Source organism: Streptomyces sp. NPDC048338, assembly GCF_043201055.1.
In the GTDB taxonomy this organism is placed as follows: domain Bacteria; phylum Actinomycetota; class Actinomycetes; order Streptomycetales; family Streptomycetaceae; genus Streptomyces.
In genome coordinates this window covers 21294-78964 of sequence record NZ_JBICYQ010000014.1, presented here as the reverse complement: position 1 = coordinate 78964, position 57671 = coordinate 21294, and the positions used below count along the sequence as shown (strand labels likewise).

The following is a 57671-nucleotide window of genomic DNA, read 5'->3' as shown; positions in this document are numbered from 1 at the left end:
GGTGCGCTGGGCGAGGCCCGCCCGCTGGATGCCGTTGGAGAGCTCGGCGATCTGGTGCGGGTCGCGGGTGTTGTGCGTCCAGGCGAAGTAGATGATCCCGCCGACGTGGTACCGGTCGACGAGCTCGGCGGCGGTACGGACGCCGATCTCCGCGAGGTTCGCGTCGATGTCGGCCTGGTCGGGGGCGGTGGCGGAATGCCCGAACACCCGCATGACGAAGAGCTGGCCGACCTTCTCCTCCAGCGACATGCCGGAGATGAGCCGGCGCAGCCGGGCGTCGGGGAGGCCGGCCCCGGAACGGGAGTCGGATCCGGAGTCCGTCCCGGCGTGGGCGAGCGGGGTGGTCACGCCGGTGACGGCCGCCGCGGCAGCGGCGGCGGTGACGGTGAGGAGGGTGCGTCTGGAGGTGGCGCGGTGGTGCACTGATGCTCCTTCCGGCCGTGCAAAGGATGAAGGAAACTTCCAAGGTGCCACGGATAGCCCGAAAGTAACTGCCAGGTCAAGGATCTGCGCAAGAAACGCGTCGCGTGGTGTGTCCACGGGCCTCGTGCGACGGGCCCGGTGCGGGCGGGAGCGCGCGGGTGCGTGCGTACCGGTGCGTGCGTATGCGTCCCTGGGGCCGGTGGGGCCGGTGGGGCCGGTGGGGCGGGTAGGGCCGCCTGGGCGGGCGGACCCGGGCAGGGCGCGACCGGCCGGGCGGGACCGAGGTGAGGCGAAGTCAGATCGCGGCCGCGACCGAGGGCCACAGCTCCTGGAGCGTGCGGACCGTCTCGGTGATGGCCGGGCGGCGGGCCGCGCCCGTACGCCACAGGGCCCGCAGCCGACGGGTCGGGACCGGGTCCAGCCGGACCGGGGTCACCTCCGGCGGCAGGGCCCCGCGGCCCAGTCGCGGCACCAGCGCGACCCCGAGCCCGGCGGCGACGAGCGCGACCTGGGTGTGGTTCTCCTCGGCCTGGTGGACGATGTGCGGCTCGTACCCGGTGGCCCGCAGCGTCCGCATCAGCCAGTCGTGGCACACGGTCCCCGGCGGCTGCGAGATCCACCGCTCGCCCGCCAGCTCCTCCCGCCGCACCGACGCCCGCTCGGACAGCGGATGCGCGCACGGGACCAGCACGTCGCAGAGGTCGTCGCCGATCACCGCCTGCTCCACGCCCGGCGGGGTCGGCATCGGCGCGATGTCCCAGTCGTGGGCGACGGCGAGGTCGATCACACCCCGCGCCACCAGCTCGATCGACACGTGCGGGTCGACCTCGCTGAGCCGGGCGTCGAGCGACGGATGGCGTCGGGCCAGCTCGGCGAGCGCCCGGGGCATCAGACCGCGCGCCGCGCTCGCGAAGCATCCGATCGACAGCCGTCCGGCGGGCAGGCCGCGCCGCTCCTCGAGCCGTACCTCCGCCTCCTCGACGAGGGACAGCAACTGTTCCGCCGTGGCGACCAGCTGGTGCGCCTCGTCGGTCAGCCGGATGCCTCGGCCCTGGCGTTCGAGCAGGGTCGTGCGGGTCTCCCGTTCCAGCTTGGCGATCTGCTGGGAGACCGCCGACGGTGTGTAGCCGAGGGCGGCGGCCGCCCCGCCCACCGTCCCGTGGACGGAGACGGCGTGCAGCGCCCGCAGGCGTCCGAGATCCAGCACGATGCCTCCTCGGCCAGGGTGCGGCGACAGGTGGGATGTAGCGCTGCTTCATCGAACCATAAAGGAATCCGTGCTGGTGCTACACGGTCGGGAGCGGCGATGCTCGACCGCATGCGCCCCGCCCACATCGCCCTCGCCGCGCTCGTCGCCGCCGTCTGGGGTGTCAACTTCGTCGTCGTCGAGATCGGCCTCGGCCACTTCCCCCCGCTGCTCTTCTCGGCCCTCCGGTTCCTCGTCGCCGCGCTGCCCGCCGTCTTCCTGGTCGGCCGCCCCAAGGTGGCCTGGAAGTGGATCGTGGGCGTCGGACTCGTCCTCGGCGTGGCCAAGTTCGGCCTGCTCTTCACCGGCATGGACCTGGGCGCCCCGGCCGGGCTCTCCTCGCTGGTCCTCCAGATCCAGGCGGTGTTCACGGCCCTCTTCGCCTTCGTCGCGCTCGGCGAGCGGCCGGGGCGGGCGAAGCTCCTCGGCATGGCGGTCGCGCTGGCGGGCATCGGCGTGGCCGCGGTCGACGAGGGCGCCTCGGGACCGCTCGCCGGCTTCGCGCTCTGCGTCGCCGCGGCGGCCTGCTGGGGCGTCTCCAACGTGCTCACCCGCAAGGCCGCCCCGCCCGACGCCCTCAACTTCATGGTCTGGGTCAGCACCGTTCCCGTCCTGCCGCTGCTCGTCCTCTCCCTCGTCCTGGAGGGGAAGGAACGGGACCTCGCGGCGCTGCGCGGCCTGGACTGGGCCGGGGCCGGCGTCGTCCTCTACGTCGCCTGGGTCACCACGATCTTCGGCTTCGGTGCGTGGGGATGGCTGCTCCGGCGGCACCCGGCGTCGTCGGTCGCGCCCTTCTCCCTGCTCGTGCCGGTCTTCGGGATGTCCTCGGCAGCCCTCTTCCTGGGCGAGGGCGTCAGCCCGCTGCGCTGGTGCGCCGCGGCGCTGCTCGTCGGGGGAGTGGCGCTGACGTCGCTCTCGCCCGCCGAGTCGGCCCCGGCCCCGTCCGCCACCGTGGCGGCGACGTCGTCCCCCGTCGTGCCGGCGGCCGACTCCGGTGCCGGGCCGCTTCCTTCCGGAGCGGCGGCGGGGGAGGACCCTGCCGAGGCGCCCAGGGGCCTCGACCAAGATCCGGATATCGTCCTGTCCCATGGAACTCGTGCCGATCGACCGTGAGCCCGCGCCCGCGACCGTCCTCCTCAGCGGCATCCCGGGCAGCGGCAAGTCGACCGTGGCCGCGGCCCTCGCCGCGCGCTTCGGGCGGTCCGCGCACATCGAGGTCGACGGACTCCAGGACCTCATCGTCCGGGGCTGCCACTGGCCGACCCCGGACGGCGACCCGGAGGCCGACCGCCAGATCTTCCTGCGCGCCCGCAACGCCTGCCTGCTCGCGGACAGTTTCACCACGGCCGGCTTCCTGCCGGTGATCGACGACGTGGTCGTCCGCCGCAGCCACCTGGACTTCTACCGCGCCACGCTGCGGCACCGTCCCTTCCACGTCGTCTTCCTGGCCCCGGGCCCGGCGACGGCGTGGGAGCGCAACAACGCGCGCGACAAGCGCCTGACGACCGATTGGGCGCCGCTGGACGAGGTGATGCGGGCTGACCTCTCGGGCGACGGCGTCTGGATCGACAGCGCCCGGCAGTCGGTGGAGGAGACCGTCGACGCGGTCCTGGCGGCGACGGGGCTGACGCCCGGGGTCCCGACCGCGCGGCACTGAGCCGGCAGGGGGCCCGTACCCGTACGCAGGGAGGCGCCCGTACCCGTACGCAGGCCGGCACCGCGCCGCGACCGGCCACCGCCGGCCGTCGGCCCTCCGCTCCCGCCGAGTCTCCGCCCCCGTCAGGCCGTCGGCCCCCGGCCCGCCCGTTCCCGCGCGCCCGTCGCCGGCGGCGCCGTCGAGTCACGCACCATCAGCTCGCCCGGCACCGTCGCGATGCCGCCCGCCGGGGGCTCCTCCGTGCCCATCGCCAGGCGGCCCGCCCGGGCCCCCGCCTCGTGGAGCGGCAGCCGTACGGTCGTCAGCGCCGGCACCGCGTCGACCGAGAACGGGAGGTCGTCGAAACCGGCCACCGAGACGTCCCCCGGAATGCTCAGACCGCGGTCCCGCAGGGCCGCGCACGCACCCAGCGCCACCGTGTCGTTCGCCGCCACGATCGCCGTCAGCGACCCGTCCCTGCGCAGGAGTTCGAGCGTCGCGTCGTAGCCGGCGCGGCGGTCGTACGGGCCGTGCACCGTCAGCTCCTCCTGGCCGCCCGCCAGACCCGCCGCGGCCATCGCGTCCCGGTGGCCCTCCAGCCGGTGCCGGGTCGTCGTCCGGTTCGCGGGCCCCGCCACGTAGCCGATCCGCCGGTGTCCGAGGGACAGCAGGTGCTCGGTCAGCCGCCGCGCCCCCGCCCGGTTGTCGAAGGTGAGCGCCGCCAGGCCGGCGTCCCCCGCCACCGGCGGCCGCCCGCACAGCACGATCCGGGTCCCCGCGTCCGCGAGCCGTGCCAGCTTGGCGGCCGTCGCCGCCAGGTGATCGGGGTCCTCCAGGGAACCGCCGGTCAGGATGACCGCCGCGGCCCGCTGGCGCTGGAGCAGGGTCAGATAGGTGAGCTCGCGTTCCGGGGAGCCGCCGGTGTTGCAGACCACGGCGAGCTTCTCGCCGCCCGCCCGCCCCGACGCGCCCTCGCCGATGGCGCTCTGCGCCGCCCCCGCCATGATCCCGAAGAACGGGTCGGCGATGTCGTTGACCAGGATGCCGACCAGGTCCGAGGTGGCGGCGGCGAGTGAACTCGCCGGTCCGTTCAGGACGTAGTCCAGCTCGTCCACGGCTCGCAGCACCCGCTCCCGGGTCGACGCGGCGACCGGGTAGTTGCCGTTCAGGACACGGGAGACGGTGGCCGGGGACACCCGCGCCCGCGCAGCCACATCCGCCAGCGTGACGGTCATCGCGTTCCTCCGAGGTGACGGGGGCCGACCCCTTGTCCGGCGTGTTGTCGGCAGGCTAGCGTCATTGCCAGTAGAAAGCGCTTTCTATCGGCAGTACGGACAGCGCTGATCCGTCGTGGGTGGAGGGAAGACTTCGTGACACGCAGGACAGTCCGGATCGCCATGAACGGCGTCACCGGACGGATGGGACACCGCCAGCACCTCGTCCGCTCGATCCTCGCCCTGCGCGAGCAGGGCGGACTCGACCTCGGCAACGGCGAGACCCTCTGGCCGGAGCCCGTCCTGGTCGGCCGCCGCGAGCACGCCCTGCGCACGCTCGCCGAGCGGCACGGCCTGACCGAGTGGTCCACCGACCTCGACGCCGTGCTCGCGGACGAGACCGTCGACGTCTACTTCGACGCCCAGGTCACCTCCGCCCGCGTCGAGGCGATACGCAAGGCGATCGCGGCCGGCAAGCACATCTACACCGAGAAGCCCACGGCCGCCGACCTGGCGGGCGCGCTGGACCTGGCCCGTCTCGCGCAGGCGGCCGGCGTCCGGCACGGCGTCGTCCAGGACAAGCTCTTCCTGCCCGGCCTGCTCAAGCTGAAGCGCCTCGTCGACGGCGGGTTCTTCGGCGAGATCCTGTCCGTCCGCGGGGAGTTCGGCTACTGGGTCTTCGAGGGCGACTGGCAGGACGCCCAGCGGCCGAGCTGGAACTACCGGGCCGAGGACGGCGGCGGCATCGTCGTCGACATGTTCCCGCACTGGGAGTACGTGCTCCACGAGCTGTTCGGCCGGGTCACCTCCGTCGCCGCGCACGTCGCCACCCACGTTCCGCGGCGCTGGGACGAGCAGGGCAAGCCGTACGAGGCGACCGCCGACGACGCGGCCTACGGGATCTTCGAGCTGGAGGGCGGGGCGGTCGCCCAGATCAACTCCTCCTGGACGGTGCGCGTCCACCGTGACGAGCTGGTCGAGTTCCAGGTCGACGGCACCCACGGCTCCGCCGTCGCCGGCCTGCGCGGCTGCCGGGTCCAGCACCGCTCGGCCACCCCCAAGCCGGTCTGGAACCCGGACATCCCGGCCGGCGAGTCCTTCCGCGACCAGTGGCAGGAGGTCCCGGACAACACCGGGTTCGACAACGGCTTCAAGGCGCAGTGGGAGCTGTTCCTGCGGCACGTGGTGCTCGGCGAGGAGTACCACTGGGACCTGCTGGCCGGTGCGCGCGGGGTGCAGCTCGCCGAGCTGGGCCTGCGGTCGGCCGCCGAGGGCCGCCGCCTCGACGTGCCCGAGGTCGCGCTGTGATCCGCCTGCCCCAGGCCGGTGGAGGGGTCCGGGAGTACAGCCCGCGTCCCGCCGCCGCCCGCCCTGCCGCGGGTGGCGCCCTGGCCTCCCGCACGGTCTTCTCCGCCGCACACGTGGTCGCCGACCCGTACGCCGACACCACCCCCGACGGGCCCGCCGCCGTGGACTGGGACGCCACCCTCGCCTTCCGCCGCCACCTCTGGTCCCACGGCCTCGGCGTCGCCGAGGCGATGGACACCGCCCAGCGCGGCATGGGCCTGGACTGGGCCGGCGCGGCGGAACTGATCCGGCGCTCGGCGGCCGAGGCGAAGGCGGTCGGCGGCCGGATCGCCTGCGGGGTCGGCACGGACCAGCTCGCCGCCGGCGGCCTGCCCGCCGGTCCCGCCGGCCTCGCGGCCGTCCGGTCTGCGTACGAGGAGCAGCTCGCCCTCGTCGAGGAGACCGGCTCGCAGGCCGTCCTCATGGCCTCTCGTGCCCTGGCGGCCACGGCCCGGAGTGCCGAGGACTACCTCGACACCTACACACGGCTGCTCCGGCAGTCTGCCGAGCCGGTGATCCTGCACTGGCTCGGGCCGATGTTCGACCCGGCGCTCGACAGATACTGGGGCTCGGCCGATCTCGACACCGCGACCGAGACCTTCCTGGAGGTCGTCAAGGCCCACCCCGACAAGGTCGACGGCATCAAGGTCTCCCTCCTCGACGCCCGGCGCGAGATCGACCTGCGCCGCCGCCTGCCGGAGGGCGTCCGCTGCTACACGGGCGACGACTTCCACTACCCGGAGCTGATCGCCGGCGACGAGGCGGGCTTCAGTCACGCGCTGCTCGGCATCTTCGACCCGCTCGGCCCGCTCGCGGCCGAGGCGGTCCGGGTCCTCGACACCGGCGACGTGCGGGGGTTCCGGGAACTCCTGAACCCGACGGTGGAGTTGTCGCGGCACCTGTTCCGGGCGCCGACCCGCTTCTACAAGACGGGCGTGGTCCTCCTCGCCTGGCTGGCCGGTCACCAGGACCATTTCGCGATGGTCGGCGGCCTCCAGTCGGCCCGGTCGCTCCCGCACCTGGCGACGGCGTACGAACTGGCCGACGGACTCGGTCTGTTCCCCGATCCCGAGCGGGCGGAGGCCCGGATGGCGTCCCTGCTCACGGTGTACGGAGTACCGCGGTGAACGACCTCTCCCGTTTCGGGATCAACCAGATGACGGTGAAGCAGCTCGCCCTGCCCGAACTGGTCGAGCACTGCGTACGGCTGGGGATCCCGGGCGTCGGACTGTGGCGCGAGCCGGTCCGGTCGTACGGGGTCGAGGCCGCCGCCGCACTGCTGCGGGACGCCGGGCTCGGCGTCACCACCCTGTGCCGGGGCGGATTCTTCACCACGGCCGGTGACCTGGACGACAACCGCGCCGCGATCGACGAGGCGGCGGCGCTCGGCACGGACACCCTGGTGCTGGTCTCCGGCGGTCTCGCACCCGGGGGCCGCGACCTGGCGGACGCCCGGTCCCGCATCACCGAGGCGATCGCGGAGCTCGCCCCGTACGCGGGGGAGCGGGGTGTCCGCCTGGCCATCGAGGCGCTGCACCCGATGTACGCCTCCGACCGCTGCGCGGTGTCCACGCTTGACCAGGCGCTGGAGATCGCGGAGCACTTCCCCGCGACGCAGGTCGGCGTCGTCGTCGACACGTACCACGTGTGGTGGGACGACCGGGCTCCGGCGGCGGTGGAGCGGGCGGGCCGGGCGGGCCGCATCCACTCCTTCCAGCTCGCCGACTGGACCACCCCGCTGCCGGCCGGAGTGCTCAACGGTCGCGGCCAGTTGGGCGACGGCGTGATCGATCTCGGCCGCTGGTGCGCGCTGCTGGACGCGGCCGGTTACCGGGGTCCGATCGAGGTCGAGCTCTTCAACGAGGAGCTCTGGGCACGGGACGGCGTCGAGGTCCTGGAGGAAACGGTCGCGCGCTTCCGCGCGCACGCGGTCCGGGGCTGAGGGGGGCGAAGACAGGGCCGCCCGGTCGCGCACACGGCCGGGCGGCCCGGCCCGTCTACGGCACCTTGGCGTCGGCCAGCCGGAGGCCGGCCTTCTGCGTGCAGTCGCGGAACTCGTACCACGGCGCCGTGCCCGTCCAGCGGAGGAAGCCCGAAGCGCCGGTCCCCGTCGTCATGTTGGCGAAGCGGCAGCCGTCGTAGAGCAGCTTGCCCGCCGTCGTCGCGTTGGCGGCCTCCACCGTGTGGGAGCCGAGCAGCGCGCAGTCCTGGTAGCGGATCATCGGCCCGCGCGAGGGGTTGACGGCGTCGAAGCGGTACACGTGGGGGACGCCGTCCGTGGCCCACGCCTTGTACGCCCGGGCGGTGTCGTCGCAGGAGACGAAGGTGATGGTGCCCTTGTACCAGGAGGAGTCGATCACCTTGTGTCCCGGGCCCCGCACCTCGAAGCGGATGCCCTGCGCGTACAGGCGCATGACCGAGTCGGAGCGCGGCGGGTTGGCGTTCAGCTTGAAGAAGGTGCCCGTGGAGCCGTCGTCGGTCAGGATGTAGGAGCCGCCGATGAAGTTCATCGACCCGCCGTGCTCGTTGCGCACGAAGATCCCCGACTGGAACTCCACCTTGCAGTCGCGGAACCAGAAGTTGAGGAACTGGTCCTGCTGCTGCTCGGCCGGCTCGGTGCCCATGACCAGGAACGCGTCGGCGTAGGAACCGCCCACCTGGCAGTGGTCCCAGCCCATCTCGCTGTTGAGGTTGGACCGGGCCCCCGTCGGGCCGTCGAGGACGATGCCGGCCTTCCAGGTGCCGCGCCACTCGACGTCGGTGTACCAGGTGTCCTGCACGCCGAACGTGGCCGAGGAGTAGGAACGGCAGAACGTCGCCGTCGCGTCCTTGCTCTCGAAGGTCAGACCGCTGATCCGGATGTTCTTGTAGCGGTCCATGTTCTGCCAGAGCACGGTGTCGCGGACCGTCGGCGCGTACACGATGTGGGAGACGCGCTTGCCGAAACCGCTGATCGAGATGCCGTTGACGACGCTCTGGCTCTGCGGGTCGGTGTTCTGCGTCGGCGGCAGCAGGTCGGGCTCGGTGAGCAGGTAGGTGCCCGGCGGGAGCAGCAGCACCTTCCGGGGCGTGACGCCGGTCTCGGGGGCACCGCCGAGCACCTCGGCCACGGCGGCCTTGAACGCGGTGTCGCTCGGCGTGGCGCCCGTGGGGTCGGCGCCCTTGGCGACGACGTCGACCACGTACGACCCCGCCCCGGCCTCCACGGCGGCGGGGACGGCGGCCGCGCTGCGGGTGCCGAGCGCGAGTCCGCCGACCACGGCGCCCGCCCCGGTCAGTCCGGCGAGCAGGGCCCGGCGGCCCGGGCGGCCGCCCGGCTCGGGGCCGCTCCCGGGCTCGGCGGCCCGTGCGGCCGGCAGGGAACCCGTCGCCGGTATGCGGTCTGCGGACTGTGAGGACATCGCCAACCCCCGTTGTGGAGAACGTCTCTTCAGCCGCGATCCATCGAAGATCACGACAAGGCGTGATCTTCCGTCATGTCCTGACCCCGCGCAAGGCGCGGTTCACCGTCGCCCGCGGCAGCCCCGTCCGCCGCGCGACGGCGTCCGCCGCCGGCGGCACGATCGGCAAGGCACCCCCAGGGGCCGGTCCGGCGGGTCGGCACGTCGAGTTCCCCGGCTGCCCGGCGGGCTGTCGTACCCCTTCGCTACCGTCGGTGCATGTCCAATCTGGCGGTGCTCGAAGGGGTCCTGGAGCGGATCACCTATGCCAACGAGGAGAACGGCTACACCGTCGCCCGGGTCGACACCGGCCGCGGCGGCGGCGACCTCCTCACGGTGGTCGGTTCGCTGCTCGGGGCCCAGCCGGGCGAGTCGCTCCGCATGGAGGGGCGTTGGGGCTCCCACCCGCAGTTCGGGAAGCAGTTCCTCGTCGAGAACTACACGACGGTCCTGCCGGCCACCATCCAGGGCATCCGCCGCTACCTCGGCTCGGGACTCATCAAGGGCATCGGGCCCCGGATCGCCGAACGGATCGTCGAGCACTTCGGCACCGACACGCTCGACGTCATCGAGCGGGAGCCGAAGCGGCTGGTCGAGGTGCCGGGGCTCGGGCCCAAGCGCACCCGGCTGATCGGCGCGGCCTGGGAGGAGCAGAAGGCGATCAAGGAGGTGATGGTCTTCCTCCAGGGGGTCGGCGTGTCCACCTCGATCGCCGTGCGGATCTACAAGAAGTACGCCGACGCCTCGATCTCCGTCGTCCGGAACCAGCCCTACCGCCTGGCCGCCGACGTCTGGGGCATCGGCTTCCTCACCGCCGACCGGATCGCCCAGGCCGTCGGCATCCCGCACGACAGCCCCGACCGGGTCAAGGCGGGCCTGCAGTACGCCCTGTCGCAGTCCACCGACCAGGGGCACTGCTTCCTGCCCGAGGAGCAGCTCATCGCCGACGCGGTGAAGCTGCTCCAGGTCGACACCGGGCTGGTCATCGAGTGCCTCGCCGAGCTCGCCGAGGACCCCGAGGGGGTCGTCCGGGAGTCCGTCCCGGGACCCGAGGGGCAACCGGTCACGGCCGTCTACCTGATCCCGTTCCACCGGGCGGAGATCTCGCTCGCAGCCCAGCTCACCCGGTTGCTGCGGACCGAGGAGGACCGGATGCCGGCCTTCCGGGACGTCGCCTGGGACCGGGCGCTCGCCTGGCTCGCGACGCGCACGGGGGCTTCCCTCGCGCCCGAGCAGGAGCAGGCCGTCCGGCTCGCGCTGACCCGGAAGGTCGCCGTGCTGACCGGCGGGCCGGGGTGCGGGAAGTCCTTCACGGTCCGCTCGATCGTGGAACTGGCCCGCGCCAAGAAGGCCAAGGTGGTGCTCGCCGCGCCCACCGGGCGGGCCGCCAAGCGGCTCGCGGAGCTGACCGGCGCCGAGGCGTCCACGGTCCACCGGCTCCTGGAGCTCAAGCCCGGCGGGGACGCGGCCTACGACCGCGACCGGCCGCTGGACGCCGACCTGGTCGTGGTGGACGAGGCGTCCATGCTCGATCTGCTCCTGGCCAACAAGCTGGTCAAGGCGGTGGCGCCAGGCGCCCACCTGCTGCTCGTCGGGGACGTGGACCAGCTGCCCTCGGTCGGCGCGGGCGAGGTCCTGGGCGATCTGCTGGCCCCGGACAGCCCCGTGCCGGCCGTCCGGCTCACCCGGATCTTCCGGCAGGCCCAGGAGTCCGGGGTCGTCACCAACGCCCACCGGATCAACGCCGGCGTGCCGCCGGTCACCACCGGCCTGACGGACTTCTTCCACTTCGTCGAGGACGAGACCGAGGACGCCGCCCGGGTGGCCGTCGAGGTCGCCTCCCGGCGCATCCCCGCGAAGTTCGGTCTCGACCCGCGCCGGGACATCCAGGTCCTCGCCCCGATGCACCGGGGACCGGCGGGCGCGGGATCGCTCAACGGGCTCCTCCAGCAGGCCATCACCCCCGCCCGCCCCGGCCTGCCGGAGAAGCGCTTCGGCGGCCGGGTCTTCCGGGTCGGCGACAAGGTCACCCAGATCCGCAACAACTACGAGAAGGGCGCCAACGGTGTCTTCAACGGCACGGTGGGCGTCGTGACCTCGCTCGACGTCGACGAGCAGCGGCTGACCGTGCGCACCGACGAGGACGAGGAGGTGCCGTACGACTTCGACGAGCTGGACGAGCTGGCCCATGCCTACGCTGTCACCATCCACCGCTCGCAGGGCAGCGAGTATCCGGCGGTCGTGATCCCTGTCACCAACAGTGCCTGGATGATGCTCCAGCGCAATCTGCTCTACACGGCGGTCACGCGGGCCCGGAAGCTGGTGGTCCTGGTCGGCTCCCGCAAGGCCATCGGCCAGGCCGTCCGTACGGTTTCCGCAGGTCGGCGCTGTACCGCGCTGGCCCACCGGCTCGCCGGCGTCGCATCCGCCCGACCGTGACGCCGACGGGGCGGGTTCCCCGGGGCCGTCGGCGTCATGATCACGCGAACGGCCACCCCGGACTTCCGGAAGCGGGGCGAAGGGGGCAAGATGAGCAGGTTGGCGGCACTGAGTGCCGCCAAATGGCCCAATGATCGACCCCGAGTGCACTCTCCTGAGCCAAATGGGGGATGGTAGAGACAGTCAGGGCACCTCGAAGAAGAGGCACTACGTCGGTGAGGGATGACGTGAGCGACAACTCTGTAGTACTGCGGTACGCGGACGGTGAATACACCTACCCGGTGGTCGAGAGCACCGTCGGCGACAAGGGCTTCGACATCGGGAAGCTCCGAGCCCAGACCGGTCTGGTCACCCTGGACAGCGGATACGGCAACACCGCCGCCTATAAATCCGCGATCACCTACCTCGACGGTGAGCAGGGCATTCTGCGGTACCGCGGCTACCCCATCGAGCAGCTGGCCGAGCGCTCCACCTTCCTCGAGGTGGCGTACCTGCTGATCAACGGTGAGCTTCCCAAGGTCGACGAGCTCTCGACCTTCAAGAACGAGATCACCCAGCACACGCTGCTGCACGAGGACGTCAAGCGGTTCTTCGACGGCTTCCCGCGTGACGCCCACCCGATGGCGATGCTGTCCTCGGTGGTCTCGGCGCTGTCCACCTTCTACCAGGACAGCCACAACCCGTTCGACGAGACGCAGCGTCACCTCTCCACGATCCGGCTGCTGGCCAAGCTGCCGACGATCGCGGCGTACGCCTACAAGAAGTCGATCGGCCACCCCTTCGTCTACCCGCGCAACGACCTCGGGTACGTCGAGAACTTCCTGCGCATGACCTTCTCGGTCCCGGCCCAGGAGTACGAGCTGGACCCGGTCGTGGTCTCCGCGCTCGACAAGCTGCTGATCCTGCACGCGGACCACGAGCAGAACTGTTCGACCTCCACCGTGCGTCTGGTCGGCTCCTCGCAGGCGAACATGTTCGCCTCGATCTCCGCCGGCATCTCGGCCCTGTGGGGCCCGCTGCACGGTGGCGCCAACCAGTCGGTGCTGGAGATGCTCGAGGGCATCCAGGCCAACGGCGGCGACGTCGACTCCTTCATCAACAAGGTGAAGAACAAGGAGGACGGCGTCCGCCTGATGGGCTTCGGCCACCGGGTGTACAAGTCCTTCGACCCGCGCGCCAAGATCATCAAGGCCGCGGCGCACGACGTCCTCTCCGCGCTCGGCAAGTCCGACGAGCTGCTGGACATCGCGCTCAAGCTGGAGGAGCACGCGCTCTCCGACGACTACTTCGTCTCGCGCAACCTCTACCCGAACGTGGACTTCTACACGGGTCTCATCTACCGCGCGATGGGCTTCCCGACCGAGATGTTCACCGTGCTCTTCGCGCTCGGCCGTCTCCCCGGCTGGATCGCCCAGTGGCACGAGATGATCAAGGAGCCGGGTTCCCGCATCGGCCGCCCGCGCCAGATCTACACCGGCGAGGTCCTGCGCGACTTCGTCCCCGTCGAGGGCCGCTGAAGGTCCCGTACTCCCGCAGGCGCCGCCGGGTGAGACCCGTCGGCGCTCGGGAGCCGCAGAACGAAAAGCGCCCCGCCGCCGATCCCCCCACGGGTCGGCGCGCGGGGCGCTTTCCATATCCCCGGTGCGGATTCCCCCCACGGGATCCGGGCCGGGCGCCTGCCGGTGTCAGCAGAGGCTTCGTGCTGCGCGGTCTGCCGGGGTACGTACGGGAGGGCCGCTCAAAGCTCCCCGAGCACGTGCCCCGGCCAACGCTTGCCTGAGACGTCCCCCAAGACATCTCATGAACGTCCCCCAAGACGTTCTTGGCATCGCCCACTTAGACTCGCGAACAGCCCGAATGGTTACCCCCAAATATCTGTGATCTAGGTCTCTTTGTGAAGGTCCTGTGCGTCACGTGTAGGTGAATTCACGTGAACCGCCGGAGGCGCAGGCTGTTTGTCACGACAAAGACGGACGAAAAGGCCATCGCCAGGCCCGCGATCAGGGGATTGAGCAGACCGGCAGCCGCCAGCGGAATCGCCGCGACGTTGTAGCCGAACGCCCATACGAGGTTTCCCTTGATCGTCGCCAGCGTCCGGCGGGAGAGCCGGATGGCGTCCGCCGCGACCCTCAGGTCGCCGCGCACCAGCGTCAGGTCGCTCGCCTCGATCGCCGCGTCCGTGCCCGTACCCATGGCCAGGCCCAGGTCGGCCGTGGCGAGCGCCGCCGCGTCGTTGACGCCGTCCCCCACCATCGCGACCGTACGGCCCTCCGCCTGGAGGCGCCGGACCGCGGCGACCTTGTCCTCGGGCAGCACCTCGGCGAGGACCCGGTCCGCGTCGATGCCCACCTCCGCCGCCACCCGCTCGGCCACGGACCGGACGTCGCCGGTCAGCAGGACCGGTGTGAGCCCCAGGGCGCGCAGCCGTGCGACCGCCTCCGCGCTGCCGTCCTTGACCGTGTCCCCGACCGTGAGCGTGCCCCGGGCCCGCCCGTCCCACGCGACGTGCACCGCCCCGGGCGGGAGCGCCCCGGGCACCTCGATCCCCTCCGCCCGCAGCAGGGCGGCCCGTCCGACCACGACCAGGTGGCCGTCGACCGAGCCGCGCACCCCGAGGCCGGGCACGTTCTCGAAGGACTTCGGCACGGGGAGCTCGCCCACGGACGACCCCAGCCGCTCGGCGGCACCGGCGGCGACCGCGCGGGCGACCGGATGCTCCGAGGCGTGCTCCACGGCGCCGGCGAGGCGCAGCAGCTCGGCCTCGTCGACGCCCTCGTGGGCGGTCACCTCGCCCAGCGTCATCCGGCCGGTGGTGACGGTGCCGGTCTTGTCCAGGACGACCGTGTCGACGCGGTGGGTGGACTCCAGGACCTCGGGGCCCTTGATGAGGATGCCGAGCTGGGCGCCGCGGCCGGTGCCGACCATGAGGGCGGTCGGTGTGGCGAGTCCGAGGGCGCAGGGGCAGGCGATGATCAGGACGGCGACGGCCGCGGTGAACGCGGCCGTCACGTCGTCGGTCACGAGCAGCCACGTCACCAGGGTGCCGAGCGCCAGCAGCAGGACGACGGGGACGAAGACGGCCGAGATCCGGTCGGCGAGGCGCTGGGCCTCCGCCTTGCCGTTCTGGGCGTCCTCGACGAGCTCGGCCATCCGGGCCAGCTGGGTGTCGGCCCCGATCCGGGTGGCCTCCACGACCAGACGGCCGGAGGTGTTGACGCATCCGCCGGTGACCGGGTCGCCGGCCGTGACGTCGACCGGGACGGACTCGCCGGTGAGCAGCGACGCGTCCACGGCCGAGGCGCCGTCGGTGACGGTGCCGTCCGTGGCGATCTTCTCGCCGGGCCGTACGACGAAACGGTCGCCGATCCGCAGCGCTGCCACCGGGATCCGGACCTCGCCGCCCGCCCGCAGGACGGCCACGTCCTTCGCGCCCAGCTCCATCAGTGCCCGCAGCGCCGCGCCGGCCCTGCGCTTGGCGCGCGCCTCCAGGTAGCGGCCGAGGAGGATGAAGGTGGTGACCCCGGCCGCCACCTCCAGGTACAGGGCGGAGGACGCGTCGGCGCGATCGGCGGTGAGGTCGAAGCCGTGGCGCATGCCGGGCATGCCGGCGTCGCCGAGGAACAGCGCCCAGAGGGACCAGCCGAAGGCGGCCAGGGTGCCGACCGAGACGAGCGTGTCCATCGTGGCGGCGCCGTGCCGCAGGTTCGTCCAGGCGGCGCGGTGGAAGGGGAGCGCGCCCCAGACGACGACCGGGGCGGCGAGGGTCAGGGAGAGCCACTGCCAGTTGTCGAACTGCAGGGCCGGCACCATCGCCAGCAGGACGACCGGCGCGGACAGCACGGCGGAGACCGTCAGCCGCAGGCGCAGCGCGGCGAGCGCGGGATCGTCGCCGGCCGCATCGGAGGGCCCGTCGGGCCCCTCCCCGGAGCGCTCGGGCTCCGGTTCGGGCTCCGGAGGCGGGGGCGGCTCCTCGGCCGTGTACCCGGTCTTCACGACCGTCGCGATCAGATCGCCGACCCCGGTTCCCTCCGGGTACGTGATCCTCGCCTTCTCGGTCGCGTAGTTGACGGTCGCGGTGACGCCGTCCATGCGGTTGAGCTTCTTCTCGACGCGGGCCGCGCAGGAGGCGCAGGTCATCCCGCCGATGGTCAGCTCCGTGGTGAGCACGGAGGTGGTGCTGGAGGTCATGTGCGCGTCCAAAGGGAGCAGGGCCGTACCGGTGTAACGGTACGACCCTGCCGGGCTATGCCGGGACGCGTCCCCTGCCGGGCGGCCGGGCGCCCTGGGGGCCCGGGTGCCGGTGGGTTCAGACCCGGCCGACCAGCTCGTAGCCGGCCTCGTCCACGGCGGCGCGCACGGCCTCCTCGTCGAGGGGTGCGTCGGAGGTGACGGTGACCCGGCCGGTGGCGGCGACGGCCGTGACGGAGGAGACGCCCGCGAGCTCGGAGAGCTCGCCGGAGACCGCGCCCTCGCAGTGCCCGCAGGTCATGCCCTTGACCTCGTAGACGGTGGTGACGCCGCCCGCCTGGGCGTCCGCCGCACCGTCGTGACACGAGCCGGACGGCGAGCAGCAGCTGCCGGTGACCTGGGGAAGTTCGGTCTTCGTCTCGGCGGTCATGACGTTCTCCTCTTCGAGGGTGGAGCCGGTTCAGGCTCGTACAGTGCCACAGCCTATACCCCTAGGGGGTATAAAATCCACCGGAGCCACGGCCTCTCCGGCGCGGCGGGCGCGCACCCGGGGGCCGGTCGGGGCGGCGGGCGCGCGGGGCGGTGGGCGCGCGGGGCGGTGGGCGCGCACGGAAGGCGCCGGGCCGGTCGCGGGGCCGGTCCGGTGCGGAGATGCGCGGTGGGGGTCGCTCGCGGCGACGGGCCGGAGGTGCCGTCGGCCGGCGGCGGGGCGGGTGGCGTGGCGGCCCGGCGGTGGGTGGTGCGGCCGTCTGGTGTCAGAGACCGAGCGGTGCGGTGGCGGCCGGGGGGCCCGTGACGTTGGCGTCGCCGATCACCGGGTCGAGGTAGCGCAGCAGGACCCGCTTCAGCTCGACGATCGTGGCGTCCCGCTCGGGACCTTCGGGCGCGGCGAGGACCAGGGCGAGGCCGCCCTTGAACACCGCGAAGGTCATGTCGGCGATCACCGCGCGCTCCGCGACGGGGAGGTCGGGGAGGTAGTGGCCGAGCAGGTCGCGGACCCTGGCCAGCAGTGAGGCGTGCAGTTCGTCGTGCTCCTCCGCGATCTTGCCCGGGATGTCGGAACCGTGCATCAGGGCGAGGAAGACCGGGTTCTCGCAGTTGAACTCGATGAGCGGGTCGACGACCGCGTCGATCAGTTCGGGGAGGGGGAGTTCGAAGTTCTCCGGGGTGAACGCCTGGCCGTGGGCCTCGCGCATCTCGTGCATCAGGCGCCCGCCGAGCTCGACGGCGATCGCCTCCTTGTTCGGGAAGTACTGGTAGAGCGTCCCCGGCGAGACGCTTGCCTCCCGGGCGATCGCGTTGGTGCTGCTCGCCGAGTAGCCGTTGGCGCAGAAGACGCTCGCGGCGGCCTGGAGCAGTTGCGCGATGCGCCGCTCACCGCGCGCCTGGCGGCGGCGCGGCTTCGGTTCGGCGGTTTCCTCGGGCATGGCTGTCCCCAGCTTTCTGGACACGTTTGACAAACACGAGAGGTCGCTCGCATTCTTGGGAAACGCGAGCGAGGACTCGTGTTTGCCAGTCTATGGCAATGGGCGACCCATGCGGCCTGCCGGGAAGCGAGCGCATGGGTCACGGTGAAGGGGACACCGCGTCATGGCCGAAGTCAAGAATTCAGGGACCGCCCGCGGCGGGGGGTGGACCCGGTTCGTCACGGCCAGGCCGCGCCTGTCGCTCCTGGTGGCGCTGGTGATCACCGCGCTCGCCGTCGTCGCGGGGAGCGGGGTCGGCGATCGCATGGGGAGCGGCGGCTGGGAGGACCCGGACGCCGAGTCCACGTACGCGACACAGGTGCTGGAGCGGGAGTTCCCCGCCTCCCAGCCCAATGTGCTGCTGCTCCTGGACGCGGGGGCGGCCGGGGTCGACGATCCCGCCGTCGCCGCCGAGGCCCGGCGGACGGCCGAGCGCCTCGACGCCGAGCCCGGCGTCAGCGGCGTCGGCTCGTACTGGGCGACCGGGTCGCCCACCCTGCGCTCGAAGGACGGACGGCAGGCCGTCATCGCCGCCCGGATCGAGGGCGAGGAGAAGGAGGCCGGCGAGATCCTCCAGCGGATCGCGCCCGCCTACCGCGGCACGCACGGTCCGGTCGAGGTGTCCCTCGGCGGCCCGCTCGCCGTGCGGCACGAGATGCAGACGGTGATCCAGGAGGACCTGCTGCGTGCCGAGCTGATCGCCCTGCCGGTGACGCTCGTCCTGCTCGTCATGGTCTTCGGGAGCGCCGTCGCGGCCCTGCTGCCGCTGGGCATCGGCATCGTCGCCATCCTCGGCACGAACGCGGTGCTGCGCGGACTCACCGAGTTCACCGACGTCTCCGTCTTCGCGCAGAACCTGACCACGGCGCTCGGCCTCGGACTCGCCATCGACTACGCGCTCTTCGTGGTCCGCCGCTTCCGCGAGGAGCTGGCGGGCGGCGCCGACACCCGGACCGCCGTGGGGACCACCCTGCGCACGGCGGGGCGGACGGTGCTCTTCTCCGCGCTGACCGTGGCCGTCTCGCTCGCCGCGATGCTGGTCTTCCCGCAGTACTTCCTCCGCTCCTTCGCCTACGCCGGGATCGCCGTCGTGCTCCTGGCCGCCGCGGCGGCGCTGATCCTGCTGCCCGCGGCGCTGATGCTCCTCGGCGACCGGGTCAACGCGCTCGACCTGCGCCGGCTCTTCGTCCGCCGCCGGGCCGTGCGGGCCGGCGACGGCGCCGGACCGGCCGAGGCCGGCCGGGGCGACGAGGGCGGGGCGGGCTGGGCCCGGACGGCGGCGCTCGTGATGCGGCGTGCTCCGGTCTTCGTCGTGGCGACCACCGCCGGCCTCGTCCTGCTCGGACTGCCCTTCCTGGGCGTGAAGTTCGGCACGGCCGACGACCGGCAGCTGCCCTCGACCTCGGAGTCGCGGGTGGTGCAGGACCAGCTGCGCGACGGCTTCCCCGGCAGCCCGGGCGGCGGCCTGACCGTGCTCGCCGAGGGCGGCGCCACGCCGGCGCAGTACGCCGACTACCGCGAGCGGATCGCGGACCTGCCCGGGGTGGAGCGGGTGGACGGCCCGGTGACCTCCGGATCCGGGGCTCGCGCCCACGCCTACTTCACCGTCGTGCCCGAGGGTGAGGCCGTCGGCGAGGGCGCCCAGCGTGTGGTGGGCGAACTGCGGGCCCAAGAGGCCCCGTTCGACACCTCCGTGACCGGGGCGGCGGCCGTGCTGACCGACTCCAAGGACGCCATAGCCGACCGGCTCCCCTGGGCGGCGGCGATCATCGTCGTGATCACCCTGCTCCTGGTCTTCCTGCTCACCGGCAGCGTGCTGATCCCGCTCCAGGCCGTCGTCCTCAACGCCCTCAGCCTCACGGCGATGTTCGGCGCGGTCGTCTGGGTCTTCCAGGAGGGGCACCTGTCCGGGCTGCTCGGCTTCACCGCCACGGGCGACATCGAGACCACGCTGCCGGTCCTGATGTTCTGTGTCGCCTTCGGACTCTCCATGGACTACGGGGTCTTCCTGCTCTCCCGGATCAAGGAGGAGTACGACGCCACGGGCGACCACGAGCACTCCGTGCGGTTCGGTCTCCGGCGCACCGGCGGGCTGATCACCGCCGCCGCGGTGATCCTGGCCGTCGTGATGGTCGCCATCGGCACCTCCCGGGTGACCAACACCAAGATGCTCGGCCTCGGGGTCGCGCTCGCCGTGCTGATGGACGCCATGGTGGTGCGCAGCCTGCTCGTGCCGTCCGTGATGAAGCTGACGGGCCGGCTGACCTGGTGGGCCCCGGGACCGCTGCGCCGCTTCCACGACCGCTTCGGGATCAGCGAGGGCGGCGCCCCGGCGGCCGCGCCGGTCGCGGTGATGGAGGAGGGGGCCGAGGAGGCCCCGCGGGACAGGGAGCCGGTGGGCTGAGACCGCCGCGCCGCCCTCGCCGGGCCCGGACGGCCTGTCCGGGCCCGGCGGGGGCCGACGGCGGCACGAGGACGGGCGGGCCCGGCGGGGTGCGGGGCCCTTCGGCGCGGGCGCGCGGTCAGTACCGGCGGCTGCGGTTGCCCGGACGGTTCGCGACCCAGGTGCGGATGGTGTCCGGGTCCCAGTAGGGCTTGCCCGACTCCACGTGGTCGGGCGGCGGAAGCAGTCCGTGCTTCCGGTAGGAGCGGACGGTGTCCGGCTGCACCTTGATGTGCGCGGCAATGTCCTTGTAGGACCAGAGCCTTCTGTCCGTCATGCGGGCACCTCCCTGCGCGTCACGCAGCGGCGGCGGAAGTGCCGTCGGGGGAGCTGCGGGGCGCGCGCTGGCGATCACTGAGCCTGTGCCGGGTGAACGACACCCCCCGACCGGAGGAGAGCGGCTGTTGAACGCCTGTGACGGAAAGCCCGCGTAATGGAGATATGTGTGACGACAGGGGGACGGATGTGACGTACGTGACACACGGTCATGTCGCGTACCGAAACGGCCTGTTCGGACCCGGTCAGGCTCCGCAGGAACGCAGGAAGCGTCGCGTGCGTACGGCGATCGGATACGGCCGGTCCGGCTCGCACGGGTACATGTCCTGTTCGACGATGGCGAAGAGCTCCACGCCCAGCCCCTGCGCCGCCGCCAGGACCGGTTCGAGGGCGGGCACCCCGGCGGGCGGCTCGCACATCACCCCCCGCGCCACGGCCGGCCCGAAGGGCAGTTCCTCCGCCACCACCCCGGCCAGGACCTCCGGGTCGACCTGCTTGAGGTGGAGGTAGCCGATCCGCTCCCCGTACGTCTCGATCAGCTTCACGCTGTCGCCGCCGCAGTAGGCGTAGTGCCCGGTGTCCAGACAGAGGGCGACCAGATCGGGATCGGTGGCGTCCAGGAAGCGCGCCACGTTCTCCTCGCTGTCGATGTGGGTGTCGGCGTGCGGGTGGACCACGATCCGCAGGCCGTAGCGCTCCCGGACCTCCCGGCCGAGCCGCTCGGTGAGTCCCGTCAGCTGCCGCCACTGCTCGATGTCGAGCGTCCGGTCCTCCAGGACCGCGCCGGTCTTGTCGTCCCGCCAGAAGGACGGGATCACGACCAGGTGCTCCGCGCCCATGGCCTGGGCCAAGGAGGCGTTCTCGGCCACCTGCGCCCAGGTCCTCTCCCAGACCGCGGGGCCGTGGTGCAGCCCGGTGAACACCGTCGCCGCGGACACCTTCAGTCCGCGCCGGGCCGTCTCGTCGGTCAGGAGCGCGGGGTCGGTGGGCAGATAGCCGTACGGCCCGAGTTCGATCCACGTGTAGCCGGCGCCCGCCACCTCGTCGAGGAAGCGCTGCCAGGGCACCTGCCGGGGATCGTCGGGGAACCAGACGCCCCAGGAATCGGGGGCGGAGCCGATGCGGATACGGGACAGTGGTGACGGCTTCGTCATGCAAGCCACCTTGACCGGGTCCGCGGAGCACCGTCAAGACGGTCGTCCGAATGTAAGGACATGGCGTTGACAGCGTTCCCGGCGGACGGCTAGACCTGGGTGCGGGGCCGAGGCGAGAGGTGACGTGCATGGAGACGGAGCCGGGGACCGCGCCGCGCCACAGGCCGGACACCGAGCCCTACGACCTGATCACCATGGGACGCATCGGCGTGGACCTGTACCCCCTTCAGGTCGGGGTACCGCTGGCCCGGGTCGAGAGCTTCGGCAAGTTCCTCGGCGGCTCGCCCTCGAACGTCGCCGTCGCGGCCGCCCGGCTCGGCCGCCGCACGGCCGTCATCACCCGTACGGGCGCCGACCCTTTCGGGGACTACCTGCACCGCGAACTCCGCGCGTTCGGCGTGGACGACCGCTGGGTGACGCCCGTGACGGCGTACCCGACGCCGGTCACCTTCTGCGAGATCTTCCCGCCCGACGACTTCCCGATCCACTTCTACCGGCAGCCCAAGGCCCCGGACCTGGAGATCCACCCGCACGAGCTCGACCTCGCGGCGATCCGCTCCGCGCGCGCCTTCTGGGTGACGGGCACGGGCCTGAGCGCCGAGCCGAGCCGGGCCGCCACCCTCGCGGCGCTCCGGGAACGCGACCGCGCCGGCCTGACCGTCCTCGACCTGGACTGGCGCCCGGCGCTCTGGGCCGACCCCGCCGAGGCCGCCCCGCTCTACCGTGCGGCGCTCGGCGGGGCGACGGTCGCCGTCGGCAACCTCGACGAGTGCGCGATCGCGACGGGGGAGCGGGAGCCCGACGCCGCCGCCCGCGCCCTGCTCGACGCGGGCGTGCGGCTCGCGGTCGTCAAGCAGGGCCCGAAAGGAGTCCTCGCGCTCGCCGCGGACGGCGAACGGGCGGAGGTCCCGCCCCTGCCGGTCGAGGTGGTCAACGGGCTGGGCGCGGGCGACGCGTTCGGCGGGGCGCTCGCGCACGGCCTGCTCGCCGGCTGGGACCTGGACCGCACGATCCGCTGGGCCAACGCGGCCGGCGCGATCGTCGCGGGCCGCCTCGCCTGCTCCCCGGCGATGCCGTACGAGGACGAGATCGCCCAGGCTCTGGCCGCGGGCACCGCCTCGATCCCGGAACGGACGCCCCCCGCACCCCACCCGGCCCCGCCGGACCATCCGGGCCGCACGGACCATCCGGCCCCACCGGACCGGACGCCCCGCCCCGCCGCCGCGGACCACCCCGGCCACCCGGCCCCGGCGGACCGCCCCGACCACCCCACCCGCCCCGACCACCCGAGCGACCCCGGCCACCCGCCCCGCCCTGACGGCCCGGAGCAGCGCCATGACCGGTGACGGCACCACCCCCGCCGCCCCCGCGGGCCCGGCGGACGAGCCCGACGGTCCGTACCACCTGGCCGCCGCGCCCCGCCCGCCCGGCGCGTACCGCACGCCCCGCCCCGCCCCGCTGCTCCCGCCCCCGTCGCCCCCACCGCGCGACCGCCGTGCCCCGGGCACCCTCCCCGGTCCCGGTGCGCGCGGCGCGACCGGCGGACGCGTACCCGACCTCGACGGGCTCGTCACGCTGCGGGCCCACCACCCCGAGGCCGTCGCCGAAGCCGCCACCCGCCGCCGCACCCGGCCCCTTCTGCGGGGCCGCGACCGGCTGCTGATCGTCGCCGCCGACCATCCCGCCCGCGGCTCGCTGGCCGTCGGCGCCCGGCCGTACGCCATGGCCAACCGGGCCGACCTGCTGCGCCGCCTCTGCCTCGCCCTGTCCCGGCCCGGCGTCGACGGAGTCCTCGCCTCCGCCGACGTCCTCGACGACCTGCTGCTGCTCGGTGCCCTGGACGACCGTCTCGCCATCGGCTCGATGAACCGCGGCGGCCTCGCCGGCGCCTCCTTCGAGCTCGACGACCGCTTCACCGGCCACCGTCCCCAGGACCTCGCCCGCCTCGGCTTCGACGCCGGCAAGCTGCTCCTGCGCATCGACCCCGACGATCCCGGCTCGCTGCGCACCCTCCACTCCGCCGCCCGCGCCGTCGACGAGATGGCCGCCCTGCGCCTGCCCGTCTTCGTCGAACCCTTCCTCTGCCGGCGCGACGCGGCCGGACTGCTCCACAACGACCTCTCCGCCGAGGCCGTCACCACCTCGCTCGCCGTCGCCTCCGGGCTCGGCGGCACCTCCGCCTACACCTGGCTCAAGGTCCCCGTCACCGACGACCCCGACGACATGGCCCGCGTCATGGAGACCACCACCCTCCCCGCCGTCCTCCTCGGCGGCGACCCCGGGCCGGGACAGGACGCGCAGGAACATGTGTACGAGAAATGGCGTGGTGCTCTGCGTCTGCCCACCGTCCGGGGCCTGGTCGTCGGCCGCACCCTGCTGTACCCGGCGGACGGCGATGTGGCCGGAGCCGTCGATACCGCGGCGAGTCTGCTGTAAGAAGGGGTAGGCACCGACCATGAACTCCTTGCACCTGCCCGCCGGGACCGCCTCCCGCGGGCCGTACGCCCTCCACGTCGACCCCGAACGGGCCGGCTGGGGGTACTCCGCACTGCGCGTCCTCGAACTCGCCCCGGGAGGCACCCACCTCCTGGACGCCGGGGAAAGCGAGTGGATCGTGCTTCCGCTCACCGGCGGCTGTACGGTGCAGATCGACGACGAGATCCTTGAACTACTGGGCCGCGAGAGCGTGTTCGACGGAGTCTCCGACTTCGCGTACGTGCCCCGCGACGCCCGTGCCCAGATCGCCTCCGGTGCGGGAGGCCGCTTCGCTTTGGCAGGAGCGAAGTGCGAGCGACGACTCCCCGCACGCTACGGCCCCGCGCCGGAGGTTCCCGTCGAGGCCCGCGGCAGCGGCAGCCAGGCCCGCCGGGTCCGCAACTTCGCGGCGGCGGACGCCTTCGACTGCGACCGACTGATCGCCGTCGAGGTGATCACCCCCGGCGGCAACTGGTCGTCCTACCCGCCGCACAAGCACGACGAGCACCGCCCCGGCCGGGAGTCCGAACTGGAGGAGATCTACTACTACGAGATCCGCCGGTCCGGCGTCGGCTACCAGCGGATCACCCCCTCCCGGCCCGGCGGCGCCGATCTGCTCGCCGAGGTCGGCAGCGGCGACGCCGTGCTCGTTCCCGACGGCTGGCACGGGCCGTCGATCGCCCAGCCGGGACACGACATGTACTACCTCAACGTCATGGCGGGACCTGGACCCGAGCGCGAGTGGAAGATCTGCTTCCACCCCGACCACGCGGAGGGATACCGGTGACCGTCCTCACCGTCGCCCAGGCGCTCGTGCGGTTCCTCGCCGCCCAGTACACCGAACGCGACGGCGAGCGGCGGCGGTTGATCGCCGCGACCTGGGGCATCTTCGGGCACGGCAACGTCGCCGGGATCGGCCAGGCCCTCGTCGAGTACGCCGACGACCCCGCCTGCCGGATGCCCTTCCACCAGGGCCGCAACGAGCAGGCCATGGTGCACGCCGCCGTCGGATACGCCCGCCAGTCGAACCGGCTCTCCGCCCACGCCGTGACCACCTCCATCGGCCCGGGCGCCACCAACCTCGTCACCGGCGCGGCCCTGGCCACCGTCAACCGGCTTCCCGTGCTCCTCCTGCCCGGCGACACCTTCGCCGCCCGGCCCGCCGACCCCGTCCTCCAGCAGCTCGAAGTCCCCCACGCGGGCGATGTCTCGGTCAACGACTGCCTGCGCCCCGTCTCGGCGTACTTCGACCGCGTCACCCGCCCCGAGGCGCTGATCCCGGCCGCGCTCGCCGCGGCGCGCGTCCTCACCGACCCCGTCGCCACCGGCGCGGTCACCCTCGCGCTGCCGCAGGACGTCCAGGCGCAGGCGTACGACTGGCCCGAGGAGTTCTTCGCCGAGCGGATCTGGACGGTCCGCCGGCCCCGCCCCGACAGGGCCGAACTCGAAGCGGCCGTAGGGGCGGTCAGGGCGGCGGAACGGCCGCTCATCATCGCCGGCGGCGGCGTCAGGTACAGCGGCGCCGAGAGCGCCCTCCGGGCCTTCGCGGAACAGGCCCGCATCCCCGTCGCCGTCACCCAGGCCGGCAAGGGCGTCCTGCCGTACGACCACCCCTGCGAGGTCGGCGGCATCGGCCACACCGGCACCGGTACGGCCGACGCGCTCGCCCGCGCCGGCGACCTGGTCATCGGCGTCGGCACCCGCTACACCGACTTCACCACCGCCTCCGGCACCCTCTTCCGCGCGGACGCCCGCTTCCTCAACCTGAACATCGCCGGTTTCGACGCCCACAAGCAGAGCGCGCTGCCCCTCGTCGGCGACGCCCGCGAATCGCTCGCCGCCCTGACCGAGGCCCTCGGCGACCACCCGCCGGGCGAGGTCCGGTGGGAGTCCGCCCAGCGGGACTGGCAGGAGCGGACCGACGCCGCGTACGCCACCCCCGACGAGGACGCCCGGCCCACGCAGACCCAGGTCCTCGGCGTACTCGACACCCTGGTCACCGGGGACGACATCCTGATCAACGCGGCCGGTTCGCTCCCCGGGGACCTGCACAAGCTCTGGCGTGTCCGCTCCACGGACCAGTACCACGTGGAGTACGGGTACTCCTGCATGGGCTACGAGATCCCGGCGGCGATCGGGGTCTCGCTCGCCGCTCCCGGCCGGCCTGTGTGGGCGCTCGTCGGTGACGGTACGTATCTGATGAACCCCACCGAAATCGTCACGGCGGTCCAGGAAGGAGTCCCGATCAAGGTGGTCATCCTGCAGAACCACGGGTACGCGTCCATCGGCGGGCTCTCCGAGGCCGTCGGCGCGGAGCGGTTCGGCACCGCCTACCGCTACCGGGGCCCCGACGGCCGCTTCACCGGGGCGCCCCTCCCCGTCGACCTGGCCGCCAACGCGGCCTCCCTCGGCATGCGGGTGCTGCGTGCACACACCGTGCGTGACCTGCGACAAGCCCTCGCCGACGCCCGGGCGGCGACCGTCCCCACATGTGTCTACGTCGAGACCGAAACGGCAGACACAGTGTCGGGCCCGCCCCCCGCCCAGGCGTGGTGGGATGTGCCCGTGGCCGAGACCTCGACCCGCTCGTCGGCGGTCAAGGCCCGGGAGGAGTACGCCCGGCACGTCACCGCCCGACGCCGCCATCTCTGAAGGAGCAATTCGTCATGACGAAGACCGTCAACCACTGGATCGGTGGAAAGACCGTCGAGGGCACGTCGGGCAACTGGGGCCCGGTCACCGACCCGGCCACCGGCGCCGTCACCACGCAGGTCGCGCTGGCCTCGGTGGAGGAGGTCGACGCGGCGGTGGCCACCGCCAAGGCCGCCTTCGAGACGTGGGGCACGGCGTCCCTGGCCCAGCGCACCACCGTCCTCTTCAAGTTCCGCGCGCTGCTGGACGCCAACCGCGACGCGATCGCCGAGCTGATCACCGCCGAGCACGGCAAGGTGCACTCGGACGCGCTGGGCGAGGTGGCCCGCGGCCTGGAGATCGTCGACCTGGCCTGCGGCATCACCACCCAGCTCAAGGGCGAGCTGTCCACCCAGGTGTCGAACCGGGTGGACGTGGCCGCGATCCGCCAGCCCGTGGGCGTCGTCGCCGGCATCACGCCGTTCAACTTCCCGGCCATGGTGCCGATGTGGATGTTCCCCCTGGCCATCGCCTGCGGCAACACCTTCATCCTCAAGCCGAGCGAGAAGGACCCGTCCGCCTCGCTGAAGATCGCCGAGCTGCTCGCCGAGGCGGGCCTGCCGGACGGTGTCTTCAACGTCGTGCACGGCGACAAGGTGGCCGTCGATCGGCTCCTGGAGCACCCGGACGTCTCGGCGATCTCCTTCGTCGGCTCGACCCCGATCGCCCGCCACATCCACACCACCGCCTCGGCGCGGGGCAAGCGCGTCCAGGCGCTGGGCGGCGCGAAGAACCACATGCTGGTGCTGCCCGACGCGGACCTCGACGCGGCGGCCGACGCCGCGGTCTCGGCGGCGTACGGCTCCGCCGGCGAGCGCTGCATGGCGATCTCGGCGGTCGTCGCCGTCGGCCACATCGCCGACGAGCTGGTGGAGAAGATCCGCGAGCGCGCCGAGAAGATCAAGATCGGTCCCGGCAACGACCCGGCCTCCGAGATGGGCCCGCTCATCACGGCCGTCCATCGTGACAAGGTCGCCTCGTACGTGAAGGGCGCGGCGGACGAGGGCTGCGAGGTCGTCCTCGACGGCACCGGCCACACGGTCGAGGGCTACGAGGACGGCCACTGGATCGGCCTCTCGCTCCTGGACCACGTCCCCACCACCGCCAAGGCCTACCAGGACGAGATCTTCGGCCCGGTGCTGTGCGTGCTGCGCACCGAGACCTACGAGGAGGGCCTCGCCCTCATCAACGCCTCGCCGTTCGGCAACGGCACCGCGATCTTCACCCGCGACGGCGGCGCCGCCCGCCGCTTCCAGATGGAGGTCGAGGCCGGCATGGTCGGCGTGAACGTCCCGATCCCGGTCCCCGTCGGCTACCACTCCTTCGGTGGCTGGAAGGACTCGCTCTTCGGGGACCACCACATCTACGGCAACGACGGCGTCCACTTCTACACCCGCGGCAAGGTCGTCACGACCCGCTGGCCGGACCCGTCCGAGGCGCCCTCCGGCGTGGACCTGGGCTTCCCCCGCAACCACTGACGGACTCCCGGCGGGCCGGTGTCGGATCCGCAAAACGACTGGCCCCCAGGGCGCGCGACGGCGCATCCTGGGGGCCATGTCCGTCCCTCCGAAGCACCAGATCCGCGCCCTGCACACCGAGTCGACGGTGACCGTCTACCAGGCGTACGACCCCTCCCTCGGACTTCCGGCCGCGCGCGACGGGCGCTTCCCGGCCGCGTGGAAGCGGGAGCGGATGACCTGGATCAAGCCGTCGTTCCTGTGGATGATGTACCGCTGCGGCTGGGGCCTGAAGGAGGGCCAGCAGACCGTCCTCGCCGTCGAGATCACCCACGCCGGCTTCGCCTGGGCCCTGCGCAACGCCTGCCTCTCCCACTACGTCCGGGGCGTCCACCCCGATCGCGACGCCTGGAGCCGCGACCTGCGGCGGTCGCCGGCCCGGGTCCAGTGGGACCCCGAGCGCGACCTGCGGCTGGCCGCGCTGCCGTACCGCTCCCTCCAGCTGGGGCTCTCGGGAGAGGCGTCGCGCCGCTACGCGGACGAGTGGACGGTCGGCATCCGGGACGTCACCCCGCTCGCCCACCGGATCCACGCCCTCGTACGGGCCGGCGAGCTCGACGCCGCCCGGGCGGAGCTGCCCGAGGAACGGCCCTACCCGGCCGGTCCCGAACTCCTCGCCCACCTGGTCGCCGAGGAGCCCGCGTCCGATCGGGCCTGATCGGCAGGACACCTCCCAGCCGCCCGCGCGCGTCCCGCCCCGGCCGCCGCGCACCTCCCCGTGCCGCCCGCGCGCCCGCCCGGCATACCGCGCCTGGTGTACGCGCGACGTGTGGCGTACCTCTCGGGGAGGCCGCCGACTTCCGCCTTCCGGCAGCCGTACCACCCCGGACGTCCGCCTAGGCTCGGACCCATGAAGCTCCGACTTCCCCGGTGGGCCGCGGTCACCGCCGCCCTCGCCGTGCTCGCGGGCGCCGGCACCTGGACCGCCGTCGCCTCGGACGACCCGTCCCCCGTGGACCGCGCGGACCAGGTGCTCGACGTGCCCGGGGCGCGGCTCGACACCTCGTACTTCACGGACGGCGGCGGAGGCCGTCGTCCCGCCGTCCTGCTCGCGCACGGTTTCGGCGGCTCCAAGGACGACGTGCGCGCCCAGGCGGAGAGGCTCGCCCGCGACGGGTACGCCGTCCTGACCTGGTCCGCGCGCGGCTTCGGCGCCTCCACCGGACGGATCGGGCTCAACGACCCCGCGCACGAGGTCGAGGACGTCCGCACGCTCGTCGACTGGCTCGCGCGCCGGCCCGAGGTGCGGCTGGACAAGGACGGCGATCCGCGCGTCGGCGTCACCGGCGTGTCCTACGGCGGCGCGATCTCGCTGCTCGCCGCCGGGTACGACCCGCGGGTCGACGCGATCGCTCCCCAGATGACGTACTGGAACCTGGCCGACGCGCTCTTCCCGGACGGTGTCTTCAAGAAGCTCTGGGCCGGGATCTTCTTCACCACGGGGTCCGCGACCGGCGGCCCCGCGACGGCCGCCCGGCCGCCCGGCGGTCAGCGGCCCGGCGGGACCGACGGAGCCGCGGGCCCCGACGCGGGCGACTGCGGACGGTTCACCCCCGAACTCTGCGCCCTGTACGAGCGCGTCGCCGTCGCGGGGAAGCCCGACCCGGCCGCCCGCGCCCTCCTCGAGGCCCGCAGCCCCTCCGCCGTCGGGGACCGCATCAAGGTGCCCACGCTCATCGTGCAGGGGCAGACCGACTCCCTCTTCCCGCTGTCCCACGCCGACGCCATGGCCCGGACGATCGCCGCGGGCGGCGCCCCCGTCGCCGTCGACTGGATCGCGGGCGGCCACGACGGCGGCAACCGCGAGAGCGACCGGATCCAGGCCCGGGTCACCGCCTGGTTCGACCGCCATCTGAAGGGCGACACCGACGCCGACACCGGTCCGGCCTTCCGCGTCAGCCGTACCGGTGGGGTCGACTCCACCGACGGCCGGGCCACACTGCGCGGCGCGACCGCCGACCGCTACCCGGGTCTCTCGGCGGGCGGACGCACCCTCGCCCTCGACGGCGGCCGGCCGCAGTCCTTCCGCAACCCGGCCGGCGCGGCCCCGCCCGCCGTCTCGGCCGTCCCCGGCATCGGCGGCGGACTCTCCCAGCTGTCCTCCCTCGGCGTCGGGCTCTCCCTCGACTTCCCCGGCCAGTACGCCGCCTTCGAGACGAAGCCGCAGTCCGGCCCGCTGCGGATCACCGGCTCGCCCACGGTGCGCGTGAAGGTCACCTCGGACAGCGCCGACGGGTCCGCCGTCCTCTTCACCAAGGTGTACGACGTCGGCCCCGACGGGCAGCAGCAGGTGCTGCCCGCCCAGCTCGTCGCGCCCGTACGGGTCGAGGACGCCCGGCAGGGCAGGACCGTCGCGCTGACGCTGCCGGCCGTCGACCACGAGGTCGAGGCCGGGCACCGGCTGCGGCTGGTGCTCTCGGCCACCGACCTCGGCTACGCCTCCCCGGCCGCCCCCGCCACGTACACGGTCGCGGTCGAGAGCGGGCTGACCGTGCCGACCGCGCCCGCCGTGACGACGCAGGCGGCCGGACTGCCCTGGTGGGTCTGGGGCCTGCCGCTCGCCGGTGCCGTGATTGCCGCCGCCCTGCTGCTCACCGCCCGCCGCCGGACCACCGCACCCGCGCCGGACCCCGAACTCCTCTCCGTACCGCTGGAGATCACCGGACTGAGCAAGAAGTACGCGGGCGGCGACCGCTACAGCGTGCGGGACCTCTCCTTCCGCGTCGAGCAGGGCCAGGTCCTCGGGCTGCTCGGGCCCAACGGCGCGGGCAAGACCACCACCCTGCGGATGCTCATGGGGCTGATCACGCCCGACGAGGGCGAGATCCGGGTCTTCGGCCAGGCCATCCGGCCCGGCGCCCCGGTCCTCTCCCGGGTCGGCGCCTTCGTCGAGGGCGCGGGATTCCTGCCGCACCTGTCCGGCCGGGAGAACCTGGAGCTGTACTGGAAGGCCACCGGCCGTCCCGCCGAGGACGCCCACCTGGACGAGGCCCTGCGGATCGCGAACCTGGGCGGCGCCCTGGAGCGCGCCGTGCGGACCTACTCCCAGGGCATGCGGCAGCGGCTCGCGATCGCCCAGGCCATGCTCGGCCTGCCGGACCTGCTGATCCTCGACGAACCGACCAACGGACTCGACCCGCCCCAGATCCGCGAGATGCGGGACGTGATGATCCGCTACGCGGCCGGCGGCCGGACCGTCATCGTCTCCAGCCACCTGCTCGCCGAGGTCGAGCAGTCCTGCACCCACCTCGTGGTCATGGACCGCGGGCAGCTGGTGCAGGCCGGACCCGTCGCGGAGATCATCGGCGCGGGCGACATCCTGCTGGTGACCCTCGGCGACACCGTCCCCGACCCGCTCGTCGAGAAGATCGGGGCCCTGCCCGGGATCGGCGGCGCGGAGCGCTCCGCCGGCGGAGTCCTCGTCCGCCTCGACGGGGCGGACGCGACGGCCCTGATCGGGGAACTCGTCCGCCTCGACGTGCCCGTGACCGGTGTGGGACCGCACCGGCGCCTGGAGGACGCGTTCCTCACCCTCATCTCGGAAGGCTCGGCATGAGCACCCTGCTGGAGACCGCGCCGGGCTACCGCGCCCGGCACACCCTGCCCCTGCGCGTCGAGGCCGTCCGGCAGCTCAAGCGCCGCCGCACCCTCGTGATGGGGGCGGTGCTCGCCGCCCTGCCCTTCGTCCTGATCATCGCCTTCGCGATCGGCGGCGGCCCGGACGGCAACGGCAACGGCCGGATCACGCTGATGGACACGGCGACCGAGTCCGCCGCGAACTTCGCCGCCACCTGCCTCTTCGTCTCTGCCGGTTTCCTCCTCGTGATCCCGGTGGCGCTGTTCTGCGGGGACACCGTGGCCTCCGAGGCGGGCTGGTCCTCGCTGCGCTACCTCCTGGCCGCACCCGTGCCCCGGGCCCGGCTGCTGTGGTCCAAGCTCACCGTGGCCCTCGGGTTCAGCGCCGCCGCTATGGTCCTGCTGCCGCTGGTCGCGCTGGCCGCCGGCACGGTCGCCTACGGCTGGGGGCCGCTGCGCCTGCCCACCGGCGGGTCCCTGCCGGCGGGCGACTCGCTGCCCCGGCTCGCCCTCGCGGTCGCGTTCATCTTCGTCTCCCAGCTGGTCACCGCCGGACTGGCGTTCTGGCTCTCCACCCGGACCGACGCCCCGCTCGGCGCGGTCGGCGGCGCCGTCGGCCTGACGATCGTCGGCAACGTCCTGGACGCCGTGACCGCGCTCGGCGACTGGCGCGACTTCCTGCCCGCCCACTGGCAGTTCGCCTGGGCGGACGCGCTCCAGCCCCAGCTGGAGTGGGGCGGCATGGCGAAGGGGGCGGCGATCTCGGTGACCTACGCGCTGATCCTCTTCGCGCTGGCCTTCCGGGGATTCGCCCGCAAGGACATCGTGTCGTAGACCTCCCGGCCGGGACCGTCACAACCACCCCCTTCGAGCCGCTTCCGCACCCGCGCGGAAGCGGCTCGTCGTTCCCAGGGCCGCCATCAGCTCGCCCACCCGGCGGCTGTACGTGCGGCCCGACATCCCGAGACGGGCGGCGGCCGTCTCATCCGTGAGCCCGGCGAGCAGCGCCTCCAGGACCGGGCGGAGCTGCGGGGGCAACTCGCCCGTCGGGGCGACAGCGCTCGTCAGCTCCTCGCCCGCGTCCCAACTGGCCCGGTGGGCACGGACCAGGGCCTGCACGACGACCGGATCCCGGATCAGCAGCAGCCCGTTGTAGAGCAGCTCCAGATCGAGCGGGACCGCCGCCACCGTCCGGTCGACCACGATCAGCTTGAAGGGGATCGCGTCCGTGAGCCGGGCCCGGCCCGGGACCCGCTCCAGCCCCGCCACCTGGGACAGGGCATGCCGGGGCACGATCCGTCTGACCTCGCACGCCCGCTCCGTCGCGGCCCGCATGCACGCTCCCGCCAACTCCAGGAACGGCTCGGGGATCGCACGGCCCGCGGAGGTGGTCGGGTCGTCGAAGGTCAGCAACTCGTGCCGGGTCGAGGCGGCCAGCGCCGCCAGCGCCGCGCTGACGCGCCGCACGCCGCGGACCGGACGGCCCGGCGGACGCTGCGCCTCCGGCGCGCCCCGGCTCACCGCCGAACGGGCCAGCGTCACGGAGCCCACGCGTTCTGCCACCGCTGACCACCCCCGCCGATCGATGTGCCACTCCATGTACGCATGTGACTCCGTACCGTGACAACCCCTGTTGGGCAGGATGGCGAATCCATGCCATGGCCGTCCGCGGCGTCCGCCGTTGCCGCATCGAGATCCATCCGCAACTTCTTCGTCTGCTCCTCCGGGGCCTCTCGCGCGTCACATTCACAAGTGCACGCGACAGAGGGGGAGATGACATGAAGCAGCGTCGACGAATGGGGCTGGCCGCCGGGCTGGTGCTCGTCGCACTGGTGTCGACCGGGTGCGGAGGCGGTACCTCCGCGGACCGGAGCTCCACCCGGGAGGGCGGGAACCGGGCGCCCGCCGTGCCCGACGGAGGGGCCAGGACGGACGCCGACACGCCCGAGGGGGAGCAGCGTTCCCGCCCGCCCGCGCCCGACTACCTCTCCACCTTCGCCCTGGACGTGGACACCGCCTCGTACGGCTACGCCCGCCGGACCCTGTCCGAGGGGCGGCTGCCGGACCCGGCGACCGTGCGGCCCGAGGAGTTCGTCAACAGCTTCCGGCCGGACTACCCCCGGCCGAAGGGCGACGGCTTCAGCGTGACGCTCGACGGCGCGAAGACGGGAGAGGACGGCTGGTCCCTCGTCCGCGTCGGACTCGCCACCCGCGCCACGGACCGCACGGGCGAACGCCCGCCGGCCGCCCTCACCTTCGTCGTCGACATCTCCGGATCGATGGCCGAGCCCGGCCGGCTCGACCTCGTCAAGACCTCGCTCGGCACCCTCACCGACCAGCTCCGCGACGACGACTCGGTGGCCCTCGTCACCTTCAGCGACGAGGCCGAGACCCGGCTGCCCATGACGCGCGTCGGCACCGGCCGCGACCGGATCCACCAGGTCGTCTCCGCCCTGGAGACCACGTCGTCCACCAACGTCGAGGCCGGCGTGCGCACCGGCTACGACGTCGCCGTCCGGGGACGCCGCGCAGGTGCCACGAACCGGGTCGTGCTCCTCTCCGACGCCCTCGCCAACACCGGTGACACCGAGGCCCGGTCGATCCTGAACCGGATCGACGACGCGCGCCGGACACACGGCATCACCCTCTTCGGGGTCGGCGTCGGCAGCGAGTACGGGGACGCCTTCATGGAGCAGCTCGCCGACAAGGGCGACGGCAACACCACGTACGTCTCCACCCCCGAGCAGGCCCGCAAGGTCTTCGTCGAGCAGCTTCCGGTCAACGTCGAGCTGCGGGCGCGCGACGCCAAGGCGCAGGTCGCCTTCGACCGCGCGACGGTCGAGCGGTTCCGGCTGATCGGGTACGAGAACCGGGCGGTCGCGGACGAGGACTTCCGCGACGACCGGGTCGACGGCGGCGAGGTAGGGGCCGGACACACCGTCACCGCGCTCTACGCCGTGAAGACCCGCCCCGGCCGGACGGGCCGGCTGGCCACGGCCACGGTCCGCTGGCTCGACCCCAAGAGCCGCGCCCCGCACGAGCAGTCCGGCACCGTGGACACCGGCGTGCTCACCTCCTCGGTCTGGTCCGCCGGGCACGACAGCCTCCAGCTGACCGCCGTCGCCGCCTACTTCGCCGACCGGCTGCGCGGCGGCGACCTGCCCGGTGCCCCGCGCCTCTCGGCGCTCGCCGAGTACTCCGGAGCCATCGCCGACCGGTCGGGCTCGAAGGTCGTCAGGGAGCTGACGGAGTCGATCCGGCAGGCCGAGAAGCTGGGTCTGCCGGCCGCCGGTCCCTCCCGTGGCGCGGAATCGGAGGATCCGTACAGCGGATGATCCACAACGCCCCCGAGGTGGCCGTGAGGCCCGTCATGATGGGCCCATGGCCACCTTGCTGCTCGCCCTCGCCGTCGCGTCCACCGGCCTCTACGCCGGATTCATGCTGATCTTCCGCACCGGGATCATGCCCGCCCTCGGCCGGCTCGGCGACGCCGCGTTCGTCGACGCCATGCGGCGGATCAACGAGTGCGTGCCCAGGGCGGTGTTCCTGACCGTCTTCCTGGGCATCCTGGTCCTCCCCGTCGCGGCGTTCCTCGTGCCGGTGGACGGACGCAGCGACACCCAGAAGTGGCTGATCCTCGCCGGACTGGTCTGCGCGGCCCTGAACCACCTGGTCACCGTGGCCGGCAACATCCCGCTGAACACCGCGCTGGCCGCCTCGGAGACCACGGGCGAGGAGCCGGCCGCCGTCCGTGCCGCCTTCGAGAAGCGCTGGAACGGCTTCCACCTGATCCGCACGCTGCTCGTCACCGCGTCCTTCGGGCTGCTGATCGCCGCGTCCCTCACCTGACGCGCTCGCGCCGCCCGCCCGGACAGCTACGCGGGCAGTTCCGCGACCGTCGTGATGGCGGTGAACACCACCTGCCCGTCCTGGCGGCCGGTCACCCGGATCAGCCGCTCCGGGCCGCCCGGGTCGTCCACCGCCGGCTCGGCCTCGATCCAGCAGGGGCTGCCGAACTCGGCGTAGTGATGGAAGGCGGAATCCATCGCCACGGGAAGCGCCGTCCGGCCGGCGGGCGCCTGACCGTGCACGGCCTGGCGGGCCGCCTCCAGCAGGACCATGCCGGGGATGTGGTCGCCGGGGTGGTCGAAGAGCACCGGGTGGCGGGTGTCCACCCGCAGCCGCCAGTGGTTCGCGTGCCCGGTCGGGCTCAGCACCACGTCGGCGGTCCGGTCCCGGCCGACGGTGCCCGGCTCCACCGGCGCGGCGGGCGGCACGGTCCCGGGCTGCGGGTCGGTGAGCCGGTCGCCGCGCAGCCGGCGGTAGACCTCGGGGCTGGTGCAGGTGTAGCGGGCGCTGCCGGTGGCGAGGACGCGGCCGCCCTGGCGGGCGACGACCTCGTACCGCAGACCCGTGAGGCGCCCGGCCCGGCGCCGGATGTCGGAGCAGGTGACGTCGAGGCGCAGCTCCGCGGGGGCGCCGCCGATCTCCGTCAGAAGCGGTTCCACGCGGTAGTTGAGCTCCCACATCAGGAACTGGTGGCCCAGGGGGACCTCGAAGCCCACATGGGCGAGGATCGCGCCCACCTGACGGATCGTCTCCGCGGCCATCATCGGGTCGTAGTGGGTTCCCCCGACGGGCGCGAAGAAGGAATGCCCGCGCGGCCACTGGGCGTGGAAGGTGAAGCGGGTCTCGTCCGTCCGGCACCAGTCGGCGGTCAGCAACACCTCGGCGAGGGCGGCCCGGTGGACGTACTCGCGGGGGGCCGTCGTGGTGAGCGGACGGAAGGCCCCGTCGGCCGCGATGTCGGTCGGAGCGGGCGACTGCAGCATGGGAACCCTCGATCAGGGGAGCTTCTGAGCGGTTGTGGGACGACGAGCACCGCGCAAGATACGAACCCGCGAGTCGGTTTCGCAAGGATTTCCGCACGTGTTTGTCAGGTCGCTCCGGTCAGGTCGGCACCGCTTACCGGACACCCGGCGGGCCGGGAGAGATCGCCAGAACGGCAGATGTCCGACTGTTGGGACACCAGGGTTCACGATGGGGACGGCTTCGGGTATCTTCGCGCTGCCGGAAAATCTGTACCGCCGGGTTTGTTTCTCGGACGCCCGAGACGCCGGTCCGGGCGAACACGCCAGCACGCGCGCGGTTCGCCCCATGCCAACCGGCCCCTCGTCGGTCGTCCCTGGGAGCTTTCGTGGAACACCTGCGCCGGATATCCCTGGCCGCCGTCAACATCGACGGCGTCCTCCTGAACGACACCTTCAGTCCGGTCATCCACCACTTCGTCACCAGCCGCGGCGGGCACTACGACGCCGAGGTCGAACGGGAGATCTTCTCCCAGACCCGGCTGACCGCCGCCGCCGCGCTCGGCGCCGCCGCCGGCCTCGACTGGAGCCCCGAGCAGGTGCTCGCCGCCTACTTCGAGGAGCGGGCCGCCCATCTCGCCGAGCATCCGCTGCGGCTGCTGCCCGGCGCCGGCGAACTGCTGCTGCGGCTGCGCGGGCTGGGGCTGCGGACGGTCTGCTACGGCGGGCTCGACAAGAGCCACTTCGACCGCCACCTGCACGAGCAGGCCGGGCTCTTCGACGGCCCCGGGTACGTCTGCACCGATGAGATCCGTCCCGGAGTGCGCGAGATCGTCGCGGAGTTCGGTCTGCGCAACGACGAGGTCCTCTTCATCGACGACGTCGCCCGCGTCGCCGAGGCCGCCAGGGAACTGGGCGTTCCCTTCATCGGCCACCCCAGCGACTTCGCCCACGGGTTCCAGGGCGAACTGATGCGGAAGGCGGGGGTACGGCACGTCGTGCGCTCGCTGGAGGAGATCGACGAACCCCTGCTGCGCACCCTGGACGCGGAGGCCGCCGACGGTCGGCTCTGGGGCGAGTGAGTTCCACGTGACCCCCGGACCCGGAACCATCCGCGGGTCCGACATCGTGTTCCTGCCGAGAACGACGCCCCGCCGTGCGGCGTCGCCCACCCGACCTCCGAGGGAGACCGCATTTCCATGAGCGCCGACCACCGACTGCTGACCGACAAGGTCGCCCTCATCACCGGAGCCAGCAGCGGGATCGGGGCCGCCGCGGCCCGGGTCTTCGCCCGTGAGGGCGCCCGCGTGGTGCTCACCGCCCGCCGTGAGGACCGGCTCAAGGCCCTGGTGGCCGAGCTGCGCGAACAGGGCGCCGAGGCCGAGTACGTCGTGGCGGACATGACCCGCCGAGAGGACACCCGCGCCGCCGTGGCGCACGCGGTGGACACGTACGGCCGGCTCGACGTCGCCTTCAACAACGCGGGGTGGGGCACGGGCCGCGAGCCCCTGCACGAGATGGGCGACGAGCTCTACGACCGGATCATGGACGTCAACGTGCGCGGGGTGTGGAACTGCCTGCGCGACGAGATCGCCGCGATGCTGCCCACCGGCGGCGGGGCGATCGTCAACAACAGCAGCGTCGGGGGACTCCTCGCCACCCCGGTCGCCGCGCCCTACGTGGCCGCCAAGCACGCGGTCATCGGCCTGACCCGGGCCGCCGCCGCCGAGTACGCGGCCCAGGGCATAAGGGTCAACTCGGTGGCGCCCGGGACCACCCGCACCGAGGTCGTCGCCGAGTGGTTCGCCGCGGTGCCCGGGACCGAGGAGGCGCTGCACGCCGCCACCCCGCAGCCGCGCACGGCGGAGCCGGAGGAGATCGCGGAGGCCGCCGCCTGGCTCCTCAGCGACCGGGCGTCGTTCGTGACCGGCGCGGTCATGCCGGTGGACGGTGGCTTCACGATGGTGTGAGCCCCGTACCGGACCGCATCATGAGGGGGCGGAACGGTCGGCGGGCGGCTTCTTGTGGCCACTGCACGTATCCGTCCATACTTGGTTTTTTCGACCGTGACGTGCGCGCAGGCACGGAGCGAGCCCGAGGCTCCCGCGGGGGCCTCGGGCGATGAGAGGGACGTGACCCCCAATGGCGAAGCAGGATCGCGCGATTCGGACGCGCCAGGCGATCTTGGAAGCGGCCGCCACCGTCTTCGACGAGCGTGGTTACGAGGCCGCGAAACTCACCGACATCCTCCAGCTGGCCCAGGTCACCAAAGGCGCGCTCTACTTCCACTTCGACTCGAAGGAGGACCTCGCGCACGCGGTGATCGACGCCCAGGTCTCGGCCGCCCCGATGCCGATGCCGCAGGTCTCCAAGCTGCAGGAGTTCGTCGACGTCGGCATGGTCTTCGCGCACCGGCTGACCCATGACGGACTGCTGCGCGGCAGCGTGCGCCTCACCCTCGACCAGGGCGGTCACGAGCTCAACCGCGGGGGGCCGTACCGGGAGTGGACCGAGTTGAGCCTGCGCATCCTCAACGAGGCCAAGGCGCGCGGGGAGCTGCTGCCCCACGCCGACCCGGAGGAGGTCGCCCCGCTCATCGTGGGCTCGTACGCCGGGCTGAACCTGATGACGCAGGCGCTGGGCCACAACCGCTCCGCGATGGACCGGTGGGCCTCGGTGCTCTACCGCCACGTGCTGCCCAGCATCGCCGTGCCCGCCGTCCTGGCGACCCTCGACATGGAGCCGGGTCGGGGCGCCCGCGCGCTCGGCGCGGCCGAGTCGGCGGCCGGCTAGCCGGACCGGCGATTTCCGGACCCCTTCTTTTTCGTTGAAAACCATACCTACTTGCTGGTTTCCACACGGGAAGACGGCCCCGTCGTCCACCTGATCGCGGAGAAGCCCGAACGAAAGCGTACCCACGAGTCGGAGTATGGCCCCGCCGGGTACGCTTCCTCTCGCCCTTTGCCGAGCCTTGATGGACTCAGATCCTCGCAAACCGGGCATATCTCCTGGTTGTCGCGTCCCGGCATTCCATACCCAGCGGTTTCTTATTGACATGCCCCCGGGTCTCTTTTCTAATCGTCCCGTGCATGCCGCGCGTAGACACTGAGGGGGCAAAGTGGACGTCCGCATCCTGGGGGGACTCGCGGTGGCCGAGAACGGGGTGTCGATCACCCCGACCGCCGCCGCGCCGCGCCAGCTCCTCGCCCTGCTCGCGGCCCACGCCGACCAGGTCGTGCCGGTGACCGTCCTGATGGAGGAGCTCTGGCCGTCCGGCGCCCCCCGCGGGGCGCGGGTCGAACTCCAGTCCCACATCCAGGATCTGCGGGCCCTGATCACCACCGCGCTGCGCGACGCCGCGCCGCGGACCGCGGACGCCGGCTGGCCGGAACGGCACACCGCCGACTCCGTGCTCGTCTCGCTGCCCGGCGGCTACCGCCTCGACACCGGCGGTGGATCCCACGACGCCTGGCAGTTCGAACGGGCGGCGGGAGCCGGCTACCGGGCCATGGAGGCCGGTGACCTCCAGCGGGCCGCACGACGCCTCTCCGAAGCCCTCGCCCTCTGGCGGGGCACCCCCTACGCGGGGGTGGCCGCCGGGCCCCGGCTGCGTACCGAGATCGAACGCCTGGAGACCTCCCGGCTGAGCGTCCTCGACCAGTGGGCCGAGGCCCAGCTGGCCCTCGGCCGCCACTTCGAGATCATCGGCGAACTCGCCGAACTCGTCGCCCAGTACCGCACCGACGAACCCCTGCACGGCCAGTTCATGGTCGCGCTGCTCCGCTGCGGCCGGCAGGACGAGGCGCTGGAGGTCTACCAGCGGCTCTGCGAGGGTCTGAAGAAGAAGGCGGGGCGGGAGCCCTCGGCGCGGCTGCGCCGCCTCCAGCGGTCGATCCTGGCCATCCGGGACACGGCGCGCGCGGCCCGACCGCTGTTCGTGCCCGGTCCCTCCGCCCGCCCCCGGCTCGTACCGGCGGGGTTCTCCCTCTGACGGGGCGCCGGGCCGCCGCGCCGGACGGAAGTCCCGGACTCGGCCCGGGATCACGGGAGTTCCACCCTGGCGGCCTCCTCCGCCAGGGGATGCCCGGCCGGCCGGCGGAGGAGATACTGCACAGTGCCCGGGGCGGGCCCGCTCGGCGGTCGACGGCCCGCCACGACCCCGGGCGGACGGCCGGATCACACCGCCCGTGACCATCATCGACCGCCATCCCGGAGCTCGACCGGCTCCGGACGGCAGTAAGGGCTCCCTCGCGGCGCCCGATTCGCTCGACAACGGGGGTTGGGGCACATGTCCTTGCACGGCACGGCCGGAGGCACGGGCGCGGACGACGAAGGGGAGACCGGCGGTACCGACGCGCTCGCCGTCCTGGAACTACTGGCCCGGCAGGCACCGCCGAACCGCTTCGAGGCACTGCTCCACGAGGCGCGGCGCGCGGGCGCGGACGGCGCCGAACTGGAGCGGCTCCGACGGGCCGTACGGCTCGCCGCCGACATCGGCGCCACCCTGGAGCGCCGGGAACAGCGCGAGGCCGGACTCGCCACCCTCGTCGACACCGCCCGGGACCTGACCCTCCCGTACGACCTCGACACGCTGCTGCGTGTCATCGCCCGTCGCGCCGCCCGCCTGCTCGACTGCGACACGGCCTGCGTCAGCCTGCGCGACGCGCACGGCCTGTCGTCCCACGTGCACACCGCCGAGGGCGGCCGCACCGGGCTCGCCGACGGCATCCTCGTCCCCGACGGCCGGGGCCTCGGCGCCCGCGCCCACGCCCACGGCGAACCGGCCTGGACCGCCGACTACCGCGTCGACGAGAGCTTCCCGCACTCCGAGGAGGTCGACGAACTCGTCCGCGCCGAGGGGCTGCACGCGGTCATCGCCGCCCCCCTGCGGGTCGGTGACACGACCGTCGGCGTGCTGTACGGAGCCGACCGCCGGGTCCGCCACTACACCCACGACGAGGTCGCGCTGATGTCCTCGCTGGCCGATCTGGCCGCCGTCGCCATCGAGAAGGCCGGCCTGCTCGACCAGACCCGGGCGGAGGTCACCGAACTGGAGCGGGACAGCTCCCGCGCGCGGACCCGCCTCACCCGCATGCGGCACGTCAGCGAGGCGCACAGCCGGATCATGAACCTCGTCCTGGCGGGCGGGGACCTGTGCAACGTGGCCACGGCGGCGGGCGACGCGCTCGACGGCACCGTGATGATCCGCGACCCCGGCGGCCGCAGCCTCGCCACCTGCGGCGACATCCCCGGCCTCGACGAGGAGGCGGTGGCGAAGGCGTCCCTCGACGCGCACGCCGGCCGGCGGCCGGTGCTCGCCGGCGACAACACCTGGGTGGCGCCGGTCATCGCGGGCTCCGAGGATCTCGGCGTCCTGGTCATCCGGGCCTCGACCGGACTGACCGGCGAGGACGAGCGGCTCCTCGAACTGGCCGCCCAGTCCATCGCCTTCCTGCTGCTGATGCAGCGGTCCACCGCCGTCGCCGAGGGACCCGTCCGCGACGAACTCCTCGACGACCTGCTCGCCGACCCCCAGCACGCCCCCCAGCAGATCACCCAGCGCGCCCGCCGCCTCGGCATCGACCTGCGCAAGCCCCACGTGCTGGTCGTCGCACGGCCGGAAGGCGGTGAGCAGGGCCGGGCGGTCGTGTGGGCGTCGTCGTACGCGTACCGCATGTCCGGACTGAAGACGGTCCAGGGCGGCTGCATCGTCCTGCTCCTGCCCGGCGACGACGCCTCGGCGGCGGCCCGCGCGGTGTCCGGCGAGATGTCCCCGCTGCTCGGGCACCCGGTCTCGGTCGGCGCGGCCGGACCCGGCCACGGCCCGGACGGGGCCGCCCGGATGTTCGCTGAGGCCATGCGCTGCCTGGACGCCATGAGCGCCCTCGGCGGCGCCGGCTCGGCCGCGTCGGTGCGGGACCTGGGATTCCTCGGGCTGCTGCTCTCCGACGACCACGACGTGGACGGCTTCATCGACTCCGCGATCGGACCCGTACTGCACTACGACGCCGAACGGTTCACCGATCTGACCCGCACGCTGGAGGCGTACTTCGCCTCGGGCGGCAGCCCCACCAACGCGGCGGAGGCCCTGCACGTCCACCCCAACACCGTCTCGCGCCGACTGGAACGGATCGGGGAACTCCTCGGCCCGCAGTGGCAGAAGCCGGGCCAGATCCTGGAGGTCCAGCTGGCCCTGCGCCTCCAGCGCACCCGCGCCGTCCTCGCCGGGCAGCGGGCCACGGACGAGCGGCCGGCACCCTGAGCACGACCCACCGGTCTCCCGGCGGCGTGACCCGCCGGGAGTGACGGGAACGCCCGCGTCGCCCGCCTTCCCGGCCGGTCGACCGGACACCCCTGGGCCCCTCGAAGGCATCTGAGCGGCGGGCCCAGGGGAGCCGGACCGGTGACCGGCCGTGGGGAGCCGGCCGCGGGAGGTGCAGCCGGTCGTGGGGGACCGGCCGTCGGAGGGATCCGGTCGTGGGGGACCGGCCGGGCCGTCAGCCCGCGGTGCGCGAGCCGTACACCGAGTCCCAGTCCGTCGCCAGGACCGTCGCCGCGTGCGCGGCCGACGCGAGCGTGATGTGACGGTGCCAGCCGCGGAACGAACGGCCCACGAAGTCCCGCAGGCCCGCGCCCTCGCCGACCTCGGTGAAGTCCCGGGCGACCCGGCGCGTCAGCTTGGTCAGCCGCAGCAGCGAGCCGACCGTCGCGCCCGGCACGTCGCTGATCCACAGCCGGGCCGGCGGCTGCTGCGGGTCGTCCCACTCGCCGAGCAGCGTCATCGGACGCATCCGCTCCCCCGCGGGGGTCGGCAGGACGACCCGGACGGCGGTCGCCAGCGACGTCCGCGAGGTCCGGGTGCCGGCCGCGGCGTCCACCCAGCTCACCGGTCGGCGCAGACCCTTGAGCGACTCCAGGATGTGCTGGGCGGGCAGCGGCCCGGCACCGAATCCGGGCAGCGCGCGGTCCGCGATCGTGAGACGGCAGCCCGGGCCGATCCGGGCGACGACCGGCAGCTCCGCGGCGGCCAGCCGGCCCAGCGCCGCCCGTCCCGCGCCGCCCCGGATGTCGAGCACCACCGGCTTGCGGGTGACACCCTGCCAGCGGGCGGTGTCGAGGGCCGCCGCGACCGCGCACTCCTCCTGCGTCTCCTCGTGCGCCTCCTCCGGGACCTCCGCCCGGTCCCGCCGGGTCCGGTCCTTCACCCACGGATCGGGCAGGAAGAGACGCCAGTTGACCGGCACGCTCAGCTCCTCGGCGGCGAACCACACGCCGAACGCCTGCTGGCCGCGGAAGACCTGCCCCCGCTCGGGGTCGAACCGGCGGTCCACACCCACCGAGTGCTGCCCGGCCTTGGGTATCGGCATCGACCGCACGACCCACGCCTGCGGGCAGCTGACCTGCTCCATGAACCCGGCGAGCGCGGAACGCATCGGCCGCCAGTCCCAGGTGGAACTGGAGATGAAGTGGTGCAGACTCTGCTCGGCGGCCGCGCCGCCGACATGCGCGGCGATGTTGCGGATCGACTTGCGGCCCTGCGCGTTCAGCAGCCCCTGCAGGTACTGCGCGGCCTTCATCCGCTGGTCCCGGCGCGGGAAGCCCGAGAAGAGCGTGGCGCAGAGCTCGTCGTAGACGTCGTGGACATCGTCGGCCACCGCGTTCAGGTACGGCGCGCACTGCGGTCCGTGCCCGGTGCGGTGCCGGGGGCCCAGCTGGTCGGTGACGGGCCTGCGTGTGGTTGCGACGGATGTACTCACGACACTCCTGCCTACGGTTTCACAGCTCCCTCCAGCTGCCCCTCCACATTCGCGCCTCCGCGCCCCGGGGACGAGGTGGACCCGGCACCGGTCTCGCCCCGTCGATGGTGGCCGGACCACCGGTGCCACCCCTGACGGTCCTGCGCGGCAGGTCGGCCGACGTCCCGGCAGGGGGAGGGGGTGTGGCCCGACCACCAGGGGCCGGAAACCGGCCAACGGTACGTCGGCGGCGTTTCGTCCCGTGTGCGAGGGAACTGACACACTCGGCGCGTCGCCTTTGACCCGGATGTCACCCCGGCCGAACATCGCAGAACGAGGCGGCTCGGGGCCGGCTCCTGGTTAATGCCCCAGGCCAGGAACCCCCTGGCCGCCTCGCTCCCCGCCCGCCCTCAGGGGGTGTCCTGCCGATCTCGGCGGGCTCGCGGTCTCCTGCGACGCCGTCTCCCGCGTCGTCGTCGGTCGGCACGGCTCCGCCATGCCTCGCCCCCACAGCCTGCGGCGTGGGAGGGATCCCATCCTCCGCCGTGGATCCGAAGCTCCGGTCCATCGCTCACTCATCCGGTCTGATCGGCAAGACACCCCCTAGCCTGGGGACATGGGCTTTCGAGGGCAGCTTCCGTTCGTCGGGGTCGTCGCCGCGGGCGGGGCCCTCGGCGCCGCCGCCCGCTACGGCGCCGCGCTCGTCTGGCCCACTCCCGCGGGCGCCTTCCCGTGGACCACGTTCGGCGTCAACATCCTCGGCTGCGCGGCGATCGGCGCCCTCGTCGTCCTGGTGACCGAGACCGGTACGGCCCCCCATCCGCTCGTCCGCCCCTTCCTCGGCACCGGGATCCTCGGCGGCTTCACCACCTTCTCCACCTACGCCCTCGACACGCAGCGTCTGCTCGGCGCGGGGGATACGGCCCGGGGCCTGGCATACATGGGGGCGACGGTGGCGGCGGCGCTCGCCGCCGTCTGGGCCGCGACCGCGGCCACCCGCGGCCTACTGGCGAGGAGGACGGCATGACGAGACTGGCGGGCAGGGCCCTGAGGGTGACGATCCTGGTGGGCGAGAGCGACACGTGGCACCACCGGCCCCTCTCCTCCGAGATCGTCCACCGCGCGCACGAGGCCGGCCTCGCCGGAGCCTCCGTGTTCCGCGGGATCGAGGGCTTCGGCGCCTCCTCCCTGATCCACACCTCGCGGCTGCTGTCGCTGAGCGAGGACCTCCCGGTCGCGATCCTCATCGTGGACACCGAGGAGCGGGTCCGGGCCTTCCTGCCCGAGCTGGACGAGCTGGTGACGGAGGGTCTGGTCATCCTCGACGACTGCGAGGTCGTCCGCTACGCCTCCCGGGAGACGACGGGGTGAACTGGCTGCTCGTGCTGGCCGGCGCGGCGGTCGGCGCGCCCCTGCGCTACCTGACGGACCGTGCCGTCCAGAGGCGCCACGACTCGGTGTTCCCCTGGGGCACGTTCACGGTCAACGTCGCCGGCTCGTTCGTGCTCGGTCTCCTCACCGGGGTCTCCTCCGCGCACACCTGGCTGCTGCTCGGCACCGGCCTGTGCGGGGCGCTGACGACGTACTCGACCTTCTCCTACGAGACGCTGAGGCTCTACGAGAGCGGGGCCCGCGGGTACGCCGCGGCCAACGTCGCCGGGAGCCTCGCCGCCGGACTCGGCGCCGTCTGGCTGGGCGTCGAGGCAGCCGTCCTGGTCTGAGGTCTCCGCAACCGGGCCGTTCGGTGGCAGTGTGCTGCCCACGATCTTCCGAGATGAGGGACGGGACGCATGGCCTGGGCGGACTTCCAGTACGAGATCTACCTCAACGGCATGACCGGGGCGGTTCCCCGGCTGCCCACCGACCTGACCCGCCTGGAGGAGCTGACCGCCCGGCGGCTCGGCCCGGGCCCGGTCGGCTACGTCGCCGGCAGCGCGGGTGACGGATCCACGGCCCGCGCCAACCGGGCCGCCCTGGCACGCCGCAGGATCGTCCCGCGCATGCTGCGCGACGTGCGCGAACGGGACCTCTCCTGCGAACTGCTCGGCAGGCCCGTCCCGGCCCCGGTCGCCCTCGCGCCCGTCGGCGTCCTGTCGATCCTGCACCCGGGCGCCGAACCGGCGGCGGCCCGCGCCGCGGCGGCACGCGGTGTGCCGTACGTGCTGTCCTCCGCCTCCAGCACTCCGATGGAAGCCGTCGCGGAGGCGATGGGGGAGGGCGAACGGTGGTTCCAGCTCTACTGGCCCAAGGACGTCGAGGTCGCCCGGTCCTTCCTGCGCCGTGCCGCGGCGGCCGGATTCACCGCCCTGTTCGTCACGCTCGACACCCCGCTGCTCTCCTGGCGCCCCCGTGACCTCGACCAGGCGTACCTGCCGTTCCTGCACGGGGTCGGCACCGCCAACTACTTCAGCGACCCGGCGTTCCGGGCGGGCCTGGCCAAGCCCGTCGAGGAGGACCCGAACGCGGCGGTCATGCACTTCGTGTCGATGTTCGCCGACCCGGGGAAGACCTGGCCGGATCTGGCGTTCCTGCGGGAGAACTGGGACGGTCCGATCGTCCTGAAGGGCATCCTGCACCCCGACGACGCCCGCGCGGCGGCCGAGGCCGGTATGGACGGCGTCGTCGTCTCCAACCACGGCGGCCGGCAGGTCGCCGGAGCCGTCGCCGCCGCGGACGCGCTGCCGGGCGTCGCCGACGCGGTCGGCGACCGGCTGACCGTCCTCTTCGACAGCGGCATCCGTACCGGGGACGACATCGCCAAGGCGCTGGCCCTCGGCGCGGACGGCGTGCTCGTCGGCCGCCCGTACGCCTACGGGCTGGCGCTGGACGGGGAGCAGGGCGTGGACCACGTGGTCCGCTGCCTGCTCGCCGAACTCGACCTGACCCTGGCCCTGTCGGGCCACGCGACACCGGGGACGCTGAGCCGCGCCGACCTGACGGAGGGCCCGGAGGTCTGACGTACGGCGCCGGCCGGGCACCGCGGGCGCCACCCGGTCCCCCGGGCTCCCGCCCGCGCCGTCAGAGCGCGACGAGCGTCGTCTCGGTCGCCTTGACGCTGGTCCACACGGGCGTGCCCTCGGCGAGGCCGAGTTCGGCGGCGGCCTGCGGGGTGATCTCGGCGACGAGGTCCGGCGCCTTCGGCGAGGTGACGAGGATCCGGAGGCGGCTGCCGCTCGCGGTGATCTCCCGCACCGTGCCCGGCCAGACGTTGCGGGGACTGCCGCCCGGCTTCTCGCGGTGGAGCGCGACGGCCTCCGGCGCGATGACGGCGAGGGCGTCCGTGCCCGGCGGCAGCGGGTCGGCGGTGACGAGGGTGCCGCCGCCGGCCGGCGCCAGCCCGTCGGCGGTGGCGGTGCCGGGCCAGGCGTTGCGGCCCAGCATGCGCGCGACCCAGGGCGAGCGGGGATGGCGGCTGACCTCGGCCGGCGGGGCGTCCTGGAGGGCCCGGCCCTCGTCGAGTACGAGGACACGGTCCGCGAGGGAGACGGCCTCGACGGGGTCGTGCGTGACGATCAGGCAGACACCGCCGAAACGCCGGAGATGGGTGCGCAGCGTGTGGCGGACGTGGGCGCGGGTGGTCTGGTCGAGCGCGGCGAGCGGTTCGTCGAGCACCAGGAGCCGGGGACGGGCGGCCAGCGCGCGGGCCAGGGCGACGCGTTGGGCCTGGCCGCCGGAGAGCTGGGCGGGCCGGCGGTGGGCCAGGTGACCGACGCCGAGCCGGTCGAGCCAGTCCTGCGCGGTCCGCCGTGCCTCGCCGCGGCGTACGCCCTGCACGCGCAGCCCGTACGCGGTGTTCGCCAGCGCCGTCATGTGGGGGAAGAGGGCGCCGTCCTGCGGCACCCACGCGACCTGACGGCGGTGCGGCGGCAGCTCGGTGACGTCGGCGCCGCCGAGCCGCAGGACGGCGTGGGCGCGGGGGGTGAGGCCGAGCAGGGCGCGCAGCAGGGTGGTCTTGCCCGCGCCGTTGGGGCCGACGACGGCGATCGTCGTGCCCGGCTCGGCGTCCAGCGTCAGGCGGGTGAAGCCCGTGACCTCGGCGTGCAGCGGCCAGCGCGCCGCGGGGTCGGGGGGGTCGGCCGTCTCGACGCCGCCTGTCTTCGCGAGGGGGACCCCCCGCGGTCCGGGAGCGCCCGGGGCCCCGCTCTCCGAGCCGCCCGCGTCGCCCGGGTCCGCCGGTTCCTTCGCGCGGCGCTCGCGACCGGCCGGGGTACCGGTCCACCGGCCGCGCAGGGCGATGAGCACGGCCATGGCGATCACCAGGAGCAGCAGGGAGACCGAGGTGGCGGCCTCCGGCTCCTCCTGGAGCAGCAGGTAGACCTGGAGCGGCAGGGTCTGGGTGGTGCCGGGCAGGTTCCCCGCGAAGGTGATCGTCGCGCCGAACTCGCCGAGGGCCCGGGCCCAGGTGAGCGCGGCGCCCGCGATCAGGCCGGGCGCGACCATGGGCAGGGTGACGGTGAAGAAGACCCGGACCGGTGAGGCTCCGAGCGAGGCCGCCGTCTCCTCGTACCGCGGGCGCAGTCCGCCGAGCGCCCCTTCGAGGCTGATGACGAGGAAGGGCATCGCCACGAAGGTCGCGGCGAGCACGGCGCCGGAGGTGTGGAACGGGAGCGTGACGCCGAAGGTGTTCTCCAGCCAGGGGCCGAGCAGCCCGCGCCGGCCGAAGGCCAGCAGCAGCGCGACACCGCCGACCGTGGGCGGCAGCACCATGGGCAGCAGGACGAGGGAGCGGACGACCGCCTTGCCCGGGAAGGACACCCGGGCCAGCAGCCAGGCCAGCGGCACGCCCAGGACCAGCGAGAGACCGAGCGCCCAGAACGACACCAGCAGCGACAGGCGCAGCGCCTGCAGCGTGCCCGGCGCGCCGAGATGGCCGGCCAGCTCGCTCCACTGGGTGCGGACGAGGATGCCGGCCAGCGGGAGCAGCAGGAACGCCACGGCCACCAGCGCCGGGAGCGCCAGCGTGACCGGCACGCGCGGGCCCGGCGTACGGACGCCTGCTCGTCTCATCGATGCTCCCTGGGTCGGGGGAGGTGGTGCGAGGGGCTGCCCGATCCCCCGGGACGGGCAGCCGCCTGCGATCCGGGGCTACGGGTGCTGGAAGCCGGCGTCCTGGAGGATCTTCTGCGCCTCCGGCGAGGACAGCCACGCCACGAAGGCGGCCGCCGCCTCGGCGTTCTTCGACTCCTTCAGTGTGGCGGCCGGGTACTGCGCGATCGCGTTCTGCGCGTCCGGGATCTCCACCCCGTCGACCTTGTCCTTCGCGCTCTCGGCGTCGGTCCTGTAGACGAGGCCGGCGTCGGCCTCGCCGAGTTCGACCTTGCTGAGCACGGCGCGGACGTTCGGCTCCTGGGAGACCGGCTTCACCGTGATCTTCTGGGCGTCCAGGATCTTCCGGCTGTACTTGCCGGCGGGCACCTCGGGCGCGGCCAGGACGACCTTCAGCCTGGTGTCGGCCAGGTCCTTCAGCTTGTCGACCTTGTGCGGGTTGCCCTCGCCGGTGGCGATGACGAGCCGGTTCCTCGCGATGACGGTCGGGGTCCCGGTGTCCGCCTTCACCTTGTCCATGCTCTTGGTGTCGGCGGTGACCAGCGCGTCGGCCGGGGAGCCCTGCGCGACCTGGGCGACGAGCTCCTGGGAGCCGGCGAAGGAGAAGGTGATCTTCGTGTCGGGGTGCGTCTTCTCGTACGCGGCGCCCGCGGTCCTGAAGACGTCCGTCAGGGACGCGGCGGCGAGCACCGTGAGGTTCGCCCGGGGCGCGGCGGTACCGGAGGCGGTGGACCCGGCGGCGTCCTCCTTGGCGTCGTCGCTGGAGCAGGCCGCGAGCGGCACGAGCAGGGCGGCCGTCAGGGCGGCGGCCGCGGCGCGGCGGCCGGTGAGGGTCGGGGTGAAGGGCATGACGGCGGAACTCCTTGGGGACGTGGCCGGCGGATGCCGTCCGGCGCGGAAGAGATCGAGCCGCGTCGGTGACGGGCGCCGCCGCTCGTGGTGCGTGAGGGGTTCAGGTGCGGTCGATGTGCACGCTGGTCGACTTCACGCGGGCGGTGGCCTGCATGCCGACTTCGAGTCCCAGCTCCTCGACGGCCTCACGGGTGAGGAGCGAGACGAGGCGGTGCGGCCCGGCCTGGATCTCGACCTGGGCCGCGACGTCGCCGAGCTTGACCGCGGTGACGATGCCCGGGAAGGCGTTGCGCGCCGAGGTGTAGGACGCGTCCTCCTCGGTGCCGCTCTGGGCGATCTCCACGGAGAAGGCGGCCAGCGCCCGCCCGTCGATCAGCCGGCGGCCGCTCTCGTCGCGATGGGTCGCGACCCGGCCGGCGTCCGCCCAGCGACGAGCGGTGTCGGGGCTGACGCCGAGCAGACGGGCCGCCTGCCCGATGGTGTAGGACTGCATGTGCGCCACCGTAGAGTGATCCGGCTGGCATCTGCAACAAGTCTGTGCGTCCGTCCATCGCGGATGCGAGATTCCTCGGAGGAACGGACGAAAGAGCCCCACCGGGCGTCTCGACCGGTGGACGGAGCCGGGGCTCCGGGCACCCCCGGCGCCCACCGGCTCGCGTCGTCTCCCGCGCGACGGCGGCCTCCGCCCGCGTTGCCGGAGCCACCCGTCCCGACACCCCGTCCCGACCACCCCCTTCCGGCGGGGTGACCGGGACCGCGCCACCTCGTTGCCCGGTCGTAACGATCAAGCTGTGGAGGTGGATGGTGAACGGACCGCGCACGAACACGGCGGCCGAGGTACCGGCTCTGGGCGATGCCGGAGACGTACGGAGAGCGGTCGGGGGCCTGGCCGAAGGGTGCGCGGTGGCGCACGGGTTCGGCAACTTCTACGCCCTCACCGCGCGTGCCGACCGGGCCGTCGTCGAGCGGGTCAACCGGATGAAGGGCCGCCCGGCGGAGCAGGCGGGCAGCGTCACCACCGTCCGCGAGCGGGTCCGATCCGTCTTCGACTGGAGCCTGCTGCCCCCGCAGCTGCCGCGCCGGCAGATCGAGGACCTCGTCGAAGAGCTGTTCCTGCTCGGTCCGTTCGGCTTCCGCGGCCCCGCGGCGACGCGCGTTCCGCCGCATCTGACGGTCGTCCGGGACGGTATGCCCACCGTTCAGCTGATCGGCCCCGGCTACCGGTGCCCGTCCAACGCCTTCCTCGCCGCGGCGCTGGAGCGGACGAGCACACGGTTCCTCTCCATCACCTCGGTGAACCGCTCGCGGCACCTGACCGGGGCGGCGCACGAGCCGGCCCACTGGCGGGCCGCCGGGGTGCTCGCGGAGTTCGGCCACGAGTCGGGCGTCCGCGTCCTCGGCCACGACGACGAGACCGCCGCCCGCGCCCGGCACCCCCATCACGCGCTGATGTCGACGACGGTGCTGTCCTTCCACCACGTGCCCGCGGACGGCGGCTCGAAGCCGCCCGCCCTGACCCTCGAACGGCACGGCTCCCTTTCCGCGGACCACACCCGGGCCGTCGCCGCGAACCACGGCTTCTCCCTGCGCATCGCCCCGCAGGCCGCACACAGACTCGTGGCCCGCACCTACGAGGACTGACCGTGGGCGGGGCGGCGCCCGGGGACTGCGGGCCGCCGACGCGTGCGGTCCGGCTTCGACTCCCTGCCCGGGCGATGCCTACGCCACGTCGACGCCGTATCCACGTACGAGAGCCTCCAGTCCGTGGTCGTAGCCCTGGCCGACGGCGCGGAAGCGCCACAGCGGGCCCCGGCGGTAGATCTCTGCGAGGAGCAGAGTGCGTTCGCTGGTGGCGGCGTCCAGGGTGGCCTGGGCCGTGGGCGGAGCGTCGACGCCCGGCGCGAGGGTGATCTGCACGGCTCCGACGCCACCGAAGGTGGCGGCTCCGTCGATGGCGGCGGCGACGGCGACCCTGCGGGCGCCGGCAGGGAGCGCGGCGAGGTCGACGGCGATGGTCTGCTCGGTCGGGCCGTCGCAGAGCAGGCGGGCGGCTCCGTCGGGGCTCTCCGGCGCGCCGTAGAAAACGAAGTCCCCGTCGCTGGAGACCTGCTCGTCCTCGTCGAGGACGAACGCGACGACGTCGATCTCGCAGTCCGTCTGCTGCGCCCAGGAGGCACCCACGTGCCAGTGGCCGCCGGTGGGGAGGGCGGGGAGGTCCACGACTCCGCCGCGCGGCAGGACGTCGGCCATCGCGCTGTCGCGGGCGGCGACTCCGGGTGCCTCGGGCGCGGGGGCTCCGAGCCACACCGGCGCGTGGACCGGCAGCCCCAGCGTGGTGATGCGGGTCATGCGGCGGTCGCGTTCGCCCCCGGGGAAGAGCACGACGTCGGTGACGCTCGCCGACAGGTTGATGGCGGCGGCGCCGCCCAGCTCGACGACCCGGGTCCGGGCGGCGGACGCCTCCTCGTGGGTGCCGCCGAGGACGAGGATCCGCCGCCGCCCGAACGGACGGGCGGAGCGTGCGGTCTCGGCCTGCCGGGGCGTCGGCACGCCCATGACGTGCCCGTCCACCGTCGCCGCGGGCGGGGCCGGGAGGGGTGCCGGCGAGGCCGCTTCCGCCGGTGGAGCGGCAAGCACAGGCGCCGCCGCGGATGTCTGCGACGTCTGCTTCTCATGAGGCGTTCCAGGGCGTACGTCGCCCAGCAGACCGAGGAAGGCGCGTTCGTCGAGGACCGGTACGCCCTCGGCGAGGGCGCGCCGTGCCTTCGCCGAGCCGGAGGCCGTGTCGTTGGTGACGAGGGCGCTGGTGTGTCGACTGACCGACGACATCACGTTCAGGCCGGCGGCGACGGCTCGGGCCACCAGCTCGGCCCGGGAGGTAGCGGTCTCGCCCGTGATGGCGATCTTCATGCCCTGGACGAGCGGGCCGCCGGGCGCCGGGCGGCCCGGGTTGCGGTACGCACACGGAGTCTTCGGCGGATTCGGCGCGAACCGCGGATCCTGCCGGGGCGGGCAGGGCACCAGCGGCAGCGGGAGGTCCAGCCGCGCGGCCTCGGAGAGGGAGGCCCGGAAGATCCCCGCGAGGACGCGCGTGTCGTCCAGGGCATCATGTGCCCTGGTCTGCGGCACGCCGTAGTGGGCGGCCAGGGACGCCAGGCTGAGGCCGGCGCCGGGCGGCTCGACACGCCGGTTGAGGGCGAGGGTGCACAGGCGCTGGGTGACGGGGAGATGGAGCCGGGCGCGGGCGAACTCGTGGGCCAGGAAGTCGTAGTCGAACTGTGCGTTGTGGGCCACCATCACGCGGTCCTGCAGGAGCGCGCCGATCCGCCCGGCGACCTGCCCGAAGGTCGGGGCGCCGCGCAGCCGTTCCGCGGTCAGCCCGTGGATGTGCACGGGGCCGGGGTCGCAGCCCGGGTCCAGCAGGGTGGAGTACTCGCCGGTCGGCGTCCCGTCCGGCCCGAAGGTCAGCACCGCGATCGAGAGGACCCGGTCACGCCGGGCTACCAGACCGGACGTCTCGACGTCGACCAAGGCCCAGTCGTACGCGTAGTCGGGCAGGTGTGACACGTCGAGAGCGGGGGCTACGGGAAGCATGACGGTAAGGATGATCCGGACGTGGTTGCCGGTTCAACCTGAATGCCGATTTGTCCCCGGTTCTCCGGAGAGTTCGCCCCGGGACTGCGGGCCGCCGACGCGTGCGGTCCGGCCCGGCGGCACGGGCTCTTCGAAGTCCGGCGGAGGTTTTTCGCGAGGGGATGTCGAGAACCCGCGCGCGGCTCCGTCCCAGGAGCGGAACACGGCCACAATGGGCCGTACCTCAGCGAGGAGAAGACGATGGCCAAGTACCTGCTGCTCAAGCACTACCGGGGCGCGCCGGCATCGGTCAACGACGTGCCGATGGACCAGTGGGAGCCGGAGGAGGTCTCGGCCCACCTGCAGTACATGCGTGACTTCGCCGCTCGGCTCGAAAGCACGGGCGAGTTCGTCGACAGCCAGGCGCTCTCCCCGGAGGGCACGTTCGTCCGCTACGACGGCGAGGGCCGGCCGCCGGTCACCGACGGCCCGTTCGCGGAGACCAAGGACCTGATCGCCGGCTGGATGGTGATCGACGTCGAGACCTACGAGCGCGCGCTCGAGCTGGCGGGCGAGCTGTCCGCGGCTCCGGGCGCGGGGGGGAAGCCGATCCACGAGTGGCTCGAGCTGCGCCCGTTCTACGGCGTGCGGCCCACGGCCACCGAGTGAACGAGTCGCTGCTCCGGGAGCTGGTACCCGCGGTGATCGGTGTGCTCGTCCGTCGCGGAGCCGACTTCGCGGCGGCCGAGGACGCCGTGCAGGAAGCCCTGGTCGAGGCCGTACGCGGGTGGCCGGACGACGCTCCGCGGGATCCCAAGGGCTGGCTGGTCACGGTGGCCTGGCGCAAGTTCCTCGACGCCGTCCGCGCCGACACCTCGCGGCGGCGGCGGGAGGAGCTGGTCGAGGCCGAGCCCACGCCCGACCCGGGCGAGGCGGTGGACGACACGCTGCGGCTGTACTTCCTGTGCGCGCACCCGTCCCTGACGCCGGCCTCGGCCGTCGCGCTCACGCTGCGCGCGGTCGGCGGACTGACCACGCGCCAGATCGCGCAGGCCTACCTCGTGCCGGAGGCGACCATGGCCCAGCGGATCAGCAGGGCCAAGCGGACCGTCTCCGGCGTCCGGTTCGACCAGCCCGGTGATGTGGCCACGGTGCTGCGCGTGCTCTACCTGGTCTTCAACGAGGGCTACTCCGGCGACGTCGACCTGTCCGCCGAGGCGATCCGGCTCACCCGCCAACTGGCGGTCAAGTACCACCACGAGGAGGTCGCGGGCCTGCTGGCCCTGATGCTGCTCCACCACGCCCGGCGCCCGGCCCGGACCGGCCCCGACGGCAGGCTCGTGCCCCTCGCCGAGCAGGACCGCGGTCTGTGGGACACCCGGCTGATCACCGAGGGCGTCGAGGTGCTCCAGGCCGCCCTCGCCCGCGATCGCCTGGGCGAGTTCCAGGCCCAGGCGGCCGTCGCCGCGCTCCACGCCGACGCCCGTACGGCCGAGGAGACCGACTGGGTGCAGATCGTCGAGTGGTACGACGAACTGCTGCGTCTCACCGACAACCCGGTGGCCCGCCTCAACCGTGCGGTCGCGGTGGGCGAGGCCGACGGCCCGCGGGCCGGCCTCGCCGCGCTGGAGGGCCTCGACCCGTCCCTGCCACGGCACGCCGCCGTCGCGGCCCACCTGCACGAGCGGGACGGTGACACGGTGACCGCGGCACGCCTCTACGCCGAGGCCGCCCGGTCCGCGCCCAACCTCCCGGAGCGCGACCACCTCACCCGCCAGGCGGCCCGGCTCAACGCGCAGCTGCGCGGTTGACCGGCGGCCCCGGGGCGCGTCCGGCCCGTGCGCCACTCGCCCGATACATCCCCTGACCAGCAAAAAGACCTCCCGGAGGAGGGTTCCGATCTCGCCATGACGCCGTGACTCGGCCTGCAGGCACGGAGGAGGCCACCGCGCGGGGCGGTGGTCTCTTCTCGGCTGTGCTCGGTGGGGGAGTGGGGTGATGTGTGGGCGGGTGTGGGGTTGTTTGGCCTACTGTCGATGGTCTGGTGCCGGGCTTGCGTCGGGGGTGTGGGTTGGTCGGCGATGGTGGTCGGGTGTTCGTCAGTCATGCGGGGGCGGACCGGGCGTGGGCGGAGTGGGTGGCCTGGCAGTTGGTGGATGCCGGCTATGAGGTGGAGCTGGACTACTGGGACTGGGGCGCGGGTGAGAACTTCGTCCTGAAGATGAATGCCGCGCTGGCCTCGGGGCGGATGCTGGCGGTGTTCTCGGAGGCGTATTTCGATCCGGACCGGTTCACGACCGAGGAGTGGACGGCCGTCCTCGCGGCCAAGCAGAGGCTGATACCGGTGCGGATCGACTCCGCGCCCGCCCCGCCGGTCCTGGGTCCGCTGCTCGCGCCCTCGCTGGCGGGCCTGGGCGAGGACGACGCACGGACGGTGCTCCTGCAGGCGGTGGGCGGGCCGCGCCGTCCGGACGGACGGCCCGGATTCCCCGGTGATGCGGGCCGGTTACGGGGGATGGGCGGGTCGGGTCCGCGGTTGCCGGGGAGTCTGCCGCGGGTGTGGAACCTGCCGGGGCGCAACGCCGGGTTCACCGGCCGGGACGACCTGCTGGTGCGGCTGCGGCAGGCGCTCGCGTCGGGGTCTCGGGTGGCGGTGCAGGCGCTGCGGGGCCGGGGTGGGGTGGGCAAGACGCAGCTGGCGATCGAGTACGGGCACCGGTTCGCCGGGGAGTACGAGCTGGTCTGGTGGGTCCGTTCCGAGGAACCCGCTCTGATTCCGGACCAGTTGGCTGAGCTTGCGGTCAAGACCGGAGCGGCGCAGAGCGACACCTCGCCGGCTGAGGCGTGCGCGGCGCTGGCGGAGGAACTGCGCACCCGGGGGCGATGGCTGCTGGTCTTCGACAACGCCGAGGACCCCGCCGCGCTGAGCCCCTATCTGCCTGGCGGGAATGGGCATGTGCTGATCACTTCCCGTAATCCTCGCTGGCATTCCCAGGCTGTGGCGGTGGAGGTGGACGCCTTCGCCCGCACCGAATCGATCGCCCTGCTGCGCTCCCGCGTTGCGGGCCTGGGCGAGGCCGATGCGGATCGGCTGGCTCAGGAGTTGGAGGATTTGCCGTTGGCTCTGGTCCAGGCCGCCGCCCTCCTCGTCGACGGCCTCACCGTCCCCCAGTACCTGCAATTGCTGCGGGAGCGGATCAGCGAGGTCCTGGACGAGGGCTGCCCCGACACCTATCCGGCCTCGCTGGCGGCACAGATCCGCCTGTCCACCGAGCGCCTGGCCGCCACCCAGCCTGACGCGCTGGCTCTGCTGCGGGCTTGCACGCTTCTGGCACCCGAACCCTTCCCCCTGCATGCTTGCACCCGCACCGTCACCGACCCGTCGCCGTCGCTTGCCAATCTCCTCGGCAACCCGCTCGCACTCCGCACCGCCCTGCGGGCCCTTGCTACGCAGGGTCTGGCCCGGATCCAGGACGGCACAATCCAGTTGCACCGCCTCACCCAGGCCGTGATCCGCGACCAGCTCACCCCACCCGAACACGCGGACGCCGTCCAGGCCGCCGAAACCCTCCTGACCACCGCCTACCCCGGTGGCGCAGCGGACCCTGCGACCTGGCCTGCCTGGCCCCCAATGGTGCCCCACCTGATGGCCCTGGATCCCGGCGACTTCGCCACGGCCGACGGCCGGTTCGCGGCCTGCGAGTCATGCTGGTACCTCATGGACCGCGGCAGCGCCCCGATCGCCCTGCCCCGCCTGCAACAGCTGCACGACACCTGGACACAGCAACTGGGCCCCGACCACCAGCACACCCGGTGGGCCGTCAACTACCTCGCCCGCGCCTACAGCGAAACCTTCAACCCCACGCAGGCGCGCGCCCTGGCCGAGGACACGTTGGCCCGTCGTCGGCGGGTGCTGGGTGAGGACCACCCCGACACGCTGCGCAGTGCCCACAGCCTCGCCATCGACCTGGCCGCGCTGGGGGAGGACGAAGCCGCACGCGCCCTGGCCGAGGACACGTTGGCCCGCCGTCGGCGGGTGCTGGGTGAGGACCACCCCGACACGCTGCGCAGTGCCCACAGCCTCGCCATCGACCTGGCCGCGCTGGGGGAGGACGAAGCCGCACG

Annotated in this window: 46 protein-coding genes and 1 pseudogene (1 of these 47 only partly in view); 31 read left to right on the top strand and 16 right to left on the bottom strand. The window is 73.3% G+C overall.

Annotation, left to right across the window (positions count from 1 at the left end; translation table 11 throughout):
- Together ACGFZF_RS29355 and ACGFZF_RS29350 are read right to left on the bottom strand one after the other, a co-directional pair.
- Positions 1-423, bottom strand: the start of a protein-coding gene (locus ACGFZF_RS29355) for a glycoside hydrolase family 3 protein (protein ID WP_393559016.1). It extends 1428 nt beyond the left edge of the window; 423 of the gene's 1851 nt are visible here — the first part of the coding sequence; it begins with the start codon at positions 421-423; the stop codon falls past the left edge of the window.
- Positions 424-718: 295 nt separating this feature from the next.
- On the bottom strand, positions 719-1630 hold the full coding sequence (locus ACGFZF_RS29350; protein ID WP_393559014.1) for a LysR family transcriptional regulator: 912 nt from the start codon (positions 1628-1630) through the stop codon (positions 719-721).
- Between the two features lie 111 nt (positions 1631-1741).
- Between ACGFZF_RS29350 and ACGFZF_RS29345 the strand changes: the two genes are divergently transcribed.
- Positions 1742-2782: an EamA family transporter gene (locus ACGFZF_RS29345; protein WP_393559326.1), complete on the top strand. Its 1041-nt coding sequence runs from the start codon at positions 1742-1744 to the stop codon at positions 2780-2782.
- Positions 2757-3326 carry an AAA family ATPase gene (locus tag ACGFZF_RS29340; RefSeq protein WP_393559012.1) on the top strand — a complete coding sequence of 190 codons (570 nt, stop codon included), beginning with the start codon at positions 2757-2759 and terminating at the stop codon, positions 3324-3326. Before ACGFZF_RS29345 ends, ACGFZF_RS29340 begins: the two co-directional genes overlap by 26 nt.
- A gap of 122 nt (positions 3327-3448) precedes the next feature.
- Here ACGFZF_RS29340 and ACGFZF_RS29335 read toward each other — a convergent pair whose 3' ends face one another.
- Positions 3449-4540 carry a LacI family DNA-binding transcriptional regulator gene (locus ACGFZF_RS29335; RefSeq protein ID WP_393559010.1) on the bottom strand — a complete coding sequence of 364 codons (1092 nt, stop codon included), beginning with the start codon at positions 4538-4540 and terminating at the stop codon, positions 3449-3451.
- A gap of 135 nt (positions 4541-4675) precedes the next feature.
- Between ACGFZF_RS29335 and ACGFZF_RS29330 the strand changes: the two genes are divergently transcribed.
- From ACGFZF_RS29330 to ACGFZF_RS29320, 3 genes are read left to right on the top strand one after another with little or no spacing between them, the layout of a single operon-like run.
- Positions 4676-5827 (top strand): Gfo/Idh/MocA family protein, encoded by a 1152-nt coding sequence (locus ACGFZF_RS29330; RefSeq protein WP_393559008.1) that lies wholly within the window; start codon positions 4676-4678, stop codon positions 5825-5827.
- The gene (locus tag ACGFZF_RS29325) at positions 5824-6993 is read left to right on the top strand and encodes a dihydrodipicolinate synthase family protein (protein ID WP_393559006.1); all 1170 of its coding nucleotides are present in this window, start codon (positions 5824-5826) and stop codon (positions 6991-6993) included. The genes ACGFZF_RS29330 and ACGFZF_RS29325 overlap by 4 nt, the downstream gene beginning before the upstream one ends.
- Positions 6994-7022: 29 nt before the next feature.
- Positions 7023-7808: a sugar phosphate isomerase/epimerase family protein gene (locus ACGFZF_RS29320; RefSeq protein WP_393559324.1), complete on the top strand. Its 786-nt coding sequence runs from the start codon at positions 7023-7025 to the stop codon at positions 7806-7808.
- A 55-nt stretch (positions 7809-7863) separates the two neighbouring features.
- Here the strand turns inward: ACGFZF_RS29320 and ACGFZF_RS29315 are convergent, their stop codons facing one another.
- Positions 7864-9267, bottom strand: a complete 1404-nt coding sequence (locus ACGFZF_RS29315) for a hypothetical protein (RefSeq protein ID WP_393559004.1) — start codon at positions 9265-9267, stop codon at positions 7864-7866.
- Positions 9268-9525: 258 nt separating this feature from the next.
- Here ACGFZF_RS29315 and ACGFZF_RS29310 point away from each other — a divergent pair, with 258 nt between their 5' ends.
- Complete coding sequence (locus ACGFZF_RS29310; RefSeq protein WP_393559002.1) at positions 9526-11745, top strand: ATP-dependent RecD-like DNA helicase; 2220 nt, start codon at positions 9526-9528, stop codon at positions 11743-11745.
- A gap of 227 nt (positions 11746-11972) precedes the next feature.
- Entirely contained in the window at positions 11973-13262 is a 1290-nt protein-coding gene (locus ACGFZF_RS29305; RefSeq protein ID WP_147978078.1) for a citrate synthase, read from the top strand.
- Positions 13263-13671: 409 nt separating this feature from the next.
- Here ACGFZF_RS29305 and ACGFZF_RS29300 read toward each other — a convergent pair whose 3' ends face one another.
- The 3 genes from ACGFZF_RS29300 to ACGFZF_RS29290 form a co-directional block, all read right to left on the bottom strand.
- Positions 13672-15933 carry a heavy metal translocating P-type ATPase gene (locus tag ACGFZF_RS29300; RefSeq protein WP_393559000.1) on the bottom strand — a complete coding sequence of 754 codons (2262 nt, stop codon included), beginning with the start codon at positions 15931-15933 and terminating at the stop codon, positions 13672-13674.
- 118 nt (positions 15934-16051) lie between these two features.
- Positions 16052-16363: a heavy-metal-associated domain-containing protein gene (locus tag ACGFZF_RS29295; protein WP_393558998.1), complete on the bottom strand. Its 312-nt coding sequence runs from the start codon at positions 16361-16363 to the stop codon at positions 16052-16054.
- Between the two features lie 325 nt (positions 16364-16688).
- Complete coding sequence (locus tag ACGFZF_RS29290) at positions 16689-17360, bottom strand: TetR/AcrR family transcriptional regulator (RefSeq protein WP_393558996.1); 672 nt, start codon at positions 17358-17360, stop codon at positions 16689-16691.
- A 163-nt stretch (positions 17361-17523) separates the two neighbouring features.
- Between ACGFZF_RS29290 and ACGFZF_RS29285 the strand changes: the two genes are divergently transcribed.
- Positions 17524-19803 carry an MMPL family transporter gene (locus tag ACGFZF_RS29285; RefSeq protein WP_393558994.1) on the top strand — a complete coding sequence of 760 codons (2280 nt, stop codon included), beginning with the start codon at positions 17524-17526 and terminating at the stop codon, positions 19801-19803.
- 118 nt (positions 19804-19921) lie between these two features.
- Here the strand turns inward: ACGFZF_RS29285 and ACGFZF_RS29280 are convergent, their stop codons facing one another.
- Together ACGFZF_RS29280 and ACGFZF_RS29275 are read right to left on the bottom strand one after the other, a co-directional pair.
- Positions 19922-20119: a MerR family transcriptional regulator gene (locus tag ACGFZF_RS29280; RefSeq protein ID WP_356598982.1), complete on the bottom strand. Its 198-nt coding sequence runs from the start codon at positions 20117-20119 to the stop codon at positions 19922-19924.
- 244 nt (positions 20120-20363) lie between these two features.
- Positions 20364-21272, bottom strand: coding sequence for a sugar phosphate isomerase/epimerase family protein (locus ACGFZF_RS29275; RefSeq protein ID WP_393558991.1), 909 nt, complete (start codon positions 21270-21272; stop codon positions 20364-20366).
- Between the two features lie 128 nt (positions 21273-21400).
- Here ACGFZF_RS29275 and iolC point away from each other — a divergent pair.
- The 8 genes and pseudogenes from iolC to ACGFZF_RS29235 form a co-directional block, all read left to right on the top strand.
- Positions 21401-22393 (top strand): annotated as a pseudogene (gene iolC / locus ACGFZF_RS29270) (5-dehydro-2-deoxygluconokinase); the annotation flags it as partial.
- Positions 22394-22847: 454 nt separating this feature from the next.
- Entirely contained in the window at positions 22848-23708 is an 861-nt protein-coding gene (locus tag ACGFZF_RS29265) for a deoxyribose-phosphate aldolase (RefSeq protein ID WP_393559322.1), read from the top strand.
- A 19-nt stretch (positions 23709-23727) separates the two neighbouring features.
- Positions 23728-24534, top strand: coding sequence for a 5-deoxy-glucuronate isomerase (gene iolB, locus ACGFZF_RS29260; RefSeq protein ID WP_393558989.1), 807 nt, complete (start codon positions 23728-23730; stop codon positions 24532-24534).
- Complete coding sequence (iolD, locus tag ACGFZF_RS29255; RefSeq protein WP_393558987.1) at positions 24531-26399, top strand: 3D-(3,5/4)-trihydroxycyclohexane-1,2-dione acylhydrolase (decyclizing); 1869 nt, start codon at positions 24531-24533, stop codon at positions 26397-26399. The genes iolB and iolD overlap by 4 nt, the downstream gene beginning before the upstream one ends.
- Positions 26400-26413: 14 nt before the next feature.
- A complete protein-coding gene (mmsA, locus tag ACGFZF_RS29250) occupies positions 26414-27916 on the top strand; it encodes a CoA-acylating methylmalonate-semialdehyde dehydrogenase (protein WP_356598970.1) in 1503 nt (500 codons plus the stop codon).
- Positions 27917-27992: 76 nt separating this feature from the next.
- Positions 27993-28613 carry a DUF4291 domain-containing protein gene (locus tag ACGFZF_RS29245; RefSeq protein WP_393558984.1) on the top strand — a complete coding sequence of 207 codons (621 nt, stop codon included), beginning with the start codon at positions 27993-27995 and terminating at the stop codon, positions 28611-28613.
- A 192-nt stretch (positions 28614-28805) separates the two neighbouring features.
- The gene (locus ACGFZF_RS29240) at positions 28806-31511 is read left to right on the top strand and encodes a CocE/NonD family hydrolase (RefSeq protein ID WP_393558982.1); all 2706 of its coding nucleotides are present in this window, start codon (positions 28806-28808) and stop codon (positions 31509-31511) included.
- Complete coding sequence (locus ACGFZF_RS29235) at positions 31508-32365, top strand: ABC transporter permease (RefSeq protein ID WP_147978070.1); 858 nt, start codon at positions 31508-31510, stop codon at positions 32363-32365. Before ACGFZF_RS29240 ends, ACGFZF_RS29235 begins: the two co-directional genes overlap by 4 nt.
- Before the next feature lie 18 nt (positions 32366-32383).
- Here ACGFZF_RS29235 and ACGFZF_RS29230 read toward each other — a convergent pair whose 3' ends face one another.
- Positions 32384-33094 carry a DNA-binding response regulator gene (locus tag ACGFZF_RS29230; protein WP_393558979.1) on the bottom strand — a complete coding sequence of 237 codons (711 nt, stop codon included), beginning with the start codon at positions 33092-33094 and terminating at the stop codon, positions 32384-32386.
- Positions 33095-33309: 215 nt separating this feature from the next.
- Here ACGFZF_RS29230 and ACGFZF_RS29225 point away from each other — a divergent pair, with 215 nt between their 5' ends.
- Together ACGFZF_RS29225 and ACGFZF_RS29220 are read left to right on the top strand one after the other, a co-directional pair.
- A complete protein-coding gene (locus ACGFZF_RS29225; RefSeq protein WP_393558977.1) occupies positions 33310-34866 on the top strand; it encodes a von Willebrand factor type A domain-containing protein in 1557 nt (518 codons plus the stop codon).
- Positions 34867-34912: 46 nt separating this feature from the next.
- Positions 34913-35380 (top strand): DUF1772 domain-containing protein, encoded by a 468-nt coding sequence (locus tag ACGFZF_RS29220; RefSeq protein WP_393558975.1) that lies wholly within the window; start codon positions 34913-34915, stop codon positions 35378-35380.
- 26 nt (positions 35381-35406) lie between these two features.
- Here the strand turns inward: ACGFZF_RS29220 and ACGFZF_RS29215 are convergent, their stop codons facing one another.
- Complete coding sequence (locus ACGFZF_RS29215; RefSeq protein ID WP_393558973.1) at positions 35407-36363, bottom strand: ScbA/BarX family gamma-butyrolactone biosynthesis protein; 957 nt, start codon at positions 36361-36363, stop codon at positions 35407-35409.
- A gap of 365 nt (positions 36364-36728) precedes the next feature.
- On the opposite strand from ACGFZF_RS29215, the gene ACGFZF_RS29210 reads away from it, so the two are divergent.
- The 5 genes from ACGFZF_RS29210 (at position 36729) to ACGFZF_RS29190 (ending at position 42601) form a co-directional block, all read left to right on the top strand.
- Positions 36729-37421, top strand: coding sequence for an HAD family hydrolase (locus ACGFZF_RS29210; RefSeq protein ID WP_393558971.1), 693 nt, complete (start codon positions 36729-36731; stop codon positions 37419-37421).
- A gap of 117 nt (positions 37422-37538) precedes the next feature.
- Entirely contained in the window at positions 37539-38309 is a 771-nt protein-coding gene (locus ACGFZF_RS29205; protein WP_393558969.1) for an SDR family NAD(P)-dependent oxidoreductase, read from the top strand.
- Between the two features lie 172 nt (positions 38310-38481).
- The gene (locus ACGFZF_RS29200; protein ID WP_393558967.1) at positions 38482-39132 is read left to right on the top strand and encodes a ScbR family autoregulator-binding transcription factor; all 651 of its coding nucleotides are present in this window, start codon (positions 38482-38484) and stop codon (positions 39130-39132) included.
- A 325-nt stretch (positions 39133-39457) separates the two neighbouring features.
- Entirely contained in the window at positions 39458-40330 is an 873-nt protein-coding gene (locus ACGFZF_RS29195) for a BTAD domain-containing putative transcriptional regulator (protein WP_393558965.1), read from the top strand.
- 297 nt (positions 40331-40627) lie between these two features.
- Positions 40628-42601, top strand: coding sequence for a GAF domain-containing protein (locus ACGFZF_RS29190; RefSeq protein ID WP_393558963.1), 1974 nt, complete (start codon positions 40628-40630; stop codon positions 42599-42601).
- A 235-nt stretch (positions 42602-42836) separates the two neighbouring features.
- Here ACGFZF_RS29190 and ACGFZF_RS29185 read toward each other — a convergent pair whose 3' ends face one another.
- Positions 42837-44096 carry an IS701 family transposase gene (locus ACGFZF_RS29185; RefSeq protein WP_393558961.1) on the bottom strand — a complete coding sequence of 420 codons (1260 nt, stop codon included), beginning with the start codon at positions 44094-44096 and terminating at the stop codon, positions 42837-42839.
- A gap of 595 nt (positions 44097-44691) precedes the next feature.
- On the opposite strand from ACGFZF_RS29185, the gene ACGFZF_RS29180 reads away from it, so the two are divergent.
- The 4 genes from ACGFZF_RS29180 (at position 44692) to ACGFZF_RS29165 (ending at position 47032) form a co-directional block, all read left to right on the top strand.
- On the top strand, positions 44692-45102 hold the full coding sequence (locus ACGFZF_RS29180) for a CrcB family protein (protein WP_393558959.1): 411 nt from the start codon (positions 44692-44694) through the stop codon (positions 45100-45102).
- Positions 45099-45446, top strand: a complete 348-nt coding sequence (locus ACGFZF_RS29175; protein ID WP_393558957.1) for a DUF190 domain-containing protein — start codon at positions 45099-45101, stop codon at positions 45444-45446. The genes ACGFZF_RS29180 and ACGFZF_RS29175 overlap by 4 nt, the downstream gene beginning before the upstream one ends.
- Positions 45443-45796 carry a fluoride efflux transporter CrcB gene (gene crcB, locus ACGFZF_RS29170; protein ID WP_147976153.1) on the top strand — a complete coding sequence of 118 codons (354 nt, stop codon included), beginning with the start codon at positions 45443-45445 and terminating at the stop codon, positions 45794-45796. Before ACGFZF_RS29175 ends, crcB begins: the two co-directional genes overlap by 4 nt.
- 69 nt (positions 45797-45865) lie before the next feature.
- Positions 45866-47032, top strand: coding sequence for a lactate 2-monooxygenase (locus ACGFZF_RS29165; protein WP_393558954.1), 1167 nt, complete (start codon positions 45866-45868; stop codon positions 47030-47032).
- 61 nt (positions 47033-47093) lie between these two features.
- Here the strand turns inward: ACGFZF_RS29165 and ACGFZF_RS29160 are convergent, their stop codons facing one another.
- The 3 genes from ACGFZF_RS29160 to ACGFZF_RS29150 form a co-directional block, all read right to left on the bottom strand.
- Positions 47094-49082 carry an ABC transporter permease gene (locus ACGFZF_RS29160; protein ID WP_393558952.1) on the bottom strand — a complete coding sequence of 663 codons (1989 nt, stop codon included), beginning with the start codon at positions 49080-49082 and terminating at the stop codon, positions 47094-47096.
- Positions 49083-49160: 78 nt separating this feature from the next.
- Positions 49161-49970: a molybdate ABC transporter substrate-binding protein gene (gene modA / locus ACGFZF_RS29155; protein WP_393558950.1), complete on the bottom strand. Its 810-nt coding sequence runs from the start codon at positions 49968-49970 to the stop codon at positions 49161-49163.
- Between the two features lie 103 nt (positions 49971-50073).
- Positions 50074-50466, bottom strand: coding sequence for a helix-turn-helix transcriptional regulator (locus ACGFZF_RS29150; RefSeq protein WP_356598934.1), 393 nt, complete (start codon positions 50464-50466; stop codon positions 50074-50076).
- A 308-nt stretch (positions 50467-50774) separates the two neighbouring features.
- On the opposite strand from ACGFZF_RS29150, the gene ACGFZF_RS29145 reads away from it, so the two are divergent.
- Positions 50775-51614 (top strand): hypothetical protein, encoded by an 840-nt coding sequence (locus tag ACGFZF_RS29145; RefSeq protein WP_393558948.1) that lies wholly within the window; start codon positions 50775-50777, stop codon positions 51612-51614.
- A gap of 78 nt (positions 51615-51692) precedes the next feature.
- Here ACGFZF_RS29145 and ACGFZF_RS29140 read toward each other — a convergent pair whose 3' ends face one another.
- Entirely contained in the window at positions 51693-53567 is a 1875-nt protein-coding gene (locus tag ACGFZF_RS29140; RefSeq protein WP_393558946.1) for a TerD family protein, read from the bottom strand.
- Between the two features lie 240 nt (positions 53568-53807).
- Between ACGFZF_RS29140 and ACGFZF_RS29135 the strand changes: the two genes are divergently transcribed.
- The 3 genes from ACGFZF_RS29135 to fxsT form a co-directional block, all read left to right on the top strand.
- Positions 53808-54215: a YciI family protein gene (locus ACGFZF_RS29135; RefSeq protein ID WP_393558944.1), complete on the top strand. Its 408-nt coding sequence runs from the start codon at positions 53808-53810 to the stop codon at positions 54213-54215.
- Positions 54212-55357, top strand: a complete 1146-nt coding sequence (locus ACGFZF_RS29130; protein WP_393558942.1) for an RNA polymerase sigma factor — start codon at positions 54212-54214, stop codon at positions 55355-55357. Before ACGFZF_RS29135 ends, ACGFZF_RS29130 begins: the two co-directional genes overlap by 4 nt.
- Positions 55358-55638: 281 nt before the next feature.
- The coding region (gene fxsT, locus ACGFZF_RS29125) for an FxSxx-COOH system tetratricopeptide repeat protein (RefSeq protein ID WP_393558940.1) at positions 55639-57671 on the top strand (2033 nt) is incomplete at its 3' end.

Coding starts and splice junctions, on each gene's coding strand:
- ACGFZF_RS29345 (WP_393559326.1), top strand. CDS start 1,742: ATGCGCCCCGCCCACATCGCCCTCGCCGCGCTCGTCGCCGCCGTCTGG.
- ACGFZF_RS29340 (WP_393559012.1), top strand. CDS start 2,757: ATGGAACTCGTGCCGATCGACCGTGAGCCCGCGCCCGCGACCGTCCTC.
- ACGFZF_RS29335 (WP_393559010.1), bottom strand. CDS start 4,540: ATGACCGTCACGCTGGCGGATGTGGCTGCGCGGGCGCGGGTGTCCCCG.
- ACGFZF_RS29320 (WP_393559324.1), top strand. CDS start 7,023: ATGACGGTGAAGCAGCTCGCCCTGCCCGAACTGGTCGAGCACTGCGTA.
- ACGFZF_RS29315 (WP_393559004.1), bottom strand. CDS start 9,267: ATGTCCTCACAGTCCGCAGACCGCATACCGGCGACGGGTTCCCTGCCG.
- ACGFZF_RS29310 (WP_393559002.1), top strand. CDS start 9,526: ATGTCCAATCTGGCGGTGCTCGAAGGGGTCCTGGAGCGGATCACCTAT.
- ACGFZF_RS29300 (WP_393559000.1), bottom strand. CDS start 15,933: ATGACCTCCAGCACCACCTCCGTGCTCACCACGGAGCTGACCATCGGC.
- ACGFZF_RS29295 (WP_393558998.1), bottom strand. CDS start 16,363: ATGACCGCCGAGACGAAGACCGAACTTCCCCAGGTCACCGGCAGCTGC.
- ACGFZF_RS29290 (WP_393558996.1), bottom strand. CDS start 17,360: ATGCCCGAGGAAACCGCCGAACCGAAGCCGCGCCGCCGCCAGGCGCGC.
- ACGFZF_RS29285 (WP_393558994.1), top strand. CDS start 17,524: ATGGCCGAAGTCAAGAATTCAGGGACCGCCCGCGGCGGGGGGTGGACC.
- ACGFZF_RS29280 (WP_356598982.1), bottom strand. CDS start 20,119: ATGACGGACAGAAGGCTCTGGTCCTACAAGGACATTGCCGCGCACATC.
- ACGFZF_RS29275 (WP_393558991.1), bottom strand. CDS start 21,272: ATGACGAAGCCGTCACCACTGTCCCGTATCCGCATCGGCTCCGCCCCC.
- iolB (WP_393558989.1), top strand. CDS start 23,728: ATGAACTCCTTGCACCTGCCCGCCGGGACCGCCTCCCGCGGGCCGTAC.
- mmsA (WP_356598970.1), top strand. CDS start 26,414: ATGACGAAGACCGTCAACCACTGGATCGGTGGAAAGACCGTCGAGGGC.
- ACGFZF_RS29245 (WP_393558984.1), top strand. CDS start 27,993: ATGTCCGTCCCTCCGAAGCACCAGATCCGCGCCCTGCACACCGAGTCG.
- ACGFZF_RS29240 (WP_393558982.1), top strand. CDS start 28,806: ATGAAGCTCCGACTTCCCCGGTGGGCCGCGGTCACCGCCGCCCTCGCC.
- ACGFZF_RS29235 (WP_147978070.1), top strand. CDS start 31,508: ATGAGCACCCTGCTGGAGACCGCGCCGGGCTACCGCGCCCGGCACACC.
- ACGFZF_RS29225 (WP_393558977.1), top strand. CDS start 33,310: ATGAAGCAGCGTCGACGAATGGGGCTGGCCGCCGGGCTGGTGCTCGTC.
- ACGFZF_RS29220 (WP_393558975.1), top strand. CDS start 34,913: ATGGCCACCTTGCTGCTCGCCCTCGCCGTCGCGTCCACCGGCCTCTAC.
- ACGFZF_RS29215 (WP_393558973.1), bottom strand. CDS start 36,363: ATGCTGCAGTCGCCCGCTCCGACCGACATCGCGGCCGACGGGGCCTTC.
- ACGFZF_RS29205 (WP_393558969.1), top strand. CDS start 37,539: ATGAGCGCCGACCACCGACTGCTGACCGACAAGGTCGCCCTCATCACC.
- ACGFZF_RS29200 (WP_393558967.1), top strand. CDS start 38,482: ATGGCGAAGCAGGATCGCGCGATTCGGACGCGCCAGGCGATCTTGGAA.
- ACGFZF_RS29190 (WP_393558963.1), top strand. CDS start 40,628: ATGTCCTTGCACGGCACGGCCGGAGGCACGGGCGCGGACGACGAAGGG.
- ACGFZF_RS29180 (WP_393558959.1), top strand. CDS start 44,692: ATGGGCTTTCGAGGGCAGCTTCCGTTCGTCGGGGTCGTCGCCGCGGGC.
- ACGFZF_RS29175 (WP_393558957.1), top strand. CDS start 45,099: ATGACGAGACTGGCGGGCAGGGCCCTGAGGGTGACGATCCTGGTGGGC.
- ACGFZF_RS29165 (WP_393558954.1), top strand. CDS start 45,866: ATGGCCTGGGCGGACTTCCAGTACGAGATCTACCTCAACGGCATGACC.
- ACGFZF_RS29160 (WP_393558952.1), bottom strand. CDS start 49,082: ATGAGACGAGCAGGCGTCCGTACGCCGGGCCCGCGCGTGCCGGTCACG.
- modA (WP_393558950.1), bottom strand. CDS start 49,970: ATGCCCTTCACCCCGACCCTCACCGGCCGCCGCGCCGCGGCCGCCGCC.
- ACGFZF_RS29150 (WP_356598934.1), bottom strand. CDS start 50,466: ATGCAGTCCTACACCATCGGGCAGGCGGCCCGTCTGCTCGGCGTCAGC.
- ACGFZF_RS29145 (WP_393558948.1), top strand. CDS start 50,775: ATGGTGAACGGACCGCGCACGAACACGGCGGCCGAGGTACCGGCTCTG.
- ACGFZF_RS29140 (WP_393558946.1), bottom strand. CDS start 53,567: ATGCTTCCCGTAGCCCCCGCTCTCGACGTGTCACACCTGCCCGACTAC.
- ACGFZF_RS29135 (WP_393558944.1), top strand. CDS start 53,808: ATGGCCAAGTACCTGCTGCTCAAGCACTACCGGGGCGCGCCGGCATCG.